Annotated in this window: 28 protein-coding genes and 4 pseudogenes; 26 read left to right on the top strand and 6 right to left on the bottom strand. The window is 56.3% G+C overall.

The window, feature by feature from the left end; translation table 11 throughout:
* Nucleotides 1-181 precede the first annotated feature (181 nt).
* Entirely contained in the window at nt 182-2020 is a 1839-nt protein-coding gene (locus CFII64_RS14180; protein ID WP_020291478.1) for an integrase arm-type DNA-binding domain-containing protein, read from the top strand.
* Between the two features lie 440 nt (nt 2021-2460).
* Here CFII64_RS14180 and CFII64_RS30545 read toward each other — a convergent pair.
* Nucleotides 2461-3376: pseudogene (locus CFII64_RS30545) on the bottom strand (LysR family transcriptional regulator).
* Nucleotides 3377-3478: 102 nt separating this feature from the next.
* Between CFII64_RS30545 and CFII64_RS14170 the strand changes: the two are divergent.
* Both CFII64_RS14170 and CFII64_RS14165 read left to right on the top strand, forming a co-directional pair.
* On the top strand, nt 3479-4291 hold the full coding sequence (locus CFII64_RS14170) for a phytanoyl-CoA dioxygenase family protein (RefSeq protein WP_020291477.1): 813 nt from the start codon (nt 3479-3481) through the stop codon (nt 4289-4291).
* A 98-nt stretch (nt 4292-4389) separates the two neighbouring features.
* A complete protein-coding gene (locus CFII64_RS14165) occupies nt 4390-5358 on the top strand; it encodes an ABC transporter substrate-binding protein (RefSeq protein WP_020291476.1) in 969 nt (322 codons plus the stop codon).
* Between the two features lie 120 nt (nt 5359-5478).
* Here the strand turns inward: CFII64_RS14165 and CFII64_RS29365 are convergent.
* Nucleotides 5479-5679 (bottom strand): annotated as a pseudogene (locus CFII64_RS29365) (ethanolamine ammonia-lyase light chain EutC); the annotation flags it as partial.
* Between the two features lie 110 nt (nt 5680-5789).
* Here CFII64_RS29365 and CFII64_RS14160 point away from each other — a divergent pair.
* The 3 genes and pseudogenes from CFII64_RS14160 (at nt 5790) to CFII64_RS14150 (ending at nt 8115) form a co-directional block, all read left to right on the top strand.
* Nucleotides 5790-6371: a LysR substrate-binding domain-containing protein gene (locus tag CFII64_RS14160; protein WP_371106446.1), complete on the top strand. Its 582-nt coding sequence runs from the start codon at nt 5790-5792 to the stop codon at nt 6369-6371.
* Nucleotides 6372-6726: 355 nt separating this feature from the next.
* Nucleotides 6727-7125, top strand: a pseudogene (locus CFII64_RS30540) (DUF3732 domain-containing protein).
* 360 nt (nt 7126-7485) lie between these two features.
* Complete coding sequence (locus tag CFII64_RS14150) at nt 7486-8115, top strand: LysE family translocator (RefSeq protein ID WP_020291473.1); 630 nt, start codon at nt 7486-7488, stop codon at nt 8113-8115.
* A gap of 173 nt (nt 8116-8288) precedes the next feature.
* On the opposite strand, the gene CFII64_RS30260 is transcribed toward CFII64_RS14150, so the two are convergent.
* Nucleotides 8289-8432: a hypothetical protein gene (locus CFII64_RS30260; RefSeq protein ID WP_256208091.1), complete on the bottom strand. Its 144-nt coding sequence runs from the start codon at nt 8430-8432 to the stop codon at nt 8289-8291.
* 37 nt (nt 8433-8469) lie between these two features.
* Nucleotides 8470-8610 carry a hypothetical protein gene (locus tag CFII64_RS29780; protein WP_020291471.1) on the bottom strand — a complete coding sequence of 47 codons (141 nt, stop codon included), beginning with the start codon at nt 8608-8610 and terminating at the stop codon, nt 8470-8472.
* A gap of 556 nt (nt 8611-9166) precedes the next feature.
* On the opposite strand from CFII64_RS29780, the gene CFII64_RS14145 reads away from it, so the two are divergent.
* Nucleotides 9167-10468, top strand: coding sequence for an MFS transporter (locus CFII64_RS14145; protein ID WP_020291470.1), 1302 nt, complete (start codon nt 9167-9169; stop codon nt 10466-10468).
* On the opposite strand, the gene CFII64_RS14140 is transcribed toward CFII64_RS14145, so the two are convergent.
* The gene (locus CFII64_RS14140; RefSeq protein ID WP_020291469.1) at nt 10463-11479 is read right to left on the bottom strand and encodes an AraC family transcriptional regulator; all 1017 of its coding nucleotides are present in this window, start codon (nt 11477-11479) and stop codon (nt 10463-10465) included. The genes CFII64_RS14145 and CFII64_RS14140 overlap by 6 nt on opposite strands.
* 475 nt (nt 11480-11954) lie before the next feature.
* Here CFII64_RS14140 and tssA point away from each other — a divergent pair, with 475 nt between their 5' ends.
* The 19 genes from tssA to CFII64_RS14035 all read left to right on the top strand — a co-directional run bounded on the left by tssA (nt 11955) and on the right by CFII64_RS14035 (nt 40643).
* Nucleotides 11955-13505: a type VI secretion system protein TssA gene (gene tssA, locus CFII64_RS14135; protein ID WP_044901388.1), complete on the top strand. Its 1551-nt coding sequence runs from the start codon at nt 11955-11957 to the stop codon at nt 13503-13505.
* Between the two features lie 98 nt (nt 13506-13603).
* The gene (gene tssB / locus CFII64_RS14130; RefSeq protein ID WP_020291467.1) at nt 13604-14101 is read left to right on the top strand and encodes a type VI secretion system contractile sheath small subunit; all 498 of its coding nucleotides are present in this window, start codon (nt 13604-13606) and stop codon (nt 14099-14101) included.
* Nucleotides 14102-14104: 3 nt separating this feature from the next.
* Nucleotides 14105-15589: a type VI secretion system contractile sheath large subunit gene (gene tssC, locus CFII64_RS14125; RefSeq protein WP_020291466.1), complete on the top strand. Its 1485-nt coding sequence runs from the start codon at nt 14105-14107 to the stop codon at nt 15587-15589.
* Nucleotides 15590-15747: 158 nt separating this feature from the next.
* The gene (locus tag CFII64_RS14120) at nt 15748-16236 is read left to right on the top strand and encodes an Hcp family type VI secretion system effector (protein ID WP_020291465.1); all 489 of its coding nucleotides are present in this window, start codon (nt 15748-15750) and stop codon (nt 16234-16236) included.
* Nucleotides 16237-16306: 70 nt separating this feature from the next.
* Nucleotides 16307-16726 carry a type VI secretion system baseplate subunit TssE gene (gene tssE / locus CFII64_RS14115; protein WP_020291464.1) on the top strand — a complete coding sequence of 140 codons (420 nt, stop codon included), beginning with the start codon at nt 16307-16309 and terminating at the stop codon, nt 16724-16726.
* 3 nt (nt 16727-16729) lie between these two features.
* Nucleotides 16730-18445: a type VI secretion system baseplate subunit TssF gene (gene tssF, locus CFII64_RS14110; RefSeq protein WP_020291463.1), complete on the top strand. Its 1716-nt coding sequence runs from the start codon at nt 16730-16732 to the stop codon at nt 18443-18445.
* The gene (tssG, locus tag CFII64_RS14105) at nt 18409-19419 is read left to right on the top strand and encodes a type VI secretion system baseplate subunit TssG (protein ID WP_020291462.1); all 1011 of its coding nucleotides are present in this window, start codon (nt 18409-18411) and stop codon (nt 19417-19419) included. The genes tssF and tssG overlap by 37 nt, the downstream gene beginning before the upstream one ends.
* Nucleotides 19416-22148 (top strand): type VI secretion system ATPase TssH, encoded by a 2733-nt coding sequence (gene tssH / locus CFII64_RS14100; RefSeq protein ID WP_020291461.1) that lies wholly within the window; start codon nt 19416-19418, stop codon nt 22146-22148. The genes tssG and tssH overlap by 4 nt, the downstream gene beginning before the upstream one ends.
* 91 nt (nt 22149-22239) lie before the next feature.
* Nucleotides 22240-25095, top strand: coding sequence for a DUF2169 domain-containing protein (locus CFII64_RS14085; RefSeq protein WP_084488267.1), 2856 nt, complete (start codon nt 22240-22242; stop codon nt 25093-25095).
* 32 nt (nt 25096-25127) lie between these two features.
* Nucleotides 25128-28145: a type VI secretion system Vgr family protein gene (locus CFII64_RS29025; protein ID WP_020291457.1), complete on the top strand. Its 3018-nt coding sequence runs from the start codon at nt 25128-25130 to the stop codon at nt 28143-28145.
* A complete protein-coding gene (locus CFII64_RS14075; RefSeq protein ID WP_020291456.1) occupies nt 28132-29103 on the top strand; it encodes a pentapeptide repeat-containing protein in 972 nt (323 codons plus the stop codon). Before CFII64_RS29025 ends, CFII64_RS14075 begins: the two co-directional genes overlap by 14 nt.
* A gap of 11 nt (nt 29104-29114) precedes the next feature.
* Nucleotides 29115-29762 carry a DUF3540 domain-containing protein gene (locus tag CFII64_RS14070; protein ID WP_020291455.1) on the top strand — a complete coding sequence of 216 codons (648 nt, stop codon included), beginning with the start codon at nt 29115-29117 and terminating at the stop codon, nt 29760-29762.
* 10 nt (nt 29763-29772) lie between these two features.
* Entirely contained in the window at nt 29773-30180 is a 408-nt protein-coding gene (locus tag CFII64_RS14065; protein WP_020291454.1) for a DUF4150 domain-containing protein, read from the top strand.
* Complete coding sequence (gene tssJ / locus CFII64_RS14060; protein ID WP_020291453.1) at nt 30177-30794, top strand: type VI secretion system lipoprotein TssJ; 618 nt, start codon at nt 30177-30179, stop codon at nt 30792-30794. The genes CFII64_RS14065 and tssJ overlap by 4 nt, the downstream gene beginning before the upstream one ends.
* Nucleotides 30795-30853: 59 nt before the next feature.
* The gene (tssK, locus tag CFII64_RS14055) at nt 30854-32236 is read left to right on the top strand and encodes a type VI secretion system baseplate subunit TssK (protein WP_020291452.1); all 1383 of its coding nucleotides are present in this window, start codon (nt 30854-30856) and stop codon (nt 32234-32236) included.
* Entirely contained in the window at nt 32233-32901 is a 669-nt protein-coding gene (locus CFII64_RS14050) for a DotU family type IV/VI secretion system protein (protein ID WP_020291451.1), read from the top strand. Before tssK ends, CFII64_RS14050 begins: the two co-directional genes overlap by 4 nt.
* Nucleotides 32901-36842 (top strand): type VI secretion protein IcmF/TssM N-terminal domain-containing protein, encoded by a 3942-nt coding sequence (locus CFII64_RS14045; RefSeq protein ID WP_020291450.1) that lies wholly within the window; start codon nt 32901-32903, stop codon nt 36840-36842. Before CFII64_RS14050 ends, CFII64_RS14045 begins: the two co-directional genes overlap by 1 nt.
* A gap of 38 nt (nt 36843-36880) precedes the next feature.
* Nucleotides 36881-39973 carry a response regulator gene (locus CFII64_RS14040; RefSeq protein WP_020291449.1) on the top strand — a complete coding sequence of 1031 codons (3093 nt, stop codon included), beginning with the start codon at nt 36881-36883 and terminating at the stop codon, nt 39971-39973.
* Between the two features lie 25 nt (nt 39974-39998).
* Nucleotides 39999-40643, top strand: coding sequence for a two component system response regulator (locus tag CFII64_RS14035; protein ID WP_044901387.1), 645 nt, complete (start codon nt 39999-40001; stop codon nt 40641-40643).
* A gap of 262 nt (nt 40644-40905) precedes the next feature.
* Here CFII64_RS14035 and CFII64_RS29345 read toward each other — a convergent pair.
* Nucleotides 40906-41088: pseudogene (locus CFII64_RS29345) on the bottom strand (transposase); the annotation flags it as partial.
* Nucleotides 41089-41712 lie beyond the last annotated feature (624 nt).

Here is a 41712-nt window from a genome sequence, read left to right as displayed (position 1 = left end):
AAACAAGGACCTTCGGGTCCTTTTTTCGTTCCAGCGGGAATCACTGAAATCCAGCACCATCCAGTGTGTTTAAGTCCTGAATGAGAGTCTTGAATTCGGACGCGCATTGAATCGGTTTGTTGCTGGAGCAGCTTGGATAGCGAGATGAGCATCTGGCCCTGACTCTGATCAGGAGCTCGCTATGGCACTCTCGGATACCACCGTTCGGCAAGCCAGAATTACCGGCAACGATTACTCCCTCGGCGATACGGATGGGCTTGCGCTCAATGTGACGGCCCGCGGGGGAAAGATCTGGTATTTCAGGTACTACTGGGCAGGCAAGCAGAAGCGCATGTCCCTGGGTAGTTACCCGCAGATCAGTCTCAAAGAGGCACGGGGACGCCGTGATGAGGCGCGTGCCTTGGTTGCTCAAGGCATCAATCCTTATGAGCATCGTAAACAGCAACGTCGCTCTGTGCGTAATGCGGCAGAGCACACCTTTGAGGCGGTATTTGATCAGTGGGTCGCGTTCCGCAGGCTTAGCCTGAAGGAGGGGCGCCAGAGCACCCTCTCGCAGATTTTGAGAATCTTCAAAAAAGACGTTCTGCCAACGCTTGGCCGGCGGTCCATCTACGACATCAATCGCCACGACTTGATGCACTTACTGAGCGGAATCGAACAACGCAAGGCGTTAACGACAGCGGAAAAATGTCGGACCTGGTTCAAGCAATTGTTCCGATACGCCCTGGTGAAGGTGGAGGGGCTTGACCAGAATCCCGCATCGGACCTTGATGTGGTAGCTCTTCCCAGGCCCCCTGTCGCACACAATCCTTTTCTCCGTATGGACGAGTTACCTGCGTTGCTAGCTGCGCTTCGTGCCTATGGTGGCGCACTCCAAACACGACTAGGTCTTCGCTTGTTGTTGCTCACGGGGGTGCGTACCGGCGAGCTGCGCTTGGCGACACCCGACCAGTTTGATCTCGAGCGGGGGCTGTGGATCATCCCGCCGGAAGTGGTAAAGCAGCTCCAGATGGGGATGCGCAAGGCGGGGAAGCAGACTTCGAACATACCGCCTTACATCGTGCCATTGTCGGTTCAGGCGCTTGAAATAGTGCGCCAAATGCTGAGCCAAGTTGTACCCGCGCAGCGTTATTTGTTCGCGCACCGGAGCGACCTAAGCAAGCGCATTAGCGAGAACACCTTGAATGGAGGGTTGCGTCGAATGGGGTATGCCGACCAACTGACCGGTCATGGGATGAGGGCGACGATTTCGACGGCGCTTAATGAGATTGGCTACCCCAAGGTATGGGTCGATGCGCAGCTTTCTCATGCGGATCCGGACAAGGTGAGTGCGGCCTACAATCACGCGGAATACGTCGAGCAGCGCCGGACCATGATGCAGGATTGGGCAAATAGATTGGATCTTTGGGGGCAGGGGAAACCGAAAGCAGCAAGTTCTCCCCTGACCATTCGTTTAGAGGGCGCAGCTTCGCTGCCCTCACTGGAAAACGCCAAGGGAAATGCCGTTCTGTACAGCAGCAGCTTTGCACCGGCGACCGTCCCATCGACGATGCTGGTCAGTAGCGAGAAAGACCCCATTGGGCTCAACCAATCGCCTGTCGTGCCCGTTCCAATACGCACTGAAAAATCTCACAAATCTCATGTGTCTGACATTCAGCGTGAACGGGCCGAAATGTTGGCCACGTTTGAAGCTTCGAGTAACTTGCCGCTGCTGGTTTTCGCCAGACTGGCAGGTAAATCTCGCGATCAGATCAATCGTGATATCAAGGCTCGACGTCTTCTGTCCCTGAGCTTGGGGAATCGTGGTCAGCGCATTCCCGATTGGCAGCTTGATCCGTTACGGCACAAGTTGGTGCTCACCGTATTAACGCGGTCTCCGGATGTGGATGCATGGAGGCTATATCGGACGCTGTGTAAACCTCATGAGCGACTAAAAGGTCTTTCGCCAATCGATGGACTCACCATGGATAATTTCGAAATTACCGCGCGGGTTGTCTGCAGGGCCCTGCGCTCGATCTAATGTTCCATCTTCGAGTGCTGACGGGCTTGCCACTGATTTGATTACGTTCGACGAGCTCCCGTTGTAACCCGGGTGCTCGTTGGCGGGAGGGCGCTAAGCGGTCAATGTTTCGCAGCAAGTCAAAATGTCCGAAAAACATTTTGACTAGGCTCTAGGGCGGTAGTTACAGCCTGAAAAAATAGAATTGTGCCCCCAGTTTTGCCCCCATTGTTTGACCGCAGCCGGCCAAAGACAGAAAGTTTCAGCAAGTGCTTTAGATCACTGGCTCGCGGCTAAAGCAGCAGCTCACATAGGGCAAATCCTTGTTCAGGCATGCCAAGCGCGCACCGTCCCTGGAGTCGGAAGGTGCAAGCGAGCGCCATATGACGAGAGCGCATGTGCCCACGAGAAGAGTCAACAGACCATGCCTGGAAGTGACTAGGCGCTTGAGCCGGACCGCGCTAGATTGATGAAAATGTCTGCCGCTCCGAGAACCACTCCAGAGCCTTTACTTTGAATGCTTCGGCCGCAGGTGTTAGAGGATAACGCTGGTCATAAGCAAGGACGATTCGCTGGGGAGGAAGTACCTGCTTGATGGGGCGACAGACCAGAGGCAAGCCATCGTAGCTTCGGTCACCGAAGGGCCTGGTATAGGTCAGCGCTACACCAAACCCGTTGGCTACCAGACTGCGCTGAAATTCGAAGCTATGAGCCCGGGTGACGTTCTCGGGGACAAGGCCGAAGATATTGAACAGATCCAGCACGTGCTGCCAGCTGTGAGTCTGATCTGTCACCACCAGATTGCATGCGCTGAGTGCCTCCATACTGACGTGGGACCCAGTGGCTAATGGGTGATCGGCGGCCAGCAGCGCGTGGGCAGTCAACTGGCAGAGTTCCAAGCGTTCAGTATGGGGGGGGCAGGCCCAGATCGTAAGTCAGCGCCAGCTCCAATGTCCCTTCGCCGAGCCGCTTTCCAAGGTATTCAAAACCACCTTCGCGCATGTCGACCAAGACGCGAGGACACTCGAGTTGGAGACGCTTGAGGATCTGCGGAAGGCAGTAAGGTGCCAGGTCTGCGTAGCAACCGATTACCAATTCTCCAGCGAGATCGCTGCCTTCACTTCCGATGTCTGCAAAGCCTTGCGCCTCTGCCAGTACGCGCTTTGCCTGAGTCATCACAGTACGACCAAAGGGCGTCAGCGATACGCCCAACCCGCGCTGACGAACGAACAAAGGTTGCCCAAAAAGACCTTCAAGCTCGGTAATCGCCGTGGATATAGATGGCTGGGAAACATGCAGTTCCTCGGCTGCGAGCGTGAGATTGCTGTGTTTGGCCGCAGCGATTGCATAGCGCAATTGTCGGAGTGTGAAGTTCATAAGTTTTTCTTGGGTGATAAATCAATACATATTATTTTATCTTAACTGATACTCATGGAATATTTGTCCTGTGCCCACCTTTTTTCCAGGGAGTCTCAGGTCATGACGCACAGTGAATACACCGTTGATCAACAGGACATCGAAGCTTTTCAGCGCGATGGCGCGGTGTGCCTAAGGGGCATTTTCAGTGGCTGGATAGACCGGATCGCAGCGGGCATCGAGCAGAATCTCGCCGAGCCTGGTGTTTATGCGAGCCGGTATGTCGAGCAGGGCGATGCATCAGGTGGTTTTTTCGACGACTACTGCAACTGGGAGCGCATCGAGGGCTTTCGTGAGATGGTTGAGGAGTCGCCCGCTGCTTCGATTGCCGCCCAGGTGATGCGATCCTCTAGCGCACAGTTCTTTCACGACCATGTCCTGGTAAAGGAGCCTGGTGCGCAGAAAGCGACACCCTGGCATCAGGATATTCCGTATTACTTTCTCGACGGCAGCCAGTCTGTAAGCTTCTGGATTCCTGTCGATCCGGTACGTGAATCGACGTTGAGGCTGCTGCCCGGTTCGCATCGCTGGGAGAAAGGGATCAGGCCGGTGCACTGGGCTGATCAAAGTGATTTCTACAAAGGTGCCGAGGGTTACCGGGACGCCCCTGATCCTGATGCCGAAGAAGGAATGCCGGTGCTGGAGTGGGAAATGCAGCCGGGGGACGCCGTGCTTTTCGATTTTCGTACCGTGCACGGCGCCAGGGGTAATGGGGCAGCGCAGCGGCGGCGCGTGCTCTCGTTGCGTTGGGTAGGTGATGATATTCGTTACCTGGAGCGGCCGGGGCGTACATCTCCGCCGTATCCAGGACATGAAATGCAGACCGGCCAACGGCTACGCGAAGACTGGTTTCCAACAATATATAAATCTTCCTGACCTTTTTCGCTCGCAGCCGCTGCACTGCTGATTGAGCCTGTTTTGCTGACATCTGCCCACACCTGGTTTGATTATTTCAGTGCATAGGAGCGCCGATGATGACGATGAAAAACAGCGTGAAGGCTTGTCTGCTGTCTATGGGGTTGGTAATGGGTAGCGCCTCGACCTACGCTGCTGGTTGGTGTGATTCAGGCAAGCCTGTGAAATTTGCCGGACTCAATTGGGAGAGTGGCATGCTCCTGACCGATGTATTACAGACGATTCTCAAGGAAGGGTACGGCTGCCAGGTCGACACCATTCCGGGGAACTCCATCACCATGGAAAGTGCGTTGAGCAGCAACGACATCCAGGTTCTGGCCGAAGAGTGGGTGGGGCGAAGTGAGGTCTGGAACAAGGCGGCCCAAAGCGGAAAAGTTGTTGGCGTTGGCGCGCCGATCATTGGTGCGACTGAGGGCTGGTATGTCCCCCGATATCTAGTCGAGGGGGATGCCAAACGCAATATCAAAGCCAAGGCGCCTGACCTCAAAAAAATTGCCGACCTGACCCGCTATACCGAGCTGTTCAAGGATCAGGAGGAACCGGGCAAAGGACGCTTTTATAACTGCCCGGCCGGCTGGACCTGTGAGCTTGAAAATACCGAGATGCTGAAAAGCTATGGTCTCGAAGGGAGTTACACCAACTTCCGCCCCGGCACCGGTCCGGCTCTGGATGCGGCCGTGCTGTCGAGCTACAAGCGTGCGGAACCAATCCTTTTCTACTACTGGACTCCGACGCCTTTAATGGGACAAGTCGATCTGGTGAAGCTGGAAGAGAAGCCTGGTGTCGACAAGAAAATCAGTATTCAGGTCGGGTTGTCGAAAGCCTTTCACGAGCAGGCACCAGAGCTGGTAGCGGTTTTAGAGAAGGTTAATCTGCCCATCGACTTGCTCAACCAGAACCTGGCGCGAATGACCAAGGAGCATATCGACTCTCCGAAGCTGGCCAAGATTTTCTTCAAGGAGCATCCGGAAATCTGGCATGGCTGGGTAAGCGAAGCAGCTGCAAAGAAAATCGCAGCGACACTGTAAGCTGATCGAAATTGCAGATGCGACGCCTGACGTCGCATCTGCTTTTCTTGCCGGCATTTACCGACGATATTAAGCTAGCCTGCCTGCAAAGCTGGGAGGAGGGGGGCGATGACACCAAGCCTAGGCGTTATTGGCACACCCCAAAAGAAAATTGCCATTACCGCTCGCACCTAGTGAAGGTATCTTCGTCTCATCCTTCAGATCCACGCCTGAAAGCTGACGTCGACACGCCTCAGTCATCAGGTACATGAGACGAAAAGCAGCATTCCTATACGCCATCCCTTCTAAGCGTACATTCGATATGCAATTGCGGCTTGCATCTGTAGGCGATGAACATGAATCGGTAGCAGGTCAGACTCGTACCGCACTATCACGCGTCGATGCACGGCACGGTATGCATTGGCGCATTGCCTCTCGGACGAACGCGAATCTTGCCAGAGGCGATTGCTCGGTTGCTATCCATGCACCCGGGCATACGAGTAGTTACTAACGAAAGTCCTTTCGACGTGCTTGCACTTGAGTTAAGGGCGGGCGATCTCGATTTCATCTTTGGCGCACTACGGCCCGCTAGCTATGCCAGTGATCTGGCGGGAGAGGAGTTGCTGACCGAGGAGATGGTCGTGGTGGCAGGCCCCGGCCATCCGTTTCTCGGGAAGGCTCTTGAAATCGAGGACCTCATACATGCGCATTGGATATTACCTCGCGCGCTTTCGCCCGCCAGAGAGCTCTTCGAAGGGAATTTTCACCGAACAGGATATGAAGCGCCGGTAGCGGTGGTCGAGACCGGGGATCTGGCAATAATCCGAGGCTTGTTGATGCGCACTCCTATGCTGGCGGTTGTATCAGAACACCAGTTGGAGCACGAAATTTCATCGTCTGACCTTGTCAGGCTATCGGTGAAGCTGACAAACACTTTCCGCCCGATTGGGCTGATCATGAGGGCTAATGGGCTGCACTCACCGACGGCCGATGCGTTGATGGCTGCGATTCGCACAACCGTAGGTGAATTCTGAATTGACTGGCATGGGGTAAGCGTGCTGGTGCTCAGTTCTTAATACAGTTTGCACATATTGAATTCAGGTATGGGATACACCGGAGGGCGGCAAACGTCACAACACTTTATCATCTACGAGGTCATGGTGCAGAAGGTCGATAGCTTATGGTGAGAAGTCTATAAATCGGTTTTAGAGCAACGCTTTTCTCGCAGGACGAACTGGTGATCAGGGTTTCGACGACTGAGGTGATGGAACAGCGACCGGCTCGCTACGCTCTTAGCGTTGCCCGGTGTGGGGGCGGGCCGCTCGCGGTATGAGCGTTGAAGTCTTCAGATACATCTCGTCATAGCACTAAAACCTCACTGAGCTAACTGTGAGGGTGTTGCGAGGGACCCGGAAGGATTTTTTATGGGAGGTGGGCAGTGGGGCAAATTGGCTCGCTTATCACGTGGCTGTGACTGTCGCCCTTCAAAAGCTATTCATGCGGACCCCCGATCATCCAGCTCCTCATCTGTTAGTTTATGACTAACCTAGCCAGGTTCACTTTCCGAACAGAACGATAGTTGAGACTGTCAAGCCTTCTGAGTTATTCATGGACGAAGATCGCGAGGCCGTTCGTAAGGTTTTCAATTTGCTCAGTGAGGAGACAGTACTGGCCTCCGGAAGACTTCAGGCCATGGTGCTTAACCACGCTGACGATGAAATTTGGTCGGGATTAGAGGGTGCTGTCCTTGTAGAAGAATGGCGGAACGGGAAAAACTGGTACCTATGAGCTGGCTTTAGAATGTCATGACTTCATCATGAAGGGCTCGACGGTTTGATTCCAAATCCATCTAGGGTGGTGCCTTCTAGGGCGCTACTCGTTCCAGAGGAGGTTATATGTCTTTCGCCAGCAAGGCGTCGTAAAAGGCAATCAAGCATTCAAGATCCCTAGCTCCTACATGCACGTGACTGAACATAAGTATCCTCCGCAGAAAGGGACGTATCGCCTTATGATAATTCGACTGTTGTCTCGCTCAGATCCATATTTAGGCGCCAAAGAATAGTCGCTATATATGCGAAATAGGCCTGATCTCCATTGAGGTATGGCAAGTCTTGGCTAGAATTAAACATTGCCGATGCCGAGGTTACAATGATGACCCTAGCCCAAGTCCTTCTGTTTCTTCGCGCAGCAGCAATCGTTGCCGTCTCACCAGGCGCCAACAACCTGCTTGCATTCGCAAACGGCAGCAGGCTAGGTTTGATACCTGCAGTGGTCGCTCTGTCAGGTAGGTGTATGGCGTTTGTGATCGCGGTGGTGATTGTCGGTTTGGGCGCATTGCTCGAAGCGTCTGAACCCGCTTTCCAGTTTCTTAAGTGGGCAGGTGTCCTTTATCTCGCCTATCTCGGCGTAAAAATGATGATAGGCCGTGACTGTCACGAAGATGGGGTTTCGGGCTTAGTGCGTCCTGTCGATGCCTACTCGTTGGCACGCCGAGAGTTCGTGACTGCCGTGACCAACCCCAAGGCGATCTTGCTCTTTACTGCTTTTGTTCCCCAATTCATTGTTTCTGATGCTGGCGCCTCCTTTGCTGCCCAGTTCGTCGTTCACAGCGCAATCTACGTTGCGGTTGAGTTCGTCGCGGCTATGAGCTGGGCCTTCGCTGGCAGCATCATTCGATCTCTGCACCCTTCGGAACGGAAATTGTCGATCCTCAATCGCGTAACGGGGGGCATGATGCTCGGGGCAGCCGTCGTACTGGCTACTGCCAGACGAGCTTAAGTGCGTACGTCCGGGGGAAGCGTATGGCGAACCCATCTTGTAGGCAGCTGCGGTTAGGCATGTGACTAGGTCACATGTTGGCGCATCTAGCTAATCAAAATAGGGTTCCAATACACTCTCAATCCAAGTCATGAAGGCTCGGACGCGTGGGGAAAGGTTACGCCGATGCGCGACTACGAGCGACGCCGATAGCGGCTCGGGTCGTAGATCGGGCAGAATTTCCACCAGATCGCCGCTTTTGATGTGGTGCGCAAGGGCCAGATAACCGGCCCAATCAGTCCAATCCCCGCCAGACCCGCAGCATGATAGGTCTGCACGTTGTTGACCTGCATCGCGCCTGGCAGAGCAATTGATTTATAGCCATTTTTCTCCAGTGGCGAAGCGCTTGCGGGGTACCACCGGTGGCAGCGGCGAGCTCTGCCACAGATCTTTTAGGGGCTGCATCATCTTTTGAACGGCCCAGTCTTTAAACTCAGCGCCATAACGAATTGCCATTGCTAAATACCTTCGCCCCTTGAGTGGTTGAGTCAATCAACGGGGCGACAGGTAGGCTGACACAGGGGGAGGCCGTAAAGACAGTACCGTCTGCGAATGCCAATGCCAATGCCAATGCCAATGCCAATGCCAATGTGTAAGTAACGCTAACGTTAGATTCTGACTACCCATGTCGGAGCACTTATTTTGAAACCTGGTGGATTTTTTGCGCGTCGGCGACTCTGAGCCGTGCTTAAATCGGAAAGTTCAGTTCGACCTTCATGACGTTTCGCGCTGCACAGGAAATTTGAATGCATGTGGCGCGAAAGGGTATTTTGCGAAATTCAGACCTCCTAAAGCACGCATGCCTAACTGCTCGGTATGTTATCAGACGAAACTGATAACATTAATACCTGTCCTTTTGGTACCGACGTATGGGAAAAATAACATTTGATTTTTATTGATGCGGATATTTTGATAAGCCATTATGTTGATCGTGGCAGGCGGTGTTTCGATCCTTTGTTCACGGTACGATTTTACAAGATTACGTTAGTTACCTAAAGAGATCCTACTGCCTATGCCGACCTCTCTCTCCGCTCATCTATCTGCAACCACCAGAAAAACCACCGTCTTCGCGATCGTGATCGGTAACGGCCTGGTGATATACGATTTCACCGTTTACAGCTTCTCAGCCGTGATCATAGGAAAACTTTTTTTTCCAGCAGAAAGTTCGCTCTCTTCTCTGCTTTTTTCGCTACTGACTTTCGGCATCGGTTTCACCATGAGGCCATTGGGGGCCTTGGTGATCGGTCATATCGCGGACAGCAAAGGTCGCAAAGCAGGCCTGAATATGTCCAATCTGCTGATGGCTTCAGGCACAGCACTGATTGCATTCATGCCGACTTATGAGTCGATTGGCGTTTCAGCCACGTTGCTTATCGTCATCGCTCGTTTGCTGCAGGGTTTTGCCGCCGGTGGCGAGATTGGCGTTGCTTCTGCGGTCTTGATGGAGTTGGCCCCTGCGGGGAAACGCTGCTATTTGGTCAGTTGGCGCTCTGCCAGTCAGGCTGCGGCGGCGCTGGTAGGTGCTCTGGTGGGCGCTTGCACTACTTCTTTGCTGACACCTGAACAGTTAATGGCCTGGGGCTGGCGTATCCCTTTCATTTTGGGATTATTGATTGGTCCGATCGGCTGGTGGATTCGACGCACTATGATCGAAAACGTACAGCCTGTTGTCCCGAGGCCCTCTTTTAAAGTTTTGTTTAACCTGCATCGCTCTCCGCTTCTTCTCGGGATATTGCTAATGGCTTCACCCACGGCAAGCATTTATTTGATGGTGTTGTACATGCCCACCTATCTGACGCGAAACCTAGGGATGTCGCCCACCATCAGCCTGCTTTCATCGTGCCTGGCGAGTGCGATGCTATTCATTGCCGCACCTTTATTTGCGCGCGTCGCGGATCGTTATCGTCAGCGAAAACCTGCTCAGTATGTGACGATGCTCGTGAGTATCGGGTCCGTTTACCCCGTATTTCTTGCTTTGACTGAGGGTGTCGGCGAAGGGCTATCGCTTCTGATAATCGCCGTTTATGCGGTTGTGGCGATGGGAAACAATGGTGTGACTACTGTGATGATCATGGAGTCATTTCCACTGCATTGTCGTGGCATGGGCATGTCACTGGTTTACAGCCTTGGTGTGACTATTTTTGGAGCGTTCAGTCCGTTTTTTGTCACTTGGCTGATCAGTGTTACGCATAATCCGATGGCGCCTGCATGGTACTTGCTGGGTGCGATGCTGATTAGTTTGTTTGCTTTGAAAGCGTTTCCCGTGACGGGCAATGAACGTGATGCAGTTGAGCCAGTCCGGCAGAGGCTATAAGCATTTATCCAGTTTCTGAAGCGCCACAAAGCGATGGTCTTGTGGTGACATATCATAGTGTCGACGGAACGCTCGGGTGAAGTCTGAAGGGCTGTTAAATCCCAGACTGTAGGCGATTTCAATAATCTGTCTGTTGGGATAGCGCACTAGTTCGTCGGCGGCTTCACGCAAACGGCAGTTGATAATGTACCGGCCCAGTCCGCCTTCATGTTGGAACAGGCGATACAACGTCGCGCGTGGAAGTTGAAGTTTGACCAGCACACTTTCTGGCGTTAACCAAGGCTGATACAGGTTCTCTTTTACATAGCGTCTGGCTTGGTCAAAAATTGCACTGCGTGCTGCAGCCCGAACGTTCCCACTCAGTTTTGCCTGCTTGGCAAAGGATCCAAGCATCAACTGGACAGTTGTATCGAACGCTCGCGTGGCTTCACGTTCATTCATGCTCGCCAGACCTTTGGCCAATGCAACTGCGTGCTCAACTATCAGTCGGGTCAGCGGGTTGTTACTTTCGAAGACGCGGCCATGGATGGACTCGGCATTGGGCAGCACCGGTTCAACGATATGACGGGGGGCAAAAAAGCTCAGTACCCGGCAACGGCTGCGGTGCATGCGTATCGGCTGATTCAGGTCCAGAGCCATGATACTGGCAAGTCCAGGATTGCGGCTTTCCAGACCCGCCCCCTGAATGCATTCGATACCGCCTTCGGTATACACCTGAAACACGTAGTCCCGCTTATTGTCCGTGGAAATACGCGAGACCGAGCGATCAAGCACCAGATGGTCGCTGGCACAATCGCTGAAAATCCGGTCACCGAGGTCGTAACGGTCAATGGATGCGTTGAAGGGCTGGCTCACTGCGCTGGATGACGGAAGAACGTCGATCACATGTCCGACACGACGACGCCATGCCAGCAACTGATTGGCAGCGGGCTCAGCGCTGACATCGAAGTGATCGGGGCTCTGCGATGCACGGGCTTGGCTTAAGGATTCAATGAGCGTTGATTTATTCATAAATTAACAGCTGATCAGACGATCAAGTTTTTGTGACTCATTGATTGTGGTACGGGGGGCTGCGAATCCGTGCCAGGCCCAGTCGCGAAAAGGCGGCGGTTATCTCCTTGTGCGATCGCGCTGTTCGCAATGTACGGGGAATGCGGTGGTGCTGTCTAGGCATCCGGCTAGAGATACAGTGATTTTTAAATAAAGTTCAAAAACTGCAACGCAAGGTCAAGCCATGCGGCAGCGGTCTGATAAATTTCCTCAACAACAGGTAAAGGGTTGCCTTTGGTTCAGCGAGTTTATTACCGAAAAATAATGAATAGTCCAACCAAGTCAGGTGTTCGCCTGATAGTGCCAGCAGGGCGAATAGATCATTGTTATACCACTGATGAGCAAGACGGTTTGATTTGTAAGAGTAAAGGCATCGACGGCATTTTTTGCGCATATGACGTTGTACTCAGTAGTTGTGGTGTCGCAGGAATAACGTATGAGTTACCAGGATCAAGATTTAGGCTCGTTAGCCATTAGTGTGACTAGCCCATCGGGTGCTAATCCCCGTGAGAGCGCTGCTTTTGCACGGGCGCAAGCTGAGCTTGAGAAGCTGACCAATATCCACGCCGATACCGGAGTTGATTGGCACGCTGTTGCCGAATCCTGCACTCATGTTCTTCGCGTTGAGGGTAAAGATATCAATGCTGCGGTCTGGCTGTTATGTGCCTGGACCACAATCAGAGGCATACCCGGCCTGGTTACTGGCGTGCACGTCTTGCGCGAGATGCTTGAACTGTACTGGGACACCCTCACGCCACCTCCCGCCAGGCTGCGTGCCCGACGAAATCAGGCCGAATGGATGCTTGAGTGGCTTACCGCCAAAATCGAGGAAAGCTTTGAGCCTGTGCCCGGTGAGCAATTGGCGGCGCTGCTTGAAGACTGGGACGCGATAGACACTCAGTGGCGTGACCGTGATGCAGAAGGGCCGAGCTTCTTTGCGTTGCGTCGTCGTCTTTCACAGCTCCCTGTAGAGGCGGCAATCGTGTCGACGGTTGCATCACCCGAGGTGGTTTCGGCACCACCTGAACCGGTTCAGGCACCGGTCATAAAGCCCGCAACGCCGGTCGGCAAGGAACCGCCGACACTGGCAGCTGCTCAGCCCTTGGGCAGCCTGGAAGGCGATGAAGCGGTAGAAAATGCAGTCACCGGTGTCTTCACCTCGCTGATGCCTCTGGTGGGTTTTTGTCTAGAGTCCAAGGCAACGCTGCCGTTGTTGTTTCGCCTGAATCGCCAATTGGCCTGGATGACTTTGGAGCAGGCGCCGCCTGCACAAGGCACCACAACCCGTTTGCCAGCGCCCTCCGGGGCTGAGGTCGAGAGTTTCAATCGCTTGCAGAGCATCGGCGAGCCATTGGATGTCGTGCGCTTTTGCGAGGGCCGACTCAACACCTATCCATTCTGGCTGGACCTCAATCGAGCCAGTCACTTGGCACTCTCGCGCCTTGGCGCGGGAGCGGTGCAGGCCGCCATAAGTCTCGCGCTAGAAACCCGGCATTTGCTGGCGCGGCTGCCGACACTCGCGGAATTGACTTTCGCCAACGACCAACCGTTTGCCGATGGCGCGACGCGCAGTTGGCTGGAAGGCTTGGCGCCTGCGACACGTTCGGGTGGTACTGATGCCGTGCAAACCCTGATTGAAGGAGCGGCCCAAGGCGCCGCCGACGGTCAGCTGAGTAGCGCGCTGAACCACCTGCAGGACAACCTGCGTGAGGTCAGCAGCGGCCGAGACCGGTTTCGTCTGCGCTGCGCTCAATGTTTTTTGCTCAAGCGATTTGATCCTCATGCCCGGCTGCAAGTCGCGGTTGATGTCCTGCTGCAGGAAGCAACCGAGCAAGGGTTGGACCGCTGGGAGCCCGATCTTGTGCGCCCCTTGCTGGAGTTGGCGATGAGCTATGAAGACGGCGGTTCTAAAACAGCGTGGACGCAGCAACTGGCAGCAATGGATTTGCCTGCGTTCTGGCGCCTGGCCAGCCCGCAGGCCAATTGAAACAAGTCACATGCAATGCCCGACAGACATGTGCATATCCATGCCATGAGTTTTTCAACGGCAGCGTTGAGCGTGCCCGGTAACAGGAGTGGGAATGAATGGCTAGTGAAGGTTCGGTCGCGCCAAAAGAGCGCGTCAATATTGTTTACAGCTCCGACACCGGCGGCGCTCAAGAGCAGGTTGAACTGCCCTTGAAGCAGCTGGTAATTGGGGATTTCACCTTGCGTGATGACGATACGCCAGTTGAGGACATCAAGCCGATTCGCGTCGATAAGGACAACTTCACCGACGTGCTCAAAGGGCAGAACCTGAGTCTGCAACTGGCGGTGCCCAATCGGCTGTCGGAAAACGCGCCGGCAGATGAGCAGATACCCGTTTCGTTGACCTTCCAGTCAATTCGCGACTTCGAACCTGACGCCATTGTTGCCCAGGTTCCCGAGCTGCAGCAGCTGATCGCCCTGCGCGACTCGCTCAAGGCCTTGAAAGGCCCGATGGGCAACCTGCCTGAATTTCGCAAGCAACTTCAGGCCTTGATGAACGATGACGGTGCTCGCGAGCGTTTGCTCTCCGAGCTCGGCGTCAAGGACAAGGAGTAACCCATGAGTGAAGAAAAAAGCCAGGCAACGAGCGGCGTCGGGCAAGCCGTTGAGTCGGTTTCCCTGCTGGATCAGTTGGTAGAAGCCACCCGTGTCAAGCCCGGTGACGAGGCTTACGCCGTCACCCGTCAAGGGTTGGAAGCCTTCGTCACCGAACTGCTTGAACCGGCTCGCCAGACCGAGAAGGTCAGTGCCGGGCTGATCGACGACATGATCGCCACACTGGATGCCAAGCTCTGCCGTCAGGTGGACGCCATTATTCACAATGAGAAGTTTCAGAAGCTTGAATCTTCCTGGCGCTCGCTGAAGTTCCTCGTTGACCGTACTGATTTTCGCGAGAACAACAGGCTGGAAATCCTCAGCGTCTCCAAGGAAAAGCTACTCGAAGATTTCGAAGATGCGCCGGAAATCACTCGCTCGGGTCTGTACAAGGCGGTGTACACCGCTGAGTTCGGCCAGTTCGGTGGTCAGCCATTTGGTTCGATCATTGGTAACTACGAGTTTAATCCTGGGCCGCAGGACATGAAGTTGCTGCAATCAGTCGCGGCTATTTCGGCGATGTCCCACACGCCTTTCATCGCGTCGGCAGGCCCTCAGTTTTTTGGTATCGACAGCTTTGCCGATCTGCCAAATCTCAAAGACCTGCAAGCCGTCTTTGAGGGCCCGCAGTTCACTAAATGGAACGCCTTTCGCGAAAGTGACGATTCGCGCTTCGTCGGTTTGACGTTGCCCCACTTCCTGTTGCGCACGCCCTACGGCGAAGACACGATCCCGGCAAAAACCTTCCGCTATAACGAAAGCGTCAGTGGCGGGAACAAGGACTTTCTCTGGGGCAATGCTGCGTTTGCATTCGCTAGCCGTCTCTCTGACAGCTTTGCCCAGTATCGCTGGTGCGCCAACGTTATTGGTCCGCAGGGTGGCGGTACGGTTGGCGATCTGCCTGTCTACAACTACGAAGCGATGGGTGAAACCCAGACCAAGATCCCGACCGAAGTGCTTATCTCCGAGCGCCGCGAATTCGAGTTGGCTGAACAGGGCTTTATCGCACTGACCATGCGCAAGAACACCGATAACGCAGCATTCTTCTCTGCCAACTCGTGCCAGAAACCCAAGTACTTTGGCAATGACAAGGAAGGCAAAGAGGCCGAACTCAACTACAAGCTCGGCACCCAGCTGCCTTACATCTTTGTGGTCAGTCGCCTGGCGCACTACATCAAAGTCATCCAGCGCGAAAACATCGGCACCTGGAAAGAGCGTGGCGACCTGGAGTCGGAACTCAACACCTGGATTCGCCAATACGTGGCTGACATGGACAACCCGGCAGCCGGCGTGCGCAGCCGCCGTCCATTGCGTCAGGCAGACATTACGGTCAGTGATGTTGAAGGGGATCCAGGCTGGTACCGCGTGGGTTTGAAGGTTCGTCCGCACTTCAAGTACATGGGCGCTTCTTTCACGCTTTCGCTGGTGGGCAAGCTCGACAAGAGCTGATTTGCAGACTGAATGGGTGCCTCAATTGCACCCATTCAGGTGTTCACCCGAGGGTCATTGACTCGGTAATTTCATACGATGGATTCAACGCCGCGAGCCAGGGCCAAGTGTTCTGATCGGTGTTTGGAACCTAACTGATTTAACCCGGAGTACCTGTTATGCCAATGCCATGTTACTTGAGTATCGAAGGCCAGAACCAAGGCAAGATCGAAGGTTCCAGCACTGTTACCGGTCATGAAGGAATGATCCTTGTACAGGCCGTCGAACACCTGATCGATATTCCCAAAAACCCGCAAACCGGGCTGCCGGCCGGTAAGCGTGTCCACCAGGGCATGACCCTGACCAAGGAAATCGACAAGTCTTCTCCAAAGCTGCTGCAAGCTCTAACTTCCGGCGAGCAGCTCAAGTCCGTTGTGCTGGAGTTTTATCGGATCTCGCCTAAAGGCACCGAAGAAAAGTACTACACCATCACCCTGAGCAATGCCGTGCTCGTTTCGGCCCACACTTGGGTTCCGAACGTGTTGAACCCTGAGTTCAAACAAATGGGCCATATGGAAGACATCGGTATCACCTACGAAAAAATCGTATGGACCTGGGTTCCGGACGGTATTGAAGCCGAAGACTCGTGGTTGGCGCCAAAAGCGTAAGTCACGCTCGACTGTTCAACGCCGCCCTGGTCCAGGGCGGTGTTCTTGCCATGGCAGAAGGTACACCGCGTTGAGAGAAAAGCGATTACTGGAGCGCGTCAAAAGCCTGCAGGTCGAAACCGGTCGTACGCACCTTACCCAGGCGGAAGTGTTGACGGAGTCGATCATCCTGCATCTGCAACGCATCCTGAATACCCGGCGCGGCAGCGTGCCTATCGACGCTGAGTTTGGCGTACCCGATTTCACCAATCTGGCCGGTTCGTTTGCGACCGGAGAGACAACGCAAATAATCGAGAACATGACTCGCATGATCGCCCGCTATGAGCCTCGCTTGAAGTCGCCGCGCATCTTGGTCGCCGAAGGCGCTCAGGAAGTGTTGTCGCTGAGTTTCAGCCTTGAGGGTATGGTGTCGATCGACGACCGGGACATTCCCATTCACTTGGCAACGCGTGTGTCTTCGGATGGTCGCGTGTCCTTGGCGATGCACTAAGTCATGCTCAATAGCCACTATCAAAATGAACTCAACCAACTGCGGCGTCTGGCCGATGAGTTTGCTCGCCGCAACCCGGCCCTGGCGCCGCTGCTGGGCGTGGACTCGGCCAATGACCCGGATGTCGAGCGCTTGCTCGAAGGTGTGGCGTTTCTCACCGGGATGGTTCGCCAACGGCTGGACGACGAGTTTCCCGAGTTCATCCAAGAGTTGGCGCAGCTGCTCTATCCCCATTACCTACAACCCTTGCCTTGCCTGACGCTGCTGCAATTTCAGCCGCGTGGGGCATTGCAAGAGGTCTCACGTGTCGAGGCCGGCTGCGAAATTGCCTCGGTGCCGGTCGATGGCCAGCGGATGCGCTTCCGCAGTACCGCAGCGGTCGATCTGGAGCCGTTGCAACTGGTTGCAAGCCGCTGGGACGGCGGCGCTGGTGAAGAGCGCAGCTTGGTTCTGGACTTCGCTTTTACTACCGCCGATCCGAATAATTGGATGGCCGATAGCCTGCGTTTCTATTTGGGTGATGGCCTGGCTGATGGCTCAAAGTTGTTGCGTCTGCTGCATCTCAACTTGCGTGAGATTCGTATCACAGCACAAGAACAACCCATGACCGTACTGTCGGCCAGCCATTTGCGCGGCCTCGGATTTGATGCGAGCAACACCTTGCTGCCGTTTCCCGATACCGCGCACCCGGCCTATCGTTGCCTGCAGGAATACTTCGCATTGCCCGAGAAATTTTTGTTTATCGAGCTGCGCGGGTTCAAACAGTGGCGAGCAAGAGGTGCGGACGGGCGCTTCACCGTGCGCCTGATGTTCGAAAACTTGCCTGACTGGACGCCGAATCTCTCGGCCAACAGTTTCATGCTTGGTGTGACACCGGCCATCAATCTATTCACCCAGGAAGCACATCCGCTGCGCATCGACCACAAGCAAGTCGACTATCGCATCCAGCCTGCCGATCATGGCCAGCGCATGAGCATGCGGATTCATTCGGTGCTCAGCGTCAGCGCTTACACAGCTGGCGCAGGCGAGCGACCCCTTGAGCCGTTCAATACCTTTTCGCAAAACGACACTTACAATTTGCGAATCCGCTCTTCGAGTATCGACCCTCATGGGTACGACCATTATCTGAGCCTGCCTTACCGCGAAGGTAAAGTGCCAGCCGAAATGACCTTGTCTATCGGTTTGTTGTGCACCAACGGCAAGTTGCCTGAAAGTCTGCGGCCGGGGGATTTGAACCAGCCCACGGACAACACCCCACCCAGGATGGAGTTCAAGAGCATCCGGGGTGTCACCCCCTGCCAGCCACCGAAATTCGACGACAAATTGCTGTGGCGAATGCTCTCGCAGTTGAACGCTAATCACTTTCGCCTGGCTGATCGCGATTACTTGCGTGGCCTGCTGACGGCTTATCTGCCCAGTACCGGGGAGGGCGCACAAGACGCTAATCAGCGCCGTATCGATGCCATCGAAAACGTCACCGTCCTTCAAGAACGACGCTTTATCCGTGGGCTACCGATTGAAGGGAGTGTCATTCGGGTCGAGTGTCGCGGTGATCACTTTCTCAGCCCCGGCAATTTCTACCTGTTCGGTTGTGTACTCGACGAGTTTTTCGCTGGCTGTATGGCTGTCAACAGCTTTACCGCTTTCACGCTGTTCGACAGCGTTCACCACGAGACCTTGCAATGGCCAGCGAAGATCGGGCAGCAACGCCTGCTGTGAGCGATTCGTTGCTTGATGACAGCGGCGATTTCGGGTTTTTCCAGGCACTGCGCCTGTTGCGACTGCGTTTCCCCAGCGATAAATCGTTCGCTGAAAATGTGCGGGTCCGGCCGCGTCTGGGGCTGGGTTTCCCGCAGCGTGACATTGAGCAGATTGAGCAGGGCGAGGATGGTCGCTACCGCATAGAAGCCAATTTCTTCGGGTTGTATGGGGTGACTTCGCCGCTGCCTACGTTTTACACCGAGGATTTGATCGACGAGCAGTTGCAAGGGCACTCGGCGGGGCGCGACTTTCTCGACATTTTGCATGCCGCGCTCTATCCGCTGTTGTTCCGCGCTTGGGAAAAGCACCGCATCTGGATCGACATCACCGAGCGCCGTGACGTCAAGAGCCTGCGCCAACTGCAGGCCTTTATCGGTGTCGCTGATGCACGGCCTGAACTGCGCGACCAATCCCTGGATTTATTGCAATACGCAGGCCTGTTCAATCAGCACCCACGCTCGGCCCTAGGCCTGCAGCAGTTGGTGAAGGCGGTGCTCAACGATGGTTCTGTGGAGGTTGTGCCCTGTGTCGAAACACGGCTGCGTATCGACCGTCCAGCGCGTACTTACCTGGGCATGCAGTGCGGTGTCTTGGGCGAAGACAGCCTGCTCGGTCGAGAAGTGATGGACCGTAGCGGCATGCTGGATATTCGTCTGACTTCATTGAGTGCACAGCGTTTTCACGACCTGTTGCCGGGGCAGGCGCTGTACCAAAAGCTGGAAAGGCTGGTGGCGCTGTACTTGCAGACGCCGCTGCACAGTCGTTTGGTCATGATGCTTGCGCCACAGGAGCAGCGCTGCGCCTCGTTGGGTCAGGGCTGGCAACAACTGGGCCTGGATACCTGGCTCGGCGACACAAATGCGCAAGACGACGTTGTATTCATGTTAACCGCTGCAAACGGCTCGATGCCCGAAGTGAGGACGCTGCAATGATTCAGGTAGAACTCAAACCGCTGTTCGCGCGGCTCAATGTATATGGCACCAAAGCTCTGGAGAATGCGGCAGGGCTGACCCTGGCACGCACTCACTACGAGATTTCCGTTGAGCACTTGCTGCGTCAATTACTGGACGATACCAATGCTGACGTCACCCGCATCCTGACCCGCTTCGAGATTGATCCGTTGCGCTTGCGGGCGCTGCTTGACGACGGTTTGACGCAACTCAAGAACGGCAATCCTGGTCGTCCGGTGTTCGCCAGCCTGCTCACCGAGTTGATTCAGGATGCCTGGCTCGTCGCCTCGCTGGTGGTGGGCACTGGGCGCATTCGCGGTGGCTCGTTGCTGCTGGCGCTGGTCTCGCGCCTGGGCTATTACACCGCCGGGACGCGGTACGGCGAGATGCTCAAGCCGATCTCAACCGACGCCCTGACCGCTGAATTCAATCAACTGCTGAACGGTTCCAGCGAAGGTCCACTGGACAGCCTGCAAGTTGGCTCGACGGTTTCGACGGTCGCCAACGCTGGCGGTGTTGCAGCGGCAGCCGAAGACAATATCGCGCGCTTTTGCGAAGACCTCACCGCCAAGGCTGCGGCAGGGCGCATCGACCCGATTTTTGGTCGTGATGATGAAATCCGCCAGATGATCGACATCCTGGCCAGGCGTCGTAAAAACAACCCCATTGCCGTCGGCGAACCAGGGGTGGGCAAGTCGGCGGTCGTGGAAGGCCTGGCGTTGCTGATCAGCCAGAACGAAGTGCCGGACTTCCTCAAAAATACCCGCCTGCTCAGCCTGGATCTGGGTGCCCTGGAAGCCGGGGCCAGCGTCAAGGGCGAGTTTGAAAACCGTTTGCGCGGGGTCATCGAGGAGATCAAGGCGTCCGCCACGCCGGTCATTCTGTTTATCGATGAAGCGCACATGCTGATCGGCGCGGGCGGCGCAGCGGGCGGGTCCGATGCGGCCAACCTGCTCAAGCCGGCTCTGGCGCGTGGCGAGTTGCGCACCATCGCCGCCACCACCTGGTCGGAATATAAAAAGTATTTTGAAAAAGACCCAGCCCTGGCGCGCCGCTTCCAGTTGGTGAAGCTTGATGAACCGAGCGTCAAGACTGCGGTACTGATTTTGCGTGGCCTCAAGGGGCATTACGAAAAAGTCCACGGCGTCAGTGTGCGTGATGACGCGATCGTCGCTGCGGCCGAGTTGTCGGATCGCTACATCACCGGGCGTCTGCTGCCGGACAAGGCCGTGGACCTGCTCGACACCGCCAGCGCCCGCGTGCGGATTGGCCTGGGTATCAAGCCTGCCGCGCTGGAACGCATGGAGCGCCAGCTGTCCGGTCTGGCCCGCGAACTGGCAGCGCTGGAACGTGATCGCAACAACGGCTTCCCGGTGGAGGCGCAGCGTCTGGCTGATATTGCCGATGAACAGGCGAGTATCGAAGATCGCCGTGTGACGCTGGAAACCCGCTGGCTTGCCGAGCGCGAGGCCGCAGTTCGGGTTCTGGAGGCTCGCAAGCAAGTGGCCTTGAAAGAAGAAGATCTGCCCGTGCCTGCCGAGGGCGAAACGGCTCAGGTTCTGGCTTCGCTGACCGACCGTCAGGCGGAACTGGAGTCGGCTCGCCAGGCGCTGGCAACGCTGCAAGGCGACGAACCGTTGCTGTTCACCGAAGTCAATCCGGACGCCATCGCCAAGGTGGTCTCTGACTGGACCGGCGTGCCTTTGGGCAAAGTACTGCGGGACGCCGCTGGTGGTGTAATGGCCCTGGCCGCCAACATCAAGACGCGGATTCGCGGTCAGGACACCGCCGTCGAGCAAATCGCTGAAATCCTCAAGGCCGCGCAATCCGGCCTGCGTGATCCGCAACAGCCGCTGGGCGTGTTTCTGCTGGTCGGCCCATCGGGTGTCGGCAAAACCGAAACCGCCCTGGCCGTGGCCGAGCACTTGTTCGGCGGCGAGCAAGCGATGATCTCGGTGAACATGAGCGAGTATCAGGAAAAGCACACCGTCAGCCGTCTGGTGGGTTCTCCTGCCGGTTATGTCGGTTTCGGTGAAGGCGGCATGTTGACCGAAGCGGTCCGCAAGCGCCCTTATTCGGTGGTGCTGCTCGATGAGGTCGAGAAAGCCCACCTGGACGTGGTGAACATTTTCTACCAGGTCTTTGACAAGGGCAGCCTGTCCGATGGCGAAGGGCGGCAGATCGACTTCTCCAACACCGTGGTGCTGTTGACCAGCAACCTGGCCACCGACGAAATCCAGAACCTGTGCGCTGACGGTCGCCCGGACCCCGACACCCTTGCGGAGAAAATCCGCCCGACGCTTTCCAGGCATTTCAAGCCTGCATTACTGGCACGCATGACCATCGTGCCGTTCTTCACCCTGGGCGGTGAACAGCTGGCCGGTATCGTGCGCCTGAAACTGGCCCGGCTCAGCGAGCGGCTGCTGGCTTCATCGAAAGTGCGCCTGACCTTTGCCGACGAAGTGGCCGACGTCATCGCCGCACGCTGCACGGAAGTGGAGAGCGGGGCGCGCAACATCGACTTCATCCTGCGTAAAAGCCTGACCCCGCGTCTGTCGGACGTGTTGCTGGGGGCTATTGCCGATCAGCGGCCGCTGGCGCAGTTGCATGTGGCGGTGGGTGCTTCGGGGGAGTGGCTTATCAGCAACATCCTGGCAACCGAAAGCGGGTCTTCGGACCTGGCTGCCGCGCCGTTGGAAGAGTTGGTCTAAGCCATGAACCATACAACTTATGGACAGCCTCGTGTGCAGCCAACTGTGAACCCTGCAGCGACTGCGTCGAACCTCCGGGAGACTCGTCGTCATGCGCCTTGATTACGGTGATGCCAGCCTGTTATTGGTCGCTCGGAATCGTCTTGAACATAGTCCCTGCATGGTGGCGACTGTGGGGCTGTTGTACCAAGCTGATCAAACTATTGTCACGGCTGATCAGGCACAGCCATGGCTGGCCGAGCGCTTCGCCAAACAGCCGTTCGATCGTGGCTTGAAAAAGAACCATGGCACCTTTGCCGTTCACGGCAGCGCTTATCCTCTGAATACAGCGCAACAGGCAGGCATGGCGGTGCGGGTCAGCTTAGGTTCACTGAGCAAGACCCTGCATGTGCAGCCTCCTCGCCAGTGGCGTAAAGGTTTGCTGGGGTGGAATCCCGTTATCTGTGGTGCGCTGACAGTCGTTCCGCTGGACTTGCAGCATGCCTATGGCGGTGCCGACAGCCCGGATAACCCTCAAGGGATTGGCTACACCACTGACCCGGATGTCGCCGAAGGCCTGGCCTTGCCCCAGGTCGAGAGCCCACATATGCCCTTGCGTGCGCCTGGTAAATCTGTGCAGGTAGCCAGCTTGCTGCCATTGTTGCCTCACTCTCGGGAGCGCCGGGATTTTTTCGGTGTTTGTGATGAGGCCTGGGCATGTCAGCGTGCGCCTTTTGCGCCGTTGGACACAGACCCACGCTGGTTTGACGAAGTCGCCCAGGACCAGGTCCAACCGGACTATTGGGCAGGGAATGAGGCCTGGTCTGTTGCCGGTATGCATCCCTCTAAGTTGGAGGTAGTCGGGCGCTTGCCTGGCTTTCGTCCCCGGCTGTTTGTCGAGCGCGCTTCGATAGATTCGCAAGCGAAACCTGCATCGGCGGTCGATCGGGCTATCGAAGAGGTAAAACTTGAGCTGGACACCGTATGGCTGTTCCCGGATGTCGAACGGGTCCTGCTGGTTTATAGAGCGCAGATTCCGGTACGAGATATAGACGGCGAAGATCTTGCGGCGGTGGCTTTGCGCTGCGAGCGCGAAACGGACTCGTATAAGAGCCGTGATCAATGGATCGCAGAGTTGTGGCGGCAGAGTCACATTCCGTCCGCTGAATCGCAAGCGCAGCGGGGCAAAGCTGCGCCTGAGCAGGAAGAAAAACTCAATAAGCTTGGTGCGGATCTGATCGCTAACGCTACCGTCTTCCTCAAGGAGCAGGAACGTTTGCTAGGGTTTCCCTCAAGGTCGGTGGGCGTCGTTAATCCGATTTTGGGTATTCAGGCGGTTCAAGCGGATGAACGTAATCTGGCGTCATTGCTACCTAAACTGCAAGAGTCTTTAGCCGGTGCGCATGAATTATTGCCGGATGAGCAGCGTATCAATCCATCTACTTTAGAACGGTTGTTTAAGGGCACTCAGACAGCTACCGATGAGGAGGCCATCAATGCGGAGGTTGATGCCTTTGGAGGAGAGTCGCACATTGATCAAAGGCTTGTTCAGACGCAAGAGCACCTCCGGCAAGAGGTGGCTGCGTTGGCCAGCCTTGTTGGCCGTGACCCAGTGGCTCTGCTTGACGAAATCCATGCCGCGGCCAAGCCGCCCGATCCGCTGCTTGCGCAGGTGCAACTGGATGCTCTTCGGGCCGAAACAGATCTGCATGCCAATCTCGTCGAGCTGGAGGCTGGCCAGCAGCAGGAACTCGAGCAAATAGCTGGCGAGTTGGGGATACCCCTAGAGGACTTGATGGCCGAAATGCGTGCGCAGGATCCACTGTTACGCTTCAGCGTGCTTCAGGCTGACGCCCACCCGCTACCAGGTTCGATTGAAGCGGAGGAGGCCGCAGTACAGATCGAAGAAATTGAAACGCTGATCGCAGCCTTGAAAAACATTACTGTCGGATCGCTCTTGGCGGACATCCAGCCAGAATGGACCCGTGAACTCCTGCAAACCAGCCATGCCAATGGCCTGCGTCTGACCGGCGAGCACTTTGCATCTCTCGATTTATCCCATCTTGATTTGAGTGCGGCGGATTTGCAGAACTGCGTGTTCCAAAACTGCCAGTTGAGAGGTACGTCATTCAGCGGTGCGGACCTGAGTCATGGCCGCTTCATCGATTGCGAGCTTGATAATGTCGATATGACCAAAGCTTGCCTGGACGGTGCGTTCTTCGAGCGTAGCTCCATGAATGGCGCGCGGGCGAAAGAGGCGAGCTTTCATGCGGTTTACGCCAAACAGTGCGGGTTCGACAACGCCGACTTTTCTGGCTGTCATGGGCAGGATATCCAGTGGGTCGAGTGCAGCTTTACTGCCGCCAGTCTACAACGCGTTAATTGGCCGCGAGCGCGCTGGCAGCGTTGCAATCTTGGACAGGCGAGAATAGCCGATGCACAGTTGGTCAAGACACAGTTCTACGCCTGCCAACTGGACGCCGTTGAGTTGTCCAGGGCTGATTTGCAAGAAGCTTCATGGTCTTGCTGCGAGGGGGTCGAAGTTGATCTGAGCTGCGCTCTGTTGAAGCAATGGCGCCTTGAGCCAGGTTGTCGCCTTCCGGCTGTACGGTTGGACGGTGCTGACCTCAGCGACGCCAGTCTTCAGCACGCCTATCTGACGCACGCCAGCCTGAGCGGCGTAAATCTGTCCCGAGCCCTGGTTTCATGCTGCGATCTAAGTGATAGCAGTGGCTATCACCTGAGTGCTTGTAGTGCCGATTTCACTGGAAGTGATCTAAGTCGTGCCAGTTGGGTCGGTGCCAATCTGCTGGAAACAACCTTGCGCAAGGTCAATCTCAGCCAAACCGATCTGAGCGGCAGCAACCTGCATGGCAGCGTTACCGAGGGAGTCATAGGGGAGGGTACGAAGGTCTCCGGTGCCTTGATGACGCGTTGCCGACTGTCGAAGGACTTGGCCAATGCTTGATTACCCACTTCTAATTTCCAGAGGATTGTCTGATGGCCAATGATTTGATATTGCCAATGGATCCCTTGCCAGCGGCAGATAAACCTCTGTGCAGTTTCGTTAGCACGGCGTTGCCAAAAGCCGAATTTCTGGTCCTTGACTGGCAAGGCGAGGAAGCATTGTCGCGGCCATACCGTTTTGAGGTTCGAGTGGCGTCGCGCGATCCAGCACTTGATGACGAAGTCATGCTGGGAAGACGCGCAAGTTTGTATATAACTGACGCACAGGGCTTGGCACAGCCTTATCACGGCGTGGTGACAGATGTTGAACAATTGGACAGTCAAGGCGAGTACTTTTTCTTTCGCTTAGTGCTTGAGCCGCGCATGGTGCTGCTTCGTCAGTTTCAATTCTCAGATATATGGTTGGACAGCAGCCTACAGACCATAATCACTGACATATTGCGTGAAGTCGACATGATCAAGGCCGGTCTGGGCCAATTTACCAGCGAGGCAAATGACTACGACTTCGATCTGCGCGTACCCACTTCGGATAGCGCTTTCATTACGGCCAGCTTCACCTGTCAGTTTGAAGAGACGAGCTTTGCATTCTTTTCCCGACTGCTGGAGCATTACGGTGTCTACTATTACTTTGAACATGGGGTGAGCCAAGAGACCTTGGTGATGTGTGGCGATCGAGGGTTTCAGCCTCTGACCGCAACCCAGATTACATATCGCCATGTCGGCAGCAATCCGCATGTAGAGACGACCTTGGCAGTGGCAAATACATTCAGGCGCCGTTTGGTCAGTCAGGCCAATCAGGTGGTATTGCAGGATTTTTCGGCAACCAATGCGCAACTGAAGTTGCAGGCCGTCGCGTCGGTCGCTGACGCGAGTACACCCTTAAGTAATGGCCAGAATCCTGTCGATGTTGTCACGAAGCCAAGTGCGTTTCTTGGTGATTACGGATTGTACGGTCAGCACTTTGGTTCAACGCAAGAAGGTGCCTGGTTGGCTAAGCGTAGGGCTCAGATGCTCGGTTGTAGGCGTTGTGAATTCCACGGAAGTGGCCGCGCCACCGGGTTGCGCGCTGGCTATCCAATGGTTTTAGTCGACCATCCACGAAAGCCGCTAAATGTCCAGTATCAAGTCATTGAGGTCCAACATGCAGGTAGCCAGCCGTTGCCTTCCCTTCAATACAGCGATTCTGACCAGCGTGCCCAGTCCAGTACAAGCTTCGTCGCACTGCCCGCCGACGTGCAATACCGCGCACCCTGTAGCTCACCCAAGCCCAATATAAAAGGCGTCCTGAGTGCCATCGTCGATGGCGATGAAAGTGGCAAACCACTTCTCAACGAACATGGCTGCTATAAAGTCAACTTCCCGTTTATTCGCACACAGAAACCAGCCACACGTGGCTCTGCGTGGTTACGCATGGCAACCCTGTCCGCCGGTGCTGAGCATGGCATGCACTTTCCGTTGCTCAAGGGCGCCGAAGTTTTAGTATCATTTCTGGACGGAGATCCGGATCGTCCGATTATCACCGGGGCTGTTCCCAACTCTGAAAATCTTAACCGGGTCAATGAAAAAAATGTGACGCAAAGTGGGCTGTCCAGCCCCGGCGGCCACTTTGTGGTTATGGATGATCAGGACACCGGCGCGCAGATTACGATGGGTTCTCCCTTTGGCGCCTCCAAGCTCATCATGGGCGCGGCAGCCAATGGCATCCAGTTAACTACCAATGTTGATATGGAGTTGGACTCAGATGCTTACAGTCATTATGTCGGCGGCGTATACCGATCGCGCATAGGCCAAAGTTCGGATTTTGGTATGAAGGGTGTCGTCGATGAGCATAAAAAAGTCCGCAAGGACTCCTTTGTCGGCTTCGCCGGTTCACCGACCTTTAGCATCGACGTTGTCCTGTCAAGTTGGAAGGGAGGCGAGCATCTTCAGTTGGCTAGGCAGATAGGAGTAAATACATTTTCGGCCGAATTCAATGCCGTGGAACATCAGTGTACGGTCAGTGTCGGAGGAGAGAGTAGTAAACGCGAGGACTATACGGATCGCGACAGTGTCCTCAACTATAACAAGCGAGGGGTTAAAGCTGATGTGAATGAAGGTAATGGTTATTGCTATAACTATTACAAGAAGGATCAGTCAGCCGCGCAAACTATTAAGGCGACGAGTTATTCTGTTGATGCTGTCATTGCCACCATTGATACCTCGCAATTAGGGATTACGTCTGATATCGGAAAGTTGCGTGGAATTAATGCGCTTACTATAGTGGGTAATGACCACACTATTACCCTTAATAGTAAGGGGATTGTCATCAAGACGACGGGGGGAGCCCCAATTGTCCTCGATGGTAATGTCATTGTCGGTGGCAGTCTGCTAGTGAAAGAAACCCTCCAGGTCGAAGATAAATTATGCGCTCGAACATCCATAGTTACAGAGCTTTTGGTCAGTACCGAGGTTTCCGCTGACTCAGTAAAAGCAATAAGTGGAAGTTTGGCAACGGTGCTGACCACAGAGCCGGTTGCACTGCAACTGGAACAATTTACCGCTGAACATAAGCTTGTATTCTCGGATAAACGCAGTTCGCTGAAAAAAGCTCTTAATATGGCGGCGCAGATTAATAATATAGCGCTGAGTCTGGAGAATGCGCTGCTGCAGTACAAGGTGGGTAACGTAACTAGCCCAGTAAAGTTGTCGGCAGGAATGCAGGACCGGCTGTACGCCGCTCAAGAGCTGGCTAAGAAGGTTCTTCACGCAGGTCAGTTATCGATGGACGTCTTAAATCTGTATAAAAGTCGCGTTGCCAGGGCGTTGCCGGATAATACTCAGGCCGGACCCCTCATCAATGAAATAGAGAGCGGTTTCTCGGAGACCATTCCGGGTATGGCTGCTGCTAGCTTAGTGGCGTTAGCTGCGGTCGCTTCTACGGCCCAGTCCGTTCTGACGGCGGCCCGGGACGTGGTGGACGGTACTGGCGCTCACTCTTCTTCAACGCCTTCTGGCAGCGCTGACGGTAAAAGTGGAAATGCCTTTAAAGGGGGCAGCCATGAACCAAGCTGAGTTCAGTACTCTCGGCGAGCCCCTGACCGCCGAGGGTTTGCGCAGTCTGTTGATCAAAGGGGCACCTTTGCGCGACCTAAATATGGTCGGCGGTGACTATCGAGGTCTAGATCTAAGTCAAGTCCGTTTTGAGAGCGTGGATGCTCGCCGTGCTTCGTTTTCAGGTTCCAATATTACCGGCAGCCAATGGCGAGGGTGCCGGATGGGTTACGCCGATTTTTCTGGCTGTCAGCTTGAAGGGGTAACGTTGGTCGATTGCAATCTGGATCGAACCAGGCTCACCGGCGCCAGCCTGAGCGGTGGCCGCTGGCTGCGCACTCATAGTGTTGCACTGGATCTCAGTCTCGCGACTTTACGAAGCGTGAGTTTTATCGATTCAGTGTTCGATGATCTTGTATTGAGTAACGTGGACGTTTCGCAATGCCAATGGCAAGGCTGTAGTTTGCACAGCTTGCAGGCTCCGGGTTCGCAGTGGCAGCAAGTTCGGATGACCGAATGCCACTTCGAAAACCTTGATCTCGGCCAGGCGCGTCTTGAGCAATGTGCTTTCGATGAGTCGATATTTGTGAGGGCGGATTTCAGTGCCGTAGACACAGTGTCTATCTCTTTCTATCGCTGCAAGGGCGATCACATCAGCTTTGCTCGTGCAAAGCTCAACCAAGCAATTTTCAGCGAAGCGCAATTTCCGGCGGCTGACTTCACAGGTGCTTGCCTGGAGCGGGCAAATCTCAACAAGGCAGATGTCACGGGCAGCATATTCACCGGCGCGTCCCTGCAGTACGCCCAATGCCAGGCGATGAAAGCTGCCCAGGCTTCGTTCGTTAACGCCAATCTTGATGGCACGGACTTTCACGCTGCTGAACTCGAAGGCTGCGACTGGCGCGACGCCAACCGCGAATCCATTCGTCCCCAAGACAGCGAACGCCTCGCGGCGCAACGCTGGCAACCTACTTTATAGGCGTTCACCCCATGCATGAAGCTCTGCTGTTTCTTGATCAGCCCGCCATTTTGCGCCATGCGCGAATCAACGCCGTCGATGGCGAGCGCTTCGGAGTGGTCAGCGCCGAAGGTCATCGCTATTGGCTAAGCCCTGCATTGGGCTGTCTGTTGCAGCCGGCCATTGGGGACTACGTGCTGATTTCCCTGTCTGGCGATCAAGGCTACATCCTCAGCGTGCTGGAGCGCAGTCAGGCGCAGAGCAGTGAGCTGCGGGTGCCCGGCGATTTGTACCTGAACCTCCCCATGGGCGCACTGAATATTCAGGCGCGCAATGGTATCGCGCTGGATGCCGGGCCGAGCTTGAAGGTTGAAGCCCAAAGCAATTCGGCGCGCTTCAGCAAATCCGATATCAATGTTGATCGGTTGAGCGTTACCGGTGTGCGCTGCGACAGTCATTGGCAGGAGCTTAATGAACACGCAGAACGCCTCAGCCAACAGGTGACTCGACACGACGCTCAATACGGCGACAGCCGACGCCAGGTGCGAGGGCACGAAGACCTGCATGCCGGCTCGTTGCGCCAACGCATTGCTGGCGATTGGAGTGTGCGGGGCGAAACCCTGGATCTGTTCGCTGATGTGGCCGTTGCAATCGATGCGCAACGCATCAAGCTGGGTTAGGGAAAACACTATGTACATGCTCAACAATGGCGGCGCGATTGCTACCGCGTCGCAACCCGATGTATGTAACACGGCAACTCCAGCGGGGCCTGTTCCTATGCCCTATCCCAACATCGCCGATACCAGCATGGCCGATCCCGGCGGCCTGGTGAATGATGTGTTGATCGCCGGTTTGCCGGCGATGAATCAGATGAGCAAGGTGACCTCCAGCAGTGGTGATGAGGCGGGGGCACAGGGGGGCGTCGTTAGCGGCAAGATCATGGGCGAAATGACTTTTACCGATGGCAGCACCAAGGTCATGGTCGGTGGTAAACCCGCCGTTCGGGTCACCACGCAAACCCTGCAGAACGGTTCGCCCGGTAACACGATCGGTGTTGTATCGGCTGGTAGCCAGACCCTTGTCACGGTGATGTCATGAGGCAGGTTTGCGCGTATCTGCTCCCCCTTTGCGTGCTGCTCACCGCATGCAGCTCCCAGGAGCTCACCCCTGAGCAAAAGGCCCTCACCGAACTCAAGTGGGACTACACCGAAAACGCCATCGAGCTCACGTTTACCGCCGATAACGACCTCAATCAGTACGACGGTCAGGCGCACAACCTGCTGGTGGTGGTCGCGCAGTTCGATCAGATCAGTGCGTTTTCGGCTTACACCGGCAGCTCTCAGCAATTGAGCAGCCTGTTGCTGATGAACAGCGCACCGACCGGGATGATCGGCCTGACGCGGCTGTTCATCGAACCGGGTCAAAGCAAGCAGCTGCGTCTGCCAAGGCTGGAGGGCGCCAGGATGGTGGGTATCGCCGCAGGTTATGCCCACCTGGATCCGGCCCGCAGCGCCAAGCTTTATCAGGTGGGTGTGGACGTAACTTCCACGGGTTGGTTCAGCAAGACCTGGACCGCTACGCCCAGGCCGATTGCCATTGATTTATTGGCAGGGCCGGATGCGCTGCTGCGTGGCAAAGAAAGCCGCCTCGCGTTGCCCAAACCCGTGCAGCCCAGGGAAGGCGAGGTTCGTCTGCCGGGAGCCAGGGACTGATCCTTACGTCCTGAATGTCATCACCACTTTTTCCATCTTTTTGCACGAACGCGAGCCCTATGAATATCGATCAGTTGTTGTATTGGCATCAGGGCTTGTTCCTCCAGCCTCAGCATTTTCAGCACAATGATGCGCGGATTGAGCACCGTTTGAGGCGCACCACCGAGCTGAATCACCCTTACCCATGGGGCTTGATTTCGCTGAAGATCAACGAGTCGGCGCTGGCCGCCAAGCAGTGCTTGCTGGATCAGTTGTCGGTGCGCTTTCCCGAGGGCACGCTGGCGGAGTATCCGGGCAACGCCGTGCTGGAGTCGCGCACGCTCGACCTGAGCGACTTCAGCGGCGGGCGTACGTTGTATGTTGGTCTGCGTCGCTTGCTGCCCGGTGATGCCAACGCCCAAGTCTTCGAAACCCTGGCTGATGGAGTTCGGGCAGAAGCGCGCTTTGTCGTGGCTGCTGACCCGGAAGTCATCGCCGACCGTCTCGGTAACTCACCGGAAGCCCGCGTGCGTTCGATGTCGTATGTGCTGCGGTTGTTTTGGGAAGACGAACTGGAGCATTTGAGCGTTTATGAGTTGCTGCCCATCGCTCGTCTCGATCTCGATGGGGACCGGGTGCGAGTTGCGCAGCGCTACGTACCACCCTCGGTCAATCTGGCGGCATCGCCCATGCTCCTGCAAACGCTGCGCGAAGTACGCGACGAGTTGGTCGGCCGAGCCAGGCAGTTGTCGGTGTACAAGCAGCCAGGCGAATCGCGGCGCGGCGACGTCGACGGCGCGCAGATCAATCACCTGATGGCGCTGGCTGTACTGAATCGTTATGGTCCGCTGCTGACTCATTTGCTGGAAACACCGCAGGTATCGCCTTGGCAGCTTTACGGCACCCTGCGTCAGCTGGTGGGTGAGCTGAGTCTGTTTTCCGATATCTGCGACATGCTCGGTGAAACGCCGGATGACCGTGCGCTGGTCCCGCCTTATAAACATGAGGAGGCAGGGGCCGCGATCATTGCTCTGGTGGCGTTGATTGGCCAGCAACTCAATGAAATCAGCATCGGATCCGAGTTGCTGGTTCGTTTGCAACTGCACGATGGTTTTTATCAAGCCGAACTGCCGGATGCTTTTTTTGGCCCTCGCCACCGCTATTTTCTGGTGGCACGCAGTGCGGTCGATCCGACCTGGATGGCCGAGAACCTGCCGTTGGACGGCAAGCTGGGCGCCGCCAGCGTCATGCAAGGCCTGGTCAACCGTGCGCTGCCGGGTGTCGAGCTGATTTATCTGCAAGTCCCACCACAAGGTTTGCCGCGAGTTGCCGGTGCGCTGTACTTCCGCCTGGAAACGCTCAGTGATGGCTGGGAAGCGCTGCTCAAAGAGCGTCAGGCAGCGTTCTTTCTGCCCCAGCCGCCAGCTGACCTGGTGATTGATCTGGTGGTAGTGCGTTCATGAGCAATCGGCGACTTTCTCACTGCTGGGCGCCCGTTTTCGATGCCGCCAAGCGCGGCATCAGTGATCCCTCACAGACCTATGAAGGCCTGGCACCAGCGTTGATTGCGCTGCTTGATGCCGCCGCCAATCGTGCTCGCGAGTTGCAATTTGCCGAAGCTGAGGTTCGCGAGGCGTTGTTCGCCGTGGTGGCCTGGATTGACGAAACCGCCATGTCTCGCGAATGGCCGGGTTCTGCGCAATGGCGCCGGGCTCCGTTGCAGCGGCATTACTTCTCCACCAGTCGGGCAGGTGTCGAGTTCTTCCAGCGCCTGGAGGCGCTGCCTGAGGCTGCGGTGCAGGCTCGCGAAGTGTTCGGGCTGGCCTTGTTAAGTGGCTTTGAAGGTCGCTATGCGGCGCGTCCCGGTGGCGAACTGGCCCAGTATCGCAGGCTGCTTATGGAGCGGATCATTCTTGATCATCAGATGGTGGGGCTGGATGCCACCAGCCATCTTTTTTCGCAACCTGAAGACCTGCTGACCAGGCGCGCTCTTGTGGTACGTCGTGGTCTGCCGGGCATTTCCCTGCTGTTGCTGATCGGAATTCCTTTGATCGTGTTGACCGTGCTTTACATCAGTTTCGATCTCTCTTTGGGTCGGCAAGTCAGCCAAATACTGGAGATGCGCTGATGTTGAAGAAGGCAGGCGTTTTCTTGCTCTGGGTGCTGCTCCTGGCTGGGTTTGCAGTGCTGCTCTGGGCGCTGGTGCTCTACGAGGGCTGGCCGCTGTGGTACGTGCCGGTGATTTTTATCGCGACCCTGGCGCTGGTTGTGTTGGTCCGCTGGGTCGTGCGCCGCTGGTACGCATGGCGCTTGCGTGCGCGGATGAAAGGCGAGCTGCCGCAGAGTCGTCGGGATGAATCCCCTCATCTGGACCAAGACTGGAACCGTGGTGTGCGCGGGCTGCGCGATTCGCGCCTGAGCCGGCTGGGTTCACCGATGTATGTCCTGCCCTGGTTCCTGATGTTGGGCCAGAGCGGCTGTGGCAAGAGCAGCCTGTTGAACCACAGCGGTCTTACCTCTGCGTTGCGCTCGGCCAACCCGGGCAAGCAGGCGGCTGCTACCGGGACGCTGGATTGGTGGTTCCTGGAGCGCGCAGTGGTGATTGACCCTGCCGGACGCCTGTCTGAAGGTCATAGCGATGCAGGCCCTGAATGGCGGCGTTTGCTGTACTGGTTATTGCGCTCCCGGCGTCGCGAGCCGCTCAATGGCGTGTTGCTGGTGATCGACAGCAAACGCCTGCTGGCGGACTCCGATGAGGCTCTGGGCGAGCAGGGGCACCATTTGCGCCGTCGTCTGGATGATTTGGTGAAGGTCTTCGGTGCCCGTCTGCCGGTCTATTTCATCGTGACTCATGCCGAGGCTCTGCCAGGTTTCACACAATGGGGGGCAGCACTTACGCCGGTACAGCGCGAACAGCCCTTTGGCTTGCTCAGCCAGCAACGCACGGGTGCGGGCGTTTTTCTGGATGAAGTCTTCACAGGGCTTGCCCGACGCCTGTCTGATTTGCGCATAGAGCTGGGCGTGCGAGGCCTGCCCGACGAGCAGGCATTCAGCCTGCCGGAACGCATTGATGATTTGCGTCCGCGCCTTGAAAAACTGCTATCGCCCGCATTTGATGCCAGTCCCTACAGTGAGTCGCCGCTGCTGAGCGGGCTGTTTCTCAGCGCACAATCTACCGATGCAGAGGGGCGGGCAGAGGGTTGGTTCAGTCATGACCTGCTGGGGCAGCTGTTGCCGGGTCAGCGTTACGCGTATCAAGCCATTGACAGCTGGCATCGATGGCGACGTCTGCTGGTCCATGCCGCAGTGATTGCCTGGCTGGTAGTGTGCGTGGGGTTTGCTGCCTTGATGTTCTATGCCGATCGTCACACCCAAGGTGTACTCGCTCAAGCGCTTCATGAACCGCCTGCTGCCGCCGATTTCGCGGGTGGGCTGGAAACTGATCTGGATGCCTTGCGTCGTTACCGCCAGGCGTTGATCAATTTATCTGAGGCGCAGCAAGGCGGCTGGCGTTCCTTACTGCCGTTCTCACGGCATATTGAAGACGTGCAAGAGCACTATCGGGCCGATTACGTCAGCCTCTTCGATAGCGAAATACGTCACCCGGTTTTCGATGGATTCATTTCACAGAATTTGCGCACTGCGCTGAACAGCGGCGACCCGCGATTGATTGCCGCTTATGTGGAGTTCTTGGTCCGCAGGATTAATCTGCTCGACGCCCGACTGAATAATCAGTCATTGGAAAACCTGCCACTTCCCGGCTCCGAGGTGGGCTTTCTGAACCTGGCCTATGGCTCTAAACAGACCATAGGCGCAGGGCAGTTGGTGACCTTGGGGTCTACTTATCGCTCCTACCTGGAGTGGCAAACCGACATAGCGCAGATGCAGACTCAGCGGGCCGGCTTGTTAGGGCAGCTCGAAAGTATGGGGCTTGAAGGGCGCCCGTTGGTCTGGCTTACAGAGTGGGCAGATCTGCAGGGTAATTTGCCGCCGATCCAGCTCAGCGAATACTGGACCGACACCGATAACCCCAACCTGAGCCTGTCCGGTGCCTACACCGCGCAAGGGCACAGCGCAATTCTGGGCTTCATTGATGAACTGGGCCTGGCCAGCCGCGACCAGACCTTGTGGAAAGCGCAGCGGGTGAAGTTTCTAGAGCAATACCAGAGTGACACTCAGGACGCCTGGTACCGGTTTATCCAGGGCAGTTTGCTCAGCTCCCAGACACGTCTGAAAACCCGCAGTGACTGGCAACAGACGCTCAGTGTGGTGGGCACCTCCAACGACCCGTTTATCAGACTATTGCATCGCAGTGCTGCGCGCTTCGAGTTGATTCCGGTTGAGCACCGGGCGCCATGGGCCATTCGTGCGGTGGCGATGGATCGTCTGCTCAAGCTGGCGGCCAATAATGATCTGCACGCCGAACCCGGCCTGTTGGCCAATTTCAAGGTGACCAATGCGCTGGGCGGTGATGTGCTCAAAGGCATGGTCAATGGCGGATCAATCGAAAGCGGTGTCAGTGGGCTGCGCGATGAACTGACGCAGACCCGTGCGCTGGCCCGGTTTGGCCAGCTCATGAAAGGGGTAATTGCCGATCTGCAGAAAAATGACGCCCAGGCATTCCAAGTTGCACTCGACACCTGGGGCTTTGGTGCCGACCCGGCAGTCAAAGCGGCACCGCTCTGGGAAGCCGATAGCATTCGAACTGCATTGATCCAGGCGCTCAAAGGACCAGATCCGCGTGAAGATGTGGTCTGGTCGCTGGTGACCGGGCAATTGGATTTCTCTTCGCATTATGTCGCTGAGGTGGCCGCCTGCCGTCTGCAGAGTGACTGGAGTGGGCAGCTGCTCAGTTCAATCCAGGGTGTGCGCGATCCGGTGATGCTCAACGAGTTGCTGTACGGAGATCGCGGACAACTGCCCGCCTTTATGACCGGGCCGGTAAAGACCTTTGTGCAACGCGATGCGCAACGCTACAGCGGGCGTGAATCCTTGGGAGTCCAGATTCCGTTGACCGGGGCGTTCTATGCCTACGTCAGTCGCATGCAGCACGCGCAGAACGATCTGGTCAGCGCGCAACGACAGAGCCAGACCCAGCAAGCAACTGAGCAGCAAAGCAAACAGGCGCTGGACGCCGAGCAGAAAACCCTGACGGCGCAACGGGCTGAGCTCAAGCAAAGCATTGCGACGCTGCAGGCTACTGCTGCGGTGGTGGAGCTTTCGGCATCACCCTCCCAGGTCAACATCAGTGCTCGCTCTTTGCCTCAGCAGACGCGCCTGACGCTGCAATGCAGTGGCCGCTCCACGGTCTTGGATAACTTCAACTTCCCGACCAGCGCCAGTTTCGTCTGGGCGCCAGGGGCCTGTGCGGACGTTTCACTGGAGATCAGCTTTGCCAGCTTCAAGCTGACCCGACACTGGACCGGCGACCGCGCTTTCGTCGATTTCCTGCGATTGTTCAACGGCGGGCAACACACCTTCACGGCTGCCGATTTTCCGAGCCAGCGTAATTTGATGGGCAGCGAAAACCTGATTGGCATCCAGCTGACGTATCGCCAGGAAGGAGAGCAGGTGCTGCTTGAGAAGTACGCCAAAGCCGACGAGCTGCAGGTGCAGGTCGCGGTCCTGGATGAGCGCCTGAAAAGCATTGCCGAGCAACTCACGGCGATGGAAACTCAGGCCGCGGCACTGAACGTGAGCCTTTCGGCACTTGGTTCGCCGGCTCAGCAGGGCGTCGCCAACATTCAACCGCCTACACAGATCGCCTGGTGTTGGACACCACGGCCAGTCGATACCGGTTTGGCAGCTGGCGAAGGGTTGCGTCTGGACCTGGGTGTCTACGACAACGAAACGCGGATGAGAAACCTGGAGGCGCAATTGCGCACCCTGGGGCTTGCTACGCAACGGGAAGCTGCACAAACAGCCACTGGTGAAAAAGTGCAACGTTTGCTGGTGGTGTCGCTGCGCGACGATGCGGCTGCACAGCGGGCGATACGGGAAATTGCGCGCAAGATGGGGGTCGATTCAAAGCTAGATAGCACCGCTTCTGGCAAAGTCGGCGTGCGATGACGAGTTGGCGGAGATCGCTGGCGCTACGGATCACCTGTGTGCTGGCGCTGGTTCTGGCGTTGAGCTGGTGCGTAGCTGCAGGGCTCAGCGCCTGGCGAACCTTCGAGCAGCTGCAAAGTGAGGCTCTGAATGATCTGAGCCAGCGCATGCGTTTGCTTTCCAGTGTCGATAACGATGACTTTCGCGACGCACAAGAGGGTGCCAAGCGGCTGATGACGCGCTGGGAAAGTGGAGCTGCCAACGAGTTTGGCAGCAATATCTTCCAGCGCAGCACCATGCATTGGGTGCTTAACCCACCCTCGCCAGATGACGTCGACAACCGTGTCGCGATTGACAGGCTGGCGCGTGCAGCCTCTGCAGCCGAAGCGTTCGGCACTGCGGGGCAGGCTATGACCGTGGATACGTTTTTCTATTTTCCTGATGCGGGGGCCGCGTTCTCCACACAACTTGATATTCCGTCGGGGTTTGTGCAGAACCGTACCGTTCAATTGCGCGCTTTGTTCGACCAGTTGCCAGTCAATGGCCCGCAAGTGATCTGGTCAGGGCCGTATTACGATGCATTGCTCGATCAGCAGTTGCTCAGCGTGGCGGTGGTGTCCCGGGATGCCAACGGCAAACCGCTGTTCATGACCGGCTATGAGCTCAAGCTTAATGAACGGCTGACCCGCATCGAACAGCTATTGAGTGGTTACCCAAGTCTGTTGCTGGATGCCCAGGGACGAAGGGTTGCGGATCTCTCTGCAAGCTTGATGAGCTCTGTTCTTCAAGACGATCTGCAGAAACTGCTGGGCAGTTTTCCGGCCGGATCCGAGTTCCCTCGAATCGGTTTTTTTGACGGTTCGCCGATGGTGGTCGCCCACCTGAGTGAGCCGGACTGGTATCTGTTGACGCTTTATCCACAGGCGCAGTTACGGGCGGGCGCTTTGCGGCTGATTCTTAGCGAAGTGCCTTTTGCGCTGATTGGCTTTGTCCTGCTGACACTGGGCTTGCTGCTGGTATTGCGGCGCGAGCTGGCACGGCCATTGGCGTTGTTTGCCCAGGAAGTCGAACTCACCGTCGATGGTGATGATCTGTCGCGTCGGCTGCCAGCGACCCGTGAAGATGAGCTCGGGCGTTTTGCCAGGGCCTACAACACGCTGCTCGATGCCTTGGAAGCTCAGCAGGCGGGGCTGGAAGATCTGGTCAAAGTCCGGACCAATGAGTTGCAGGTCGCCCGGCTATCGGCCGAGCAGGCCAGCCAACTCAAAGGCCAGTTCCTGGCCAACATGAGTCATGAGATCCGTACCCCGATGAACGCGGTGATCGGCATGAATCATCTGTTGGCCGATACGCCACTGAGCGTTCAGCAGCAGCATTTTGTGGGCGCCATTCGGGAAAACTCCGAAGCGTTGTTGGCGCTGATCAATGACATTCTGGACCTTTCCAAAATTGAATCCGGCAACTTGAGCATTGAGCGGATCGAGTTTGATTTGATCGAGGTGGTCGAGGAGGTCATTGAACTATTGGCCCCGCGTGCTGCTGAAAAAGGTTTGCGCATGATTTGCCACATTGCCACCAATGTCCCGGAACAGGTGACGGGTGATCCCTGGAGGCTTCGGCAGATTCTGGTCAATCTTTTGAGCAATGCCGTGAAATTCACCGCGAGGGGAGCTGTTCGGCTGGAGGTCTGGTGTGGGGAGGGCGACCGGCTCGGATTCAAAGTGGTGGACACCGGAATCGGCATCGCGGGTTCTGCACAGGATGCTGTATTCGAAGCCTTTCTGCAGGCTGATGCATCGACTACCCGTAACTTCGGTGGAACCGGTCTGGGCCTGTCCATCAGCCAACGTCTGGCCGGGTTGATGGGCGGCAGTATTGAGTTGGAGAGTCAGGTCGACGTCGGGTCAACCTTCAGCCTGACGCTGCCGTTGCCGCGATCACCGGCCAGGATGGTCGAAGCTTCCCGGCTGTGGGGGCTGCGCACACTGGTGATTGACGAGCACAGTGAAGAGCGTGACGCGTTGATGGGCATGCTCGGCCACTGGCAGATGCTGTGCCAGGGCGCTTCGAATGCCGATGACGCGTTGCGGTTGATGCAGGAGCAGGCGCAACTGGGCGTCATGTTTGACCTGGTATTGGTCAACTGGCGCCTGCCGTTGGTTGATGGCATTGAGTTCGCAAGGATCTGCCGCGGCAATGCGTCGTTGTCTGCGGCGCGTATTGTACTGATGGCCTCGCACGTCGAGTCTCTGCCCGACGCGGCTCAACTCCAGGCATGGGGCCTAGCGGCGTGCGTGGTCAGGCCGCTGCGACGTCAGCCTTTCTATCGAACGCTGTGCCAAGTGCAAAGCGGAGCTACGCCGACACTCACTGGTGCGCCATCACCTTTGCGAGCGCTGGAGCGACACGACTACAGCCTGGATGTTCTGGTGGTAGACGACATCGCCACCAATCGCGAACTCACCCAACTGCTCCTGGAGCGTTTCGGTCACCGCGTAAGCCTGGCCTGCGATGGTATCGAAGCGTTGCAACTGCTTGGGCAGCAGGTGTTCGACGCGGTGCTGATGGACGGGCAGATGCCCCGAATGGATGGAATGGAGGCCGTCCGATTGCTGCGCTCCGGGCAGTCCGGCGCACTCGATGACGAGGTTTACGTGATCGCCCTGACGGCCAACGCCATGCGCGGTGATCGTGAGCGTTTCATCGAAGCAGGTGCCAATCACTACCTCGCCAAACCGGTCCTTCCGATGCAATTGTTTGATGCCATCACTACGGTGATTGGCTGGCAGCTGGGGCGCAACATGGAGCTGCGAGCGCCGGAGCCGCCTTCGGCACCGAGGGCGGCAGCCGTAGCGCCGGCATCAGTTCCCCATGACCCGCTGCGCTCGCCCCGTTTGCAGCGGTTATTCAGCGAGGATTGCCAGGCATTGCTGGCACGACTCAAGGCCGCCATTGGCTCGGCCGATCATGCTGAGGCCGCCCGTGTCGCCCATAGCCTCAAGGGCAGCACCGGACAATTTGGCGAAACTTCCATGGAGCAGGACGCGGCATTGATGGAGCAGGCTTGTCATGACGCTGACATCCCAACCATCAGCGCGATGCTACATCGGCTTGAACTGCACTGTTTGACCCTCGCTGCCCGTCAGTCTTGACCCCCACGCCCCGGATGATTTGAAGATGCCTGTATGCCGTTTATTGCTAGTCGATGATCACGCCATGATTCTTGAGGGCTTGCGTGCTCTGCTTGCTGATGAGAGCGAGTTGGAAATAGTCGGTGAGGCGCAGGACGGTCATCAAGCCATCAGTATGTGCCGCGCCTTGCAGCCGAACCTGGTGTTGATGGACTTGAATATGCCACTGCTTGATGGCGTCTCGGCACTTACCCTGATCAGCAAGCGTTGGCCCGAGATAAAGATCATCGCCCTGACCTCCAACGTCTCCGAACATAACGCCGCCCTGGCGTTTGAAGCGGGAGCGCTGGGGTACGTGCTTAAGCGAAGTCGCCGTGACGATCTCCTGAACGCAATCAGTCAGGTGCGCGCCGGGGATATCTACATAGATTCAGGCCTTGATGCCGCGCAAGTCGCTGCACTGCGAAGTGGCCAAGCGGTGAGCGGTATCACCCTGACCGAGCGCGAGCGGCAGGTCCTCAAACTTGTCGCCGAAGGCTCACGCAACCGTGACGTGGCGCAAATCCTGTGTATCAGCTTGAAAACGGTGGAAACACATCGGCTCAACTTGATGAAAAAACTCGATGCCCACAATGCTGCGGACATTGTGCAGTGGGCTTATCGTCTTGGTTTGCAAGGTGAGGATCGCTAGGCATCAATCAGGAATTCATGCTGTGACGCTGCTGATCCCACTTCTGAGGGTCGACTCCAGGTCTGCTCGGCAGATTGCTGGGTGTCACGGCTGGCTGCATCGGCCGATTCAGTTGAAAAGTCGAAATTTCAGACCGGAAGGCATTAAGGTTGGCCGTCACTTCAGAACCTGTTCACCACGTTGCGTGGTTTTCGGTTCGGCGTTGATCTTTGTAGCTTGGGCAGTGGGTTTATTTGAGGGTTTTTGCTGATTCCGGGCGTATCTATCCCGTAGTCGGCGGCCCTTGTGAGGTCAGTTTTGCCAGTCTTCTTAGATTCTGTACCGCAGCCGCCAAGGTGAATTCGTCGTTCGCGCCGGTCATTCCTCGTAGTCGCAACCGATCCAGTTTCAGGATTCGTTTGAGGTGAGCGAACAACATTTCGACCTTCTTGCGTTCGTGGCGAGAGCACACCGCCCGCTTTCTCAAGTCGACAGTTTGTTCTCGCCGATTAAGTCATCCACCGCCCCCAACATAAACTCAATCGTAGGCTCATCGACAAACAGGCCATCGCGAATTTTTTGATTGACCCCTGGAATGACGATTTACACCGCTACTCGCCTTCGCTCTTTCTGAGCAAGCCTCGAAATCGTGATGATTCGCAGGCTTGCTCGACTTGCCGAAGCCCCTCAATCAGGGCGCTCCACTGTGAAAGATGTTGCCAGCAGTGGTGCAACAATAAGGGCGGGCTCAAGCCCCGTAGCGAACGCGTAACGTTGCCTCAGGCAACTTGATCATTTCAAGCTGGAAACCTTCGAACATAATCCCGTCCTAGTGACCCCTGGTGACTCGGCATATTAGAGCAAGCATAGCGGCGAGCGTCCGCTTTGGATCCAGGCTGTGTGAAGAAGTCACGAGCTCTCTAAGGCCGGAACTGCCACCTCTCAGCATTGACTATGGGTAGGGTCCAGTAGCATGGCTTGGAATTGTTCCGTTTTTTGCTCTTGATACGCCCCAAAAATAAGTCCAGAATCAAGTCTTTTCCTGCTCCCGCAAGAAAAGAAACCCCTTATATTTCAATGGGTCGGACGC

Source organism: Pseudomonas sp. CFII64 (genome assembly GCF_000416235.1).
GTDB lineage: Bacteria > Pseudomonadota > Gammaproteobacteria > Pseudomonadales > Pseudomonadaceae > Aquipseudomonas.
The sequence above is the reverse complement of the archived record's forward strand: the minus strand, read 5'-3'. Positions and strand labels throughout refer to the sequence as shown.

What these genes read in the sequence shown, in the direction of transcription:
- CFII64_RS14180 (WP_020291478.1), top strand. Translation starts at nt 182, where the DNA reads ATGGCACTCTCGGATACCACCGTTCGGCAAGCCAGAATTACCGGCAAC.
- CFII64_RS14170 (WP_020291477.1), top strand. Translation starts at nt 3,479, where the DNA reads ATGACGCACAGTGAATACACCGTTGATCAACAGGACATCGAAGCTTTT.
- CFII64_RS14165 (WP_020291476.1), top strand. Translation starts at nt 4,390, where the DNA reads ATGACGATGAAAAACAGCGTGAAGGCTTGTCTGCTGTCTATGGGGTTG.
- CFII64_RS14150 (WP_020291473.1), top strand. Translation starts at nt 7,486, where the DNA reads ATGATGACCCTAGCCCAAGTCCTTCTGTTTCTTCGCGCAGCAGCAATC.
- CFII64_RS29780 (WP_020291471.1), bottom strand. Translation starts at nt 8,610, where the DNA reads ATGGCAATTCGTTATGGCGCTGAGTTTAAAGACTGGGCCGTTCAAAAG.
- CFII64_RS14145 (WP_020291470.1), top strand. Translation starts at nt 9,167, where the DNA reads ATGCCGACCTCTCTCTCCGCTCATCTATCTGCAACCACCAGAAAAACC.
- CFII64_RS14140 (WP_020291469.1), bottom strand. Translation starts at nt 11,479, where the DNA reads ATGAATAAATCAACGCTCATTGAATCCTTAAGCCAAGCCCGTGCATCG.
- tssA (WP_044901388.1), top strand. Translation starts at nt 11,955, where the DNA reads ATGAGTTACCAGGATCAAGATTTAGGCTCGTTAGCCATTAGTGTGACT.
- tssB (WP_020291467.1), top strand. Translation starts at nt 13,604, where the DNA reads ATGGCTAGTGAAGGTTCGGTCGCGCCAAAAGAGCGCGTCAATATTGTT.
- tssC (WP_020291466.1), top strand. Translation starts at nt 14,105, where the DNA reads ATGAGTGAAGAAAAAAGCCAGGCAACGAGCGGCGTCGGGCAAGCCGTT.
- CFII64_RS14120 (WP_020291465.1), top strand. Translation starts at nt 15,748, where the DNA reads ATGCCAATGCCATGTTACTTGAGTATCGAAGGCCAGAACCAAGGCAAG.
- tssF (WP_020291463.1), top strand. Translation starts at nt 16,730, where the DNA reads ATGCTCAATAGCCACTATCAAAATGAACTCAACCAACTGCGGCGTCTG.
- tssG (WP_020291462.1), top strand. Translation starts at nt 18,409, where the DNA reads ATGGCCAGCGAAGATCGGGCAGCAACGCCTGCTGTGAGCGATTCGTTG.
- tssH (WP_020291461.1), top strand. Translation starts at nt 19,416, where the DNA reads ATGATTCAGGTAGAACTCAAACCGCTGTTCGCGCGGCTCAATGTATAT.
- CFII64_RS14085 (WP_084488267.1), top strand. Translation starts at nt 22,240, where the DNA reads ATGCGCCTTGATTACGGTGATGCCAGCCTGTTATTGGTCGCTCGGAAT.
- CFII64_RS29025 (WP_020291457.1), top strand. Translation starts at nt 25,128, where the DNA reads ATGGCCAATGATTTGATATTGCCAATGGATCCCTTGCCAGCGGCAGAT.
- CFII64_RS14075 (WP_020291456.1), top strand. Translation starts at nt 28,132, where the DNA reads ATGAACCAAGCTGAGTTCAGTACTCTCGGCGAGCCCCTGACCGCCGAG.
- CFII64_RS14070 (WP_020291455.1), top strand. Translation starts at nt 29,115, where the DNA reads ATGCATGAAGCTCTGCTGTTTCTTGATCAGCCCGCCATTTTGCGCCAT.
- CFII64_RS14065 (WP_020291454.1), top strand. Translation starts at nt 29,773, where the DNA reads ATGTACATGCTCAACAATGGCGGCGCGATTGCTACCGCGTCGCAACCC.
- tssJ (WP_020291453.1), top strand. Translation starts at nt 30,177, where the DNA reads ATGAGGCAGGTTTGCGCGTATCTGCTCCCCCTTTGCGTGCTGCTCACC.
- tssK (WP_020291452.1), top strand. Translation starts at nt 30,854, where the DNA reads ATGAATATCGATCAGTTGTTGTATTGGCATCAGGGCTTGTTCCTCCAG.
- CFII64_RS14050 (WP_020291451.1), top strand. Translation starts at nt 32,233, where the DNA reads ATGAGCAATCGGCGACTTTCTCACTGCTGGGCGCCCGTTTTCGATGCC.
- CFII64_RS14045 (WP_020291450.1), top strand. Translation starts at nt 32,901, where the DNA reads ATGTTGAAGAAGGCAGGCGTTTTCTTGCTCTGGGTGCTGCTCCTGGCT.
- CFII64_RS14035 (WP_044901387.1), top strand. Translation starts at nt 39,999, where the DNA reads ATGCCTGTATGCCGTTTATTGCTAGTCGATGATCACGCCATGATTCTT.